41 protein-coding genes (1 of these 41 running past the window's edge) are annotated in these 57,671 nt (G+C 58.9%); 25 read left to right on the top strand and 16 right to left on the bottom strand.

The features are described 5' to 3' along the window. A protein-coding gene (locus IVA87_RS11825; RefSeq protein WP_247305515.1) for an undecaprenyl-phosphate glucose phosphotransferase crosses the window boundary here: on the top strand, positions 1-627 show its final stretch. Its footprint begins 804 nt before the window's first position; the window shows 627 of its 1,431 coding nt (coding positions 805-1,431); its start codon lies off the left edge, out of view; its stop codon occupies positions 625-627. Between the two features lie 1,039 nt (positions 628-1,666). Here IVA87_RS11825 and IVA87_RS11820 read toward each other — a convergent pair. The 6 genes from IVA87_RS11820 to IVA87_RS11795 all read right to left on the bottom strand — a co-directional run bounded on the left by IVA87_RS11820 (position 1,667) and on the right by IVA87_RS11795 (position 9,318). Next, positions 1,667-2,293: a hypothetical protein gene (locus IVA87_RS11820; RefSeq protein WP_247305517.1), complete on the bottom strand. Its 627-nt coding sequence runs from the start codon at positions 2,291-2,293 to the stop codon at positions 1,667-1,669. A gap of 55 nt (positions 2,294-2,348) precedes the next feature. Then, positions 2,349-3,674, bottom strand: coding sequence for a hypothetical protein (locus IVA87_RS11815; protein ID WP_247333616.1), 1,326 nt, complete (start codon positions 3,672-3,674; stop codon positions 2,349-2,351). A gap of 222 nt (positions 3,675-3,896) precedes the next feature. Continuing rightward, positions 3,897-4,538: a hypothetical protein gene (locus tag IVA87_RS11810; protein WP_247305522.1), complete on the bottom strand. Its 642-nt coding sequence runs from the start codon at positions 4,536-4,538 to the stop codon at positions 3,897-3,899. 68 nt (positions 4,539-4,606) lie between these two features. Beyond that, the gene (locus tag IVA87_RS11805; RefSeq protein ID WP_247333614.1) at positions 4,607-7,024 is read right to left on the bottom strand and encodes a polysaccharide biosynthesis tyrosine autokinase; all 2,418 of its coding nucleotides are present in this window, start codon (positions 7,022-7,024) and stop codon (positions 4,607-4,609) included. A 644-nt stretch (positions 7,025-7,668) separates the two neighbouring features. Beyond that, complete coding sequence (locus tag IVA87_RS11800; protein ID WP_247333612.1) at positions 7,669-8,652, bottom strand: NAD(P)-dependent oxidoreductase; 984 nt, start codon at positions 8,650-8,652, stop codon at positions 7,669-7,671. 387 nt (positions 8,653-9,039) lie between these two features. Then, entirely contained in the window at positions 9,040-9,318 is a 279-nt protein-coding gene (locus IVA87_RS11795; protein ID WP_247279499.1) for a hypothetical protein, read from the bottom strand. Positions 9,319-9,790: 472 nt separating this feature from the next. Between IVA87_RS11795 and IVA87_RS11790 the strand changes: the two genes are divergently transcribed. After that, complete coding sequence (locus IVA87_RS11790) at positions 9,791-10,861, top strand: glycosyltransferase family 2 protein (RefSeq protein WP_247305531.1); 1,071 nt, start codon at positions 9,791-9,793, stop codon at positions 10,859-10,861. A gap of 26 nt (positions 10,862-10,887) precedes the next feature. Here IVA87_RS11790 and IVA87_RS11785 read toward each other — a convergent pair whose 3' ends face one another. Further along, a complete protein-coding gene (locus tag IVA87_RS11785) occupies positions 10,888-12,168 on the bottom strand; it encodes a hypothetical protein (RefSeq protein ID WP_247279501.1) in 1,281 nt (426 codons plus the stop codon). A gap of 131 nt (positions 12,169-12,299) precedes the next feature. On the opposite strand from IVA87_RS11785, the gene IVA87_RS11780 reads away from it, so the two are divergent. The 6 genes from IVA87_RS11780 (at position 12,300) to IVA87_RS11755 (ending at position 19,852) form a co-directional block, all read left to right on the top strand. After that, positions 12,300-13,493 (top strand): acyltransferase, encoded by a 1,194-nt coding sequence (locus tag IVA87_RS11780; protein ID WP_247305534.1) that lies wholly within the window; start codon positions 12,300-12,302, stop codon positions 13,491-13,493. Next, positions 13,444-14,988, top strand: a complete 1,545-nt coding sequence (locus tag IVA87_RS11775; RefSeq protein ID WP_247305538.1) for a glycoside hydrolase family 16 protein — start codon at positions 13,444-13,446, stop codon at positions 14,986-14,988. Before IVA87_RS11780 ends, IVA87_RS11775 begins: the two co-directional genes overlap by 50 nt. 177 nt (positions 14,989-15,165) lie before the next feature. Continuing rightward, a complete protein-coding gene (locus IVA87_RS11770; protein WP_247305541.1) occupies positions 15,166-16,266 on the top strand; it encodes a glycosyltransferase family 61 protein in 1,101 nt (366 codons plus the stop codon). A gap of 13 nt (positions 16,267-16,279) precedes the next feature. After that, a complete protein-coding gene (locus tag IVA87_RS11765) occupies positions 16,280-17,827 on the top strand; it encodes a lipopolysaccharide biosynthesis protein (protein ID WP_247305544.1) in 1,548 nt (515 codons plus the stop codon). A gap of 5 nt (positions 17,828-17,832) precedes the next feature. Beyond that, positions 17,833-18,915, top strand: coding sequence for a GDP-mannose 4,6-dehydratase (gene gmd, locus IVA87_RS11760; RefSeq protein ID WP_247305546.1), 1,083 nt, complete (start codon positions 17,833-17,835; stop codon positions 18,913-18,915). Further along, positions 18,896-19,852, top strand: a complete 957-nt coding sequence (locus IVA87_RS11755) for a GDP-L-fucose synthase (RefSeq protein ID WP_276576807.1) — start codon at positions 18,896-18,898, stop codon at positions 19,850-19,852. Before gmd ends, IVA87_RS11755 begins: the two co-directional genes overlap by 20 nt. 94 nt (positions 19,853-19,946) lie before the next feature. Here the strand turns inward: IVA87_RS11755 and IVA87_RS11750 are convergent, their stop codons facing one another. Further along, the gene (locus IVA87_RS11750; RefSeq protein ID WP_247305549.1) at positions 19,947-20,747 is read right to left on the bottom strand and encodes an FkbM family methyltransferase; all 801 of its coding nucleotides are present in this window, start codon (positions 20,745-20,747) and stop codon (positions 19,947-19,949) included. 432 nt (positions 20,748-21,179) lie between these two features. On the opposite strand from IVA87_RS11750, the gene IVA87_RS11745 reads away from it, so the two are divergent. Then, positions 21,180-22,307 (top strand): polysaccharide pyruvyl transferase family protein, encoded by a 1,128-nt coding sequence (locus IVA87_RS11745; protein WP_247333609.1) that lies wholly within the window; start codon positions 21,180-21,182, stop codon positions 22,305-22,307. A gap of 10 nt (positions 22,308-22,317) precedes the next feature. Here the strand turns inward: IVA87_RS11745 and IVA87_RS11740 are convergent, their stop codons facing one another. Then, the gene (locus IVA87_RS11740; protein ID WP_247333607.1) at positions 22,318-24,027 is read right to left on the bottom strand and encodes a putative Ig domain-containing protein; all 1,710 of its coding nucleotides are present in this window, start codon (positions 24,025-24,027) and stop codon (positions 22,318-22,320) included. A 246-nt stretch (positions 24,028-24,273) separates the two neighbouring features. Here IVA87_RS11740 and IVA87_RS11735 point away from each other — a divergent pair, with 246 nt between their 5' ends. Further along, the gene (locus IVA87_RS11735; protein WP_247305561.1) at positions 24,274-25,092 is read left to right on the top strand and encodes a glycosyltransferase family 25 protein; all 819 of its coding nucleotides are present in this window, start codon (positions 24,274-24,276) and stop codon (positions 25,090-25,092) included. A gap of 58 nt (positions 25,093-25,150) precedes the next feature. Here IVA87_RS11735 and IVA87_RS11730 read toward each other — a convergent pair whose 3' ends face one another. After that, positions 25,151-26,200, bottom strand: a complete 1,050-nt coding sequence (locus tag IVA87_RS11730; RefSeq protein ID WP_247305564.1) for a glycosyltransferase — start codon at positions 26,198-26,200, stop codon at positions 25,151-25,153. A gap of 108 nt (positions 26,201-26,308) precedes the next feature. Between IVA87_RS11730 and IVA87_RS11725 the strand changes: the two genes are divergently transcribed. Beyond that, on the top strand, positions 26,309-27,505 hold the full coding sequence (locus IVA87_RS11725) for a glycosyltransferase (RefSeq protein WP_247305567.1): 1,197 nt from the start codon (positions 26,309-26,311) through the stop codon (positions 27,503-27,505). Here the strand turns inward: IVA87_RS11725 and IVA87_RS11720 are convergent. After that, positions 27,494-28,492 (bottom strand): glycosyltransferase family 2 protein, encoded by a 999-nt coding sequence (locus IVA87_RS11720; protein ID WP_247305570.1) that lies wholly within the window; start codon positions 28,490-28,492, stop codon positions 27,494-27,496. The genes IVA87_RS11725 and IVA87_RS11720 overlap by 12 nt on opposite strands. Before the next feature lie 926 nt (positions 28,493-29,418). On the opposite strand from IVA87_RS11720, the gene galE reads away from it, so the two are divergent. The 6 genes from galE to IVA87_RS11690 all read left to right on the top strand — a co-directional run bounded on the left by galE (position 29,419) and on the right by IVA87_RS11690 (position 42,805). Continuing rightward, complete coding sequence (gene galE, locus IVA87_RS11715; RefSeq protein WP_247305573.1) at positions 29,419-30,417, top strand: UDP-glucose 4-epimerase GalE; 999 nt, start codon at positions 29,419-29,421, stop codon at positions 30,415-30,417. 38 nt (positions 30,418-30,455) lie between these two features. Further along, the gene (locus tag IVA87_RS11710) at positions 30,456-31,574 is read left to right on the top strand and encodes a glycosyltransferase (protein WP_247305576.1); all 1,119 of its coding nucleotides are present in this window, start codon (positions 30,456-30,458) and stop codon (positions 31,572-31,574) included. Next, positions 31,571-34,501 carry a trifunctional glycosyltransferase/class I SAM-dependent methyltransferase/polysaccharide deacetylase gene (locus IVA87_RS11705; RefSeq protein ID WP_247305579.1) on the top strand — a complete coding sequence of 977 codons (2,931 nt, stop codon included), beginning with the start codon at positions 31,571-31,573 and terminating at the stop codon, positions 34,499-34,501. The genes IVA87_RS11710 and IVA87_RS11705 overlap by 4 nt, the downstream gene beginning before the upstream one ends. Then, positions 34,498-35,493 (top strand): glycosyltransferase family 2 protein, encoded by a 996-nt coding sequence (locus IVA87_RS11700; protein ID WP_247305581.1) that lies wholly within the window; start codon positions 34,498-34,500, stop codon positions 35,491-35,493. The genes IVA87_RS11705 and IVA87_RS11700 overlap by 4 nt, the downstream gene beginning before the upstream one ends. 59 nt (positions 35,494-35,552) lie before the next feature. Then, positions 35,553-37,337, top strand: coding sequence for an ABC transporter ATP-binding protein (locus IVA87_RS11695; RefSeq protein ID WP_247305584.1), 1,785 nt, complete (start codon positions 35,553-35,555; stop codon positions 37,335-37,337). Between the two features lie 230 nt (positions 37,338-37,567). Continuing rightward, positions 37,568-42,805, top strand: coding sequence for an Ig-like domain-containing protein (locus IVA87_RS11690; protein WP_247333606.1), 5,238 nt, complete (start codon positions 37,568-37,570; stop codon positions 42,803-42,805). Here the strand turns inward: IVA87_RS11690 and IVA87_RS11685 are convergent. Further along, positions 42,792-44,261 (bottom strand): lipopolysaccharide biosynthesis protein, encoded by a 1,470-nt coding sequence (locus IVA87_RS11685; RefSeq protein ID WP_247305591.1) that lies wholly within the window; start codon positions 44,259-44,261, stop codon positions 42,792-42,794. The two genes, IVA87_RS11690 and IVA87_RS11685, sit on opposite strands and share 14 nt — an antisense overlap. Before the next feature lie 402 nt (positions 44,262-44,663). Between IVA87_RS11685 and IVA87_RS11680 the strand changes: the two genes are divergently transcribed. Next, on the top strand, positions 44,664-46,304 hold the full coding sequence (locus IVA87_RS11680; protein WP_247305594.1) for a hypothetical protein: 1,641 nt from the start codon (positions 44,664-44,666) through the stop codon (positions 46,302-46,304). Next, positions 46,294-46,752: a DCC1-like thiol-disulfide oxidoreductase family protein gene (locus tag IVA87_RS11675; protein ID WP_247305597.1), complete on the top strand. Its 459-nt coding sequence runs from the start codon at positions 46,294-46,296 to the stop codon at positions 46,750-46,752. Before IVA87_RS11680 ends, IVA87_RS11675 begins: the two co-directional genes overlap by 11 nt. Positions 46,753-46,799: 47 nt before the next feature. Here IVA87_RS11675 and IVA87_RS11670 read toward each other — a convergent pair whose 3' ends face one another. The 3 genes from IVA87_RS11670 to IVA87_RS11660 form a co-directional block, all read right to left on the bottom strand. After that, positions 46,800-47,963 carry a glycosyltransferase family 2 protein gene (locus tag IVA87_RS11670; protein WP_247333605.1) on the bottom strand — a complete coding sequence of 388 codons (1,164 nt, stop codon included), beginning with the start codon at positions 47,961-47,963 and terminating at the stop codon, positions 46,800-46,802. A 611-nt stretch (positions 47,964-48,574) separates the two neighbouring features. Continuing rightward, complete coding sequence (locus IVA87_RS11665) at positions 48,575-48,865, bottom strand: hypothetical protein (protein ID WP_130211929.1); 291 nt, start codon at positions 48,863-48,865, stop codon at positions 48,575-48,577. A gap of 329 nt (positions 48,866-49,194) precedes the next feature. Continuing rightward, a complete protein-coding gene (locus tag IVA87_RS11660) occupies positions 49,195-49,608 on the bottom strand; it encodes a hypothetical protein (RefSeq protein WP_247333604.1) in 414 nt (137 codons plus the stop codon). Positions 49,609-49,859: 251 nt separating this feature from the next. Between IVA87_RS11660 and IVA87_RS11655 the strand changes: the two genes are divergently transcribed. Together IVA87_RS11655 and IVA87_RS11650 are read left to right on the top strand one after the other, a co-directional pair. Further along, positions 49,860-51,155 carry an acyltransferase gene (locus tag IVA87_RS11655; protein WP_247305604.1) on the top strand — a complete coding sequence of 432 codons (1,296 nt, stop codon included), beginning with the start codon at positions 49,860-49,862 and terminating at the stop codon, positions 51,153-51,155. A gap of 348 nt (positions 51,156-51,503) precedes the next feature. Beyond that, the gene (locus tag IVA87_RS11650) at positions 51,504-52,394 is read left to right on the top strand and encodes an aldose 1-epimerase family protein (RefSeq protein ID WP_247305607.1); all 891 of its coding nucleotides are present in this window, start codon (positions 51,504-51,506) and stop codon (positions 52,392-52,394) included. Positions 52,395-52,401: 7 nt separating this feature from the next. Here the strand turns inward: IVA87_RS11650 and IVA87_RS11645 are convergent, their stop codons facing one another. Next, positions 52,402-52,620, bottom strand: coding sequence for a hypothetical protein (locus IVA87_RS11645; RefSeq protein ID WP_247305610.1), 219 nt, complete (start codon positions 52,618-52,620; stop codon positions 52,402-52,404). A 133-nt stretch (positions 52,621-52,753) separates the two neighbouring features. Here IVA87_RS11645 and pgm point away from each other — a divergent pair, with 133 nt between their 5' ends. The 4 genes from pgm to IVA87_RS11625 all read left to right on the top strand — a co-directional run bounded on the left by pgm (position 52,754) and on the right by IVA87_RS11625 (position 57,414). Beyond that, positions 52,754-54,400, top strand: a complete 1,647-nt coding sequence (gene pgm / locus IVA87_RS11640; RefSeq protein WP_247305613.1) for a phosphoglucomutase (alpha-D-glucose-1,6-bisphosphate-dependent) — start codon at positions 52,754-52,756, stop codon at positions 54,398-54,400. Positions 54,401-54,615: 215 nt separating this feature from the next. Further along, positions 54,616-55,665 (top strand): aromatic ring-hydroxylating dioxygenase subunit alpha, encoded by a 1,050-nt coding sequence (locus IVA87_RS11635; protein WP_247305617.1) that lies wholly within the window; start codon positions 54,616-54,618, stop codon positions 55,663-55,665. A 5-nt stretch (positions 55,666-55,670) separates the two neighbouring features. Then, a complete protein-coding gene (locus tag IVA87_RS11630; protein WP_247305620.1) occupies positions 55,671-56,423 on the top strand; it encodes a GntR family transcriptional regulator in 753 nt (250 codons plus the stop codon). 10 nt (positions 56,424-56,433) lie between these two features. After that, positions 56,434-57,414 carry a PDR/VanB family oxidoreductase gene (locus tag IVA87_RS11625; RefSeq protein WP_247305623.1) on the top strand — a complete coding sequence of 327 codons (981 nt, stop codon included), beginning with the start codon at positions 56,434-56,436 and terminating at the stop codon, positions 57,412-57,414. The last annotated feature ends 257 nt before the right edge of the window (positions 57,415-57,671 follow it).

Raw genomic sequence — 57,671 nt, 5'->3', positions numbered from 1 at the left:
ACGGTGGCAATCGAGATTCAGCGACCACCGCTCAGCGTGTTTGAACGTCTCCAGAAGCGCTGCCTCGACGTCGGTCTGGCGTTGTTTTCGCTAGTGGCCCTAGCGCCAGTGCTGATCACCGTCTCCATTCTGATCAAGCTGGATTCGCCTGGGAGCGTGATCTTTCGACAGTCGCGCCGCGGCTTCAACGGCAAGCCGTTCGACATCTGGAAATTTCGCAGCATGTACGTGTGCGAGAATGGTCACTCGATTACTCAGGCAACCAAGAGGGACGCACGCGTCACGAGGATCGGGCGCTTCCTCCGCATGACAAGCATTGACGAGCTGCCCCAGCTCTGGAACGTGCTGCGCGGCGACATGTCGTTGGTCGGACCACGCCCACATGCGCTTGCCCATGACAACTATTATGACGAGATCATCAGCAACTACGTATACCGCCACCACATGAAGCCGGGCCTCACGGGCTGGGCTCAAGTTAACGGTTTCCGGGGCGAAACGCCGACCATCGACCTCATGGAAAAGCGGGTAGAATATGACGTTTGGTATGTAAGGAATTGGAGCATTTGGCTCGACCTGAAAATCATGGCGCGCACGGCGGCTACAGTCATTTCCCAGGAGGCGTACTAGGTCAGCGCAGGCGGCCTTGGCGGCGCGGCGCGGACTCGTAGGCGCTGAGCTAGATGCGGATTGAGGCGAGAGCTCCCTTTGGAGCCTTTGAATCAGGCGTCGCGCCAATCACCAAGCTTCAGGTCTTATGCCTACGCGTCCTGTTCCACAACCGCACAATGGCCTCACGTGTTGCGACCAGCCGCGCCATCAAGACGAAAAAGACTCCCGTTGCGAGTGATCCGAGAGCGTGGCGAAGGGAGAATTGTTCGTTGTGATCGAGCCGGTCTTGATGCTTTTCGATCGGGACCGGCACAAGGATTGTTCCTGACCTGTTCAGCCGCGATCGCGACCCGCGGGAAGGAACCACGATGAGCACGAATAAAACGTTGAGCAACAGCCAGATGCTTAATATGGCAAGTACCGTCATCCAGTCCCACCGAAATGCAAGATCAAGTATCGGGTTAAATTAACCGTCGGAACCTCAGAAGGAAAGGGTGCACAACGCGGTTGAGGCGTCGGCTGACTCCTTCCAGCCGACGAGTTCCAGAGATACTCTATCTCGATCATCTCAGCCCGCCTTCATCAATCCGTCCAAATCGGCTACGACAATGATCGTCGTTTGTGGACTCCGTACGATTACGGTCGGCGCTGGAACCATGGATCGCGCGAGCGCTAAGCCGCAGGAAGCGCTTTGCGTAGGATCCTTCGGCGTTCGGGGCGCAGCGGATGAGCCGGAACGATGTTCGAGCTGCTCGGAGCCCCTACGCACCGCGCTCAGCTTCCGCACAGCCGTGAACCCGTCTGGATCAAATGTGACAAGAAGCCGTCTCGGGCTGCGGTGGCAATCGCCATGTCTAGCGCACGAGAATTGATTGTAAAGGAAAACGCGCAGTGGTGCGCCAAGCACGACGATTTGCCTGAACGATCGAAGACCCGAATCCTGCGACGAAGCGGTAAACTCTGGCATCACCACGTATCGATCTGGTCAGGTTGAGAAGGCCTGGCTCAACTAGGCTCGGGCGACGGCAGCGAAGCGCGCCCACTAAACGCTACGAGGTCAACCGCGCAGTGTCGCCAGAAAGGACGGGTCGATCGATTCAACTGCATCTTCCAGGAAGGCCTTGCCCAGTTTTGATGCCCTGCGATAAGCGGACACGAGTGCCGATCTCGACCCAGGTCGGCGTATCAGGATGAGCCGAACGTCATTGCGTACGAGGTCCTTGATATCGGGAAGGGCGAGCGCATCGAAGCGGGCCGCAATGTCGATCCGCGCCGGCATCAGTCGCGCGTCGTTTGGTGCGACGAAATATGCCATCTTCAGGGCCTCGACCACGACCGGATCGTGCGGGTCGCGCTGGACCTGAAGCAGCGCCAGCGCCAGCCATAGTTCAGGATTGTAAGGAGAGGTCGAGAGCGTCCGCCTGAGGCGGCCGAGAGCGTCGGTATGCGCTATTGATCGCAGGATCGTGGGCCTTTGCTGGCCAGACTCAATTGTCTGCAGCGCGGCGACCGATCCATGATTACCTTCCAGCTCTGATCCAAACGGCGAGCGCGTTCCCAACAATGTGGGCGCGTCTTCAGTCCACCGCGCCCCAATCTCGGCCGCATCTGCGGAAAATGTTGTCCGGCTCAGCGCCGGCACCTCCGCTATGGCCGACACAATCGCATAGGATCCGACCGCCAAGGCCAACGCCACCAGAAGAACGCGAAATCTGCTCGATGAACTCATTGTCGATGCATTAGTTCAACATACGGCGCGCGGAAGCCGCCGAGTGGTTGGCGCCACTGGTCCGTCCCACTGATTGTGCAAGTCCAACTCCGACCATCACCGCCACGATTGCTTGAATCGCGGGGTTTGAGAGGCTTGAGTCAAGAAAGCTCTCGCAGAGTACAACGACAACGGCGGCGGCCGCGGCGGCCGCGAAAAAGGAATCACGTCCTCGCCGAACGGCGCCGCGAAAGCTAACGAGGAAAAACTGGACGGCGAAGGCTGCTAGGATGGCGCTCGCCAATCGTCCCGCCTCGACAGCCATCAAGACTGCGGTGGAGGGAGGGGCTGCCAGCGCAGCGCCGAACTCCTGATAGGCTCTCGAAATCAGCCTAAAGCTTCCGAGACCATGCCCCCACGTCGGTGCATCAGAGAGCAGGTGCTTTGCCGGCGCAACTGCTTCCGGGGGGAGGCTGACGAATCCAAGGAGGCCCAAGCCTCCGGATCGAGAGTGCGACGCAGCCATCGCGCTGGCGATCGCTGCAAGGACCAAGAACAATAGCGCCGAAGGCCAAGACCGAAATCCCAAGCGCCGGACAGCGGCTATGAACACGAGGACCATCAATCCGCAGCCAGTAACCGCCACCAATGCGCGTTGTTGGAGGGCGGCAAGTGCGGCGAATGCTACGGCAATTCCTAACAGACCGCAGGAAACGCCGACCCACAGTAGGGGCGAAGCCAGATTGTGGATGTTCTGCTGGTGCAGGTGGCGTTCGAGTGCCCGGGCGACGAGCGCGCCATTTGTCAATATCGCAAGAGCGGCTGCTGCCGGAAACAGATTCGTAGATGCGCCGGACTGGGGAATGATTCCGGCGAATAAATCGAGCCGGCCGAGTAGGAACTCGACTGACATGAGGGTCGTCACTGCGCTCAATACGAACAGGATCATTTCGGCCATACGGCGATCCTTGGTGATGATGACGGTCGACACCAGGAGCGACACGTCGACCAGATAGAGGAACAGGCTGTGCAACGTTGCGCTCGTATCAACGCTGATGCGGCCCGGCAGCGATGGCTGATTCAATGCGATCGAAGTCGCCGACCAGATCGGGTTCGCAAGCGAAGACATCGGAAAGATTTGCAACGTCATCCAGACGACCGGAAGCAAGAATATGAGGAGAAATTGCTTCAGCAACTGCGCGGCAGACGCGATTTGCGCCTCCGGACCTCTTGTTGCCATTGCCATCATCAACGCAGTAGCAAGTGAAATCACATGCTGTGCGAAGGAGCCGCTTGTGAGCGCCAAGATCGGAGTCGCGGCCAGCAATGTGATTAAAAGCCAGGAAGCGATGAGCACTCGGAGAACCGTGAGACGTGGAAGCGGGAATGGAATGCAGCATTGCACAAGTGGGACATTGATACGCGTCGCATAGCCGAGCTTGGGACGCCACCGTCGTCTCGGTGATGGATGGCCGGATAGAAGCCACCATGACGCATCATCACAACGCGGCCTGCCAACTGGTCACATGCATTCGGTTTGCGGAATTCGCTCTGCATGACAGTTCCGTGACCGGCTAAATTATCGAGCATGGCAGTACTGCGACAAGTAACGGAGAGCCGTCGCCAGTCCAGCCATCGGCACCGCACCGCGGATCGCGGTCGGTGTGGTCCCAATTTCAACCTCAAGCTCGTTTGCGGTTTGCCAGTCGCTAGCAGCAAGCTTCGAGGCGTCGGCGGGTAGTAGGAGCGCGACGCCGCCCTGGATCACAGATGCCTGGAACTCTGCGCGCTTCTCTCCCGCTATGAGGGCTACGTTCGGTCGCGCCGAGCGGGACAGTGGCTCGAGTACAATGAGTACAATTTCGATGCCACCTTTCCCGCATTGCAGGCTCAGGCCAGCAAGGCGCGTATCCGACTTGGCACTATCGACGACATGCATCACTGAAATGGCATCGGCGCCGCCGTCTGGATTTTTGCTCTTCACCAGTCGCCATCCGCCCTCAAGCTGTGTCGATTGGCTGCCGGACTCGATCTGCTTGAACGCCTCTTCGTCACAACGTCGACGCTGCTCGGCGCTGATCCCAGACCCGCAGTTCAGAATGCCTGGACGCACCGCCTCGGCTCGACCGGGAGCCGTCGTCATCAAGAGACCAGCACCGAGCAGGACTGAGCGCACCATCAGAAGCGCCGACCTAACATGCGCTAGCGCCAAATCATTCATGTTGTATCCAAGGGCCCTGTCAAAAATCGGGCAAGCGCTGCCCGCCGCTCCGGATCAAGCATTTGACGTCAATCGACATAACCATACCTCTTGTAGTATCGATTGCGATAGTAGGCTGCGCCGTACGTATCGTATCGGCTCATCACCGACACGTTCACCTTGTTAAGAACCGCACCGAGCATCCGCTCGCGCACAACCGGCGTTTCGCCTAGCACGCGCTCGACAATATCGATTTTCGACTTCGCCCATTCGATGACAAGGATATAGGAATCAGCCAACCCCCCGGTCGCCCGAACGTCAACGACCGGCGCCAGCGGGCTAAGATCGAGAACGATGCGATCAAAGTGCTGCCGTAGTTGCTGGAACAGGTCGTCCATCTGTTGCGAGGCCAGCAGGTCGCTCGAATTCGAGAAGCGCGATGTGATGGCACAAGGAAGAAAATGTAGATTCGTCTGCGGGTCTATCCAGACCACGTCCCTCCAGTCGGCTTGGCCGATGACGACATGGATCAAGCCGTCCTGCGCAGCCGGAGTAAGCCTTGCGGTGAGGCTTGGGTTGCGGATGTCGCCATCGATCAGCAGCGTACGGCAGCCGCTTTGCGCCAAGGTCTGCGCCAGCGCTTCGCTGATGGTTGACTTTCCCTCGTTCGGAAGAGCGGAGGTAATCCCCAGGACCTTGTTGGACCCTGCACCGAAATTTGCGAAATCGCTGGCGAGCTTGATCGACCGAAATCCCTCCGCGAAGCGTGAAAACGGGGCATTGATCACGTGCCGCCCGACGCTCTCCTCAGTTGAAAGCAGACGGTCGCGATGCGACTGTTGGTGGCTGAACGCGGGCGCGGGCCCGTGGAGTGGCAAGGTCGTGCCGGAGCCCCCGTGACTCGGTGATGCCTGCTGCGGTTTGGGCTTGTCGCGTTTGCCGAATCGCCAGGCCGCTTTGCCCGATTGAGCGGAATTCGCTTTGATGGCACCCTGCTCTATGACCGGAATCGAAGCGAGACATCGGGTATCCACGAACTTCTCGACCTGCGAAACGGTACGGAAGACGCGATCCATCATATCAAGCAGGATTGCCACGAGAGCTGCGAGAATCGACCCACCCACGATCGCCGCAAGCAGGATGAGTGTCGTTCTTGGCGACGTCTTGTTGGGAAGAGTCGACGCGGCCTGGCTGATCACCCTAGCTTCGGTAATGGGAAACGACTGCTGCTGAACCGAGACCATGTACAGTTGCAGGAAGTTGTCAGACAATGCGCGAGCGCTCTGAGCGTTGCTTTCCAGATCTCTCAGGATGATCTGGGCCTGGCTGGTATTATTCGAGACCGCGATCGTATCGTTCAAGCTCTTCTGGCTGGACTCTTCGCGCGCCTTGGCAATTTCAAGGTCACTCTTGTAGACCTCGGCCGTGCGTCGCAGTTCGTCAATGATCGAGCGTCGGATTTCACGCATCTGATTGCGTAAATTGACAACCGCCAGATGGGTCGATCCATACCGATTCGACCAATCCGCCTGCTTGGCCGCGTACTCGAGATAGGTCTGGCGCAATTTGGTGATGACCGGGTTCGCCATCGTCTCGCTCACCGTCGCCAGGTCATTCAGAATGACCTTGGAATCGTCGCTGTCCGCATTCAATATCGCGGTGATGCGTTCGAGCTTAGCCTGTGCCTCCGCACGCTGGCTACGCGCAGCCGTCAGCGAAGTATTGATTTCAGCGAGTTGCTGCTCAGTGAGCAGTCGCCCGCCGGCGTCGACGATGTTGTTCTTGGCTTTGAAATCCGCAACGGTGCGTTCGGCGGAAGACGCCTGCGACCGCAATTCCTTCAATCGGTCCTGCAGCCAGACCGCCGCCCGTCTGGAGGCCTGATATTTCGATTCCAACGAATCCACGATATAGCCGTCGGCGACCGCGTTGGCGATCCGCGCTGCCAACTCCTGCGACAATGCCTGAAAGGAGATCTCGATAACATAGCTCACGCCGACGCGCTTGATGCTGAGGCCGCTCGCAAAGCGAGCGAGTGCTGCGCGCAGTATTTGCTCTTCCGTGGGCGGGGTCGACTCGGAGAATATTCCGGTAATCGCGCTACTGATGCTGCTGAGCAATCCGCCGCCGTCGCTCATGAAGTCTGCCGACTCCGCAAGTTTCAGATCCTTGATGACTTTGGAGGCGATCGCTTCGGACTTGAGAAGTTCGACTTGACTGTCGACCATCGCCGAGTCGATCGGGTTGTCTGCGCCGCTCGCGGGCGCTTGCGTCTGCAGGCCCTGCATCTTGCGGCTGTCGATCATCAGGATCGCCGTTCCGGTATATCGCTTCGGTGCCGTGAACACGTAGACGCCGGCAAGACAGATGCACAGGAGCAGCGTGAAAATCATCACTGGATACTGGCGGCTCATCAGCGCAAGCGCAGAGGAGATGGTCTGCTCCAGCGATGGGGCCTCCGGCGCCGTGTTTTCGATCTCGCGAGATGTGATCTTTGTTTGAAGCATCCGGCCCGCCCTACCTAAATCTCTGTGAATGCGGCATCAGGCTGGCCTTGCCGCGCTGAATTCGTGCAAAAGTGCCGCCTAGAAGTTCCCTGTTGGTCGAATTCGACACGACGGATGCGGTGATCGACGCGCGGCGCTCGAGAATTGGCCAGTGCCACCGAGGCTCTCTTGTCAAAGCACCTAGTTGGTTCGTGCGACACGTTATTGGTCAGAGAAGTTTCGGCAACGCTGCAGGGCCACCGTAGGTACCGCTTGCCGCAAAATCGTCATAATGCCTATCTCCGTCAACTTTGCCAAAAAAGCGACTTTCAAGATCGAGACAATTCATGCCGCCTGAGAAGATCATGGTTCGCCCACGAATTGGGCAGGATTCCACGAATGCTACGTGCCGACCCGGTGGACAGCGTCCGACCGGTCTCAAATTCTGCGATGCAATATCGACCTGAGTGTGACGGACAAGCATGAGATCTTGCAACTGCCACAGGCAAGGCGAATCCGGTCTCGCGGTTACGACCGAGCACGCGACGCCGGAATCCGAACGGGTCTGGTTTCGGAATATCCGCTATGGTGGCGAGAATCGGCTTTGAAATTCCACCGGTGAATCTCCGATCTCCGGACACTTGAAGGATCCAGCCAACAAAACCTCAATCAAAATCCTTGATGGAGGATTCCCGATTCCAATCCACAAGCGAGCTTGCCAGATCGTACTCGAATTTGAACCCGCTTGCGATCAGATGCTTCGGCAGAATGTTCGTAGAAAACCACAACTTCTTGATCCGGTCACGATTGATGCCGGTCTTGATGCCGACAGCCTGCAGCACCTCGAATGGAAGCACGGCGAGATTCATTAGCCATACCGGAATCGTTATCGTCGGCTTGGGGTAAGCGGCAGTTCGAGAGAAGGCGGAGCAAATCTCGCTGATGGTATAACGGTCCTCATAGCAGAAATTGTAGATCGACAGACCGTCGTTGCGAGACGCCATGAAGAACATCGACGAGACCAGGTCCTTCACATAGCCGCACGACTTGATGGTGTCGGTTCGGCCCGGATAGATGAAGGCCCGCCTTTCGAGAAGCCTCGACAACCGCGTGAAATTGCCTCGCTCGTAGCGCCCATAGATGACGGCGGGGCGCACGATGGTCAGCCGCCTGTCCGGGTCCTCCGATTGCCATAGACGATGGACCGCTTCGGCCGAGAGTTTGGAGCGTCCATAGGCACTGACTGGGACCGGCGTCGCATCTTCGGTAAGTGGGGTCTCGGTCGGACCGTAGACCGATATCGAGCTGGTAAAGATGACGTTCCGGCTGCCAGTGTCTCTCGCAAATCGGCAGACGTGCACCGCACCCAGCACGTTTGTATAATAATAGTCGCCGTCCGGATGACCTGGGGTGACATGGACTGCAGCCAGGTTGAAGATGTCGGCAGGCAGCCCGCCTGCGAGCTTCGGGTCGATTGGCTCACGGACATCATGATGGACATACTCGACGCCTTCGACGTGCGCCCTAGGCTTCCCGATATCCACTGAGACGATTCGATCGTAGCGGCCGGAAGCGAGCATCCGCGTCATTAGATGTGTACCGATGAAGCCTGCGCCTCCGAATACAATAGCCTGGGTGGGATTGGACATGAGCGCGAGGGTCAACTTGAGTGAAGGTGCTGAGTCAACGGCGACAAATTTCGGTCAAGGCTCCCTGACAATCGAGCGCACGCATTGGAAAGCGGCACGCCCTGCCGTTGCAAGGGTTGTGCCCAGAAAGAACAAGATTGCTTGATGTGCAGTGCGCCCGCTCGCGGCCGCGAGCGCTTATGCTGCTCGACATCAGTGAAGCGGACAATTTGGGGCAGCAATTGGTCAGTCATGCGTTTCTCATGTAGCGATAACAGGATCGTTACCGACAGCGCGTGTGACATGCTCGGAATCATCGGTTCCATTGGGCGATCCCAAATGCGATGGCGCTGATTCAAGCGGCAACGCGAATAGATGGGAGGACGGACTGCTCGTCTGATCAAGGACTCAATAGAGCTCGCGATACTCAAATTGGAAGTTCGTTGATCCCGCCGCGATCCCCAATAATCTTTGCAGCTTCTGGTAACCTGCGAGCGGAACGACGATGCAATCGGAACTTCCCGCGTAGCAAACCCGAACCCGGATCGATTGACCGCAGATGTTTTGAACCAGCACAATCTGCTCGATGATCTTGGGGTTGTTGGCTTGAGGGTGTGTCACCGGATTGACTGATATGCAAAGCTTTCCGTCCACTGTCGTGTGATTTGGAGCGAAGGTACCTTCCATCGGTCGAATCGAACTCGAAGGCCGAGTGGAAATGCCGGAGCCGCCATACATCGGAGGAGATGTGCGACCGAAGCCGGAAATTTGAGCATCGGCCGTCGTTGGGAGGAGCGATGAAGCGATAGCTACACATATCGCCACATAACCGTCTGAGCGCCTAGATCGGTTATCATGCATCTTCACTGCTCTGCACATCCATGATGGTTGGGGCCAGCTCTCGAAAGAAGCCGCGATTGTCGCGGCAGGATAGAGTTGCAGTTGCGGCAACAGAATGACAGGTAAAATAGTTCCCGGGATTGCAGGCGGGAATCTTGCCTCTTCCTTGCGCTTGAAAACACGTGCTAGAGGCTGCACCTTCCTGGAGTAAGTGTCTGACGCCCGTCGACTGTGATGTTCTGTCGGCCGTCATGCGACGTACTTGCAACGCGAGTATTCTAGGCGGCGAATGTTGAAGGAGATACCAGGACCCGCTGTGTTGCCGGAAGTCGAACCGGCGACCCTGCCGCGCCTCTCGGTCGTCATTCCGAACCACAATTACGCAGCTTATGTGGGATCCGCGATCCGCAGCGCGCTGGACATACGATGGCCAAACGTCGAAGTGATCGTCGTCGATGACGGGTCGACGGACCATTCACTCGACGTCATCAACGAATTTGCAGACGAAGTCACAATCATCAGCCAGGCGAACGCCGGGCAGATGATGTCATGTGTGAACGGCTTTCGCAGGTCTTCCGGTGATATCATCATATTTCTCGACTCGGACGATGCCTTGCATCCTGATGTCATGACGGAGATCGTATCCGTCTGGTCCAAAGCCGCGAGCAAATATCAGTTTCAGATGCGCGTGATCGATGCCGAGGGGCAGCCGACCGGAAACGTCCTGCCGCAGTACTTCTCCTGTCCGTCCTCGGAGGACGTCCGCAAGTGGATGGCAACCACCGGCGCCTATCCGACGCCGCCCGGGTCGGGAAACGCCTACCCGAAATGGTTTGTCGAGCGTGTCTTCGGCTTTGAATCCGACTTCGTTGATCGGGCTCCGGACAGTTATCTTTTGGCGGCCGCTCCTGCATGTGGCGAGATCGTAACGATCACTAAGCCGTTGGCAGACTACCGCGTGCACGGCCTCAATCACGGGGCTTTCCTTCAACTCGATGATACCCGCTTTGCGAGAGAAATCGACCTCACGCGGAGGCGATACAAATTCTTTTCCGAGATCGCGCGCGCGGAGAAGCTGCCGGTTGCGCCCGATGCGCTCAAGAGCAATTTGATATTTCTTTGTTTGCGGATAGCGTCGTTCAAGCTGCGGCCGGACCTTCATCCAATCGCGGCGGATAGTTCATTGAGCATCGCTGTCGATGCGCTTGGAGCGGCTGCGTCGCCGCAAGGTTTCTCAAGATCGCAGCGCATATCGCTGCTGGCTTGGATCTTCTGCACTCTGATCAGTCCGCAATACTTCCGTCGTGCCCTGGTGAGTTTGCGCTACGTGCCCGCCCAGCGGCCGAAATGGTTGCGCGCTTTGCTCGGTCGATTCCGCATCATTCGATGATCGGGCGCAGGGCTGGGACACTTCGGTCAGACGGCAGCTTTGGGACGGATCGACCTCAGGCCGGCGCCTGGCGGCTGCGACCATACGCACAGCATTGCCATCATGATCAGAAATGGAGCCATGGCCAAGTTGCCGCCGCCGAGCTGATAGCAGGCCAGCATTGTCAATGCGAGCATCGAGTTGTCTTTCCTGAATATCGAGAGGATGAGATAGAACAGGAAAATCAGTAGCCCGATAATTCCGTAATCCGCGACGAGCTTGAGAACGGGATTTCCGCTGCCGCCAAAGTAGGCAGGCGACCGTTCCAATCCGCCGGGCCCCGAGCCGATGAGCACTCTGTCGGTCCGAAAGAGATAGTCCCAAGTCTGTAGTTGTGCGACGTAGCGAGCATAGCCGCTCGACTTGGTTGAACTGAATTCATCAAGCCTACTAACGATGGGATCAAAAGGTTCCGGTGCAACGAGGTACGTTGTGCCGATCGTCAAGGCAACGGCCGCCCCGATGGCGATTACCCGCAGTGATTTGAGCGGAGCAATCAGGGGATAGGCACCAAGGGACACGACGAGCACCAGGAGGCCCGATCCGGACCGAGTGAGCACGTACGAGATGGCGTACAACGGAAGATAGGCAAGTCGCCGCAAAATGAACACGTCGACGACCACACCTATAGCGAGCAATTGGGACAGCGCTCCCGGCTCCATTGGGAAAAAACCGTTCGCGCGCCGATTCAACGACCCATAAAATTCCACCGCATTTTGATTGTAGGCGGACTCGACGAGGACCGGATCGAGCGCCGGGATTGCATCCTTGAACGAGAAGATGCGTATTCCGCCGAATTGAAGAACGATCTGGACGATTGCCAGAACGGCGCACAGCCGAACATAGAACAGGAAGACGGGAAGGACCGCCTCGTTCGAGAATTTCGTCGAGGGTCCGAACAGGAAGATCGAATTCGTGACAAGAACCATCGCAAGTGATGCCGGGCTGGTCTCGACACCGCGATCGGGAGATTCGGCTGCGGCGACCGCGCTGAAGAGAAACCAGACGACGACGAGTCCGAATGCGAGAGTCTGCGGCCCGCGAATGCTCACCAGACCAACCCACCATCCCCACGCCACGAGCGCGAAGAATCCGAACAGCGAAAAGAAGATCTGTCCGGTCCCGATGAGGAGCCCGAAGCGCTGCATGCAAATGCACAGAATGAAGGCGATATGCGCGAAAATGACGCTGTTGGTCTCGTCGCTTGACGCTGCTGCAGCGCGCTTGTTAGACGAGGTTCTGGCTGGGAATGTGTCGAGGCTCACCATGTTGGGACTCGTCGATTACTGTCTCTTGGCGCCTTGGTTGCGTCTGGGCACAGGGTAACGATCGCGATCGACCTTGGTCTCTCTCGTGAGGCTGTTCACCCTCTATACTCGAGCCTGTAGCGACTTCCCACATGGAACACAACGCGAGCGCAAGATTTAACCCTTACGTTCATGGTGCCAGAGGTTTGTTTTGCCTCATGGTATTCGTCTATCACGTCGTTCATTCCGGACTGCCCACGTTCGATCTGTTTGCCAAGGGGCCGTTGGGAGAAGCGCTGCAGACCGGGAAATTCGGTGTCGAGTTCTTCTTCGGCATCAGTGGAATCGTGATTCTGCCAAGCCTGTATCGGGCATCCTCGGTCGTGACCTTTATTCTTGATCGCTATGCGAGGATTCTTCCTGTGCTCTGGGCGACCGTGATCGCGATCGCGAGTTTTGGCTGGCTTTCAGGAAGGGGTCCAAGTCTGCTGCTGGTTGGTGCAAATCTGTTGGCGCCGCCTCCATTCATTGACATCATCCAGATCAATCCCGCCGCGTGGTCGCTCGGATACGAATTCCTGTTCTATGGAGTATGTGCCGCCGTCTTCCTGATCAGCGGCGTCAGTCGGCCGCTGGCCCTGGCATTAGCCGTCAGTTCGCTGATCTTGCTCGTGTACTATCCCCGCGCGCTCCTGATGATTGGTGGCGTGCTCATTGCGGAGAAGTACCTATCGTCGACCTTGTTGCAATCCTTGGCGAAGTACCCGGCGATCTTCTTTGTGCTATTCCTGACTGTCTGGAGAGGCCTCGAGCTTGCCAGCGCAACAGACTACGTTGGCTTTGTGACGCCGGCACATTTGTCATTCCATGACTGGATCTCTGCTTTTCCATTTCTTGTTCTTGGTGGCGTCTTCGGGACTATTTTCCTGCTTGGCGTGTCCGGAGGAAACGGTCTGTTCGGAAGAATGCTGCGTTGGCAGGTGATGCAATGGCTGGGAACGATCAGCTTCAGTTTTTATCTCTGGCCGCCGATCGTCATGGCTGGGGTCAAGCTGATCATGTATCGAACGGGCATGGTCGATGCATTGGGGAGCGGATCGCAACTTTGTTTCCTCCTGGTCTCGCTTCCGCCGTCGCTTATCGTTGCGACGGTCAGCCATCGCTTCCTTGAAGTGAAGGTGACGGGACAGATTCGAAAACGGCTCGACAGGGGCTCGGAAGCGAAACCGGCAGTCCGGCCGATCAATCAAGCACTCGACGGCACTCAAGGAGGGAACCTGATCGGGGAACAGTCAAATGTTCTTGATTGTTCGACAAGTCACCGCCCCAAAACGATCGCAAGTTAACTGTCTATTTGGGAAAAAGCCGCAGAGCCGTGCGCTCGATTGTGCCGGTTTGCGACGTGGCAGCGTCACCGCTGCCATCGTCTTTGCGCATTGGGCCAGCACAGCGTTTCCCAGCCGGGCTAAGAGCCGAACCGAAAGGATCTCGTTGATGATCGCAGCCGTGCGCACGCAAATCCTTTGTGTCGCCTCGATAGTCGTTGCACTCGGATCCGCGACGCCGGCCTGGTGCGCTGGCTGGGAGCTAGTTTTTTCGGATGAGTTCAACGGCGACAAGCTTGATCGGACCAAATGGGCCACCCGATACATCTACAACAACGAAACGATGGATCGCTTCAACGATGAAAAGCAGCGTTACCGCGACAACCACGTGATGTCCGAGGGTGCGCTGAATCTGATTGCAAAAAAGAATGAAGGGGCGGACACGTTCGATTCCGCGATGATCCGGAGCCATCAGACATTCTACTACGGCTACTATGAAGCGCGGGTCTTTCTTCCGAATGCGCGGGGATCGTGGCCGGCATTCTGGCTCGAAGCCGACTACGACATCGATGGAAAGTTCTGGCATCCGCCGGAGATCGACATTTTCGAGTACGTCATCAATGGCGTGGAAGACAAGCCGAACATGCTGCACTCGAATGCCATGAGTAAAGATAAGTGGACGCCGCAGTCCTACACGTATGTGGACAGCTCGTTCGTGCTCAGGTTTCAGGACATGGTCAGCAAGGAGGATCTGAACAAGGACTGGCATATTGCCGGCTTCGTTTGGGCTCCTGACCGCATTTCGTTCTTCTGGGACGGTCGTCTCGTCTACACGCGCATGTACCAGTGGCTCAGGAAGGACGGCCAACTGGGGCCGCCGGCGCACATCGATCTCAATTTCGCTGTCGGCGGAGCAGCGTGGGCCGGTCGGCACGGGATCGATGATGCGGCTTTCCCGCAAACGTTCAAGATCGACTACGTTCGCGTCTGCCAGTTCACGTCCTCTGAGCGCGGAAGCCGAAAATGCGGTCCGAGCGACGTGACACCGGATCCGAATGATTTTGGATATAAGGCAGCGCTCAACGACATGCCCAAGCCGACATTTCTCAACGTTACGAATGTGGTGGCGGATAAGAAGCCGAATGCGGGGGTGTTGTCACTGAGCACAACCGACCCGCTCAAGATCGAAATTCCGGTCAAGATTCCGGACGACTATCCTACAAATCGAACGATTCATGCGTACGTCTTCGATGCAACAACCGGCGCGATGGTCGCATCGGCAAAGAAGCCGCTACAACAGGTCTCTCGCAAGGACGCGGAAGATGGCGTCAGTGTGATCGAATTTGCGCTGCCGGCCGTACCGCGTGAAGGGAACTATCTGCTGGGCAGCAAACTGACGGCTGAAGTCGCGGGCGAGGTCGGCCCCAAAGAAGTCCCAGTTGCTTGCGACACCACGGTGATCCAACCAAAAAAGGCCAGATCTTGCCGTCTATTGTCGCTGCATGTGCGCCGCTGATCGGAGGGGTGCATCCAGCGTGAGCACAACTCCGTGGATCTGGATCAAGCCGAGCACCGCTGATTGCGATCGGCACGCTGTCCGAGGGTCGGTCTGAATTTTGCTTTGGCTGTGGCAGGTGAGGCCTCATGCGGGCTTGCCTGTCACGGTCAGTGTCTCTTGCATGGGTAGTCGTCCATGAACTCAACGGTTCGCGCCGTCAGGCAAATTCTTCGTGGTGCATTGCGCGGCAGCCCGAGCCGGCTTTGTGATCATCGCACGTGGCGAAGTGAACATCCGCATACCTGGCTGACTGCCGTCGATGAAGAGGTACTGGCGCGGAAGGCGCCGGTTCGATTCGGCAGCCGCGACGCAGGTTTCGGTGAAAGCGTTGACAACAGAATGCCCGAGCTGGGCATTCTCCGCCTGGACAAGGCCCGAATCCTCGGTCCCGACGGCTGGCTCGTGACGGAGGATGGATCGCTGCTCTACGAGAGCACCTGGTACGGATCGTCGTTCTCGCGCCATCCGCGATCAGTTGCCTACGGGACGCCGCTGCCGCTAAGTGGCACCTGTCTCTCGCTGGCGAGTGATTTCGCCGGAGGAAACTATGGGCACTTCCTGCTCGATTGCCTGGGACGCTTGGCGCTATTTCAGAAAAGTGGCCTGTCGCTCGATGATGTCGATTATGTCTATTTGCCCAAGCCTGCGTCCGAAACGGCAGCCAAACTCGTTCGCCGGCTTGGAATTCCAATGCGCAAGTGCGTGTGGGCAGGCGAGGAGGATATCCAGGCCGATCTCGTGATTGGCACTTCGTTTCCAGGCTTGCGACGGAATTATGCGCCATGGCTTACGGAGTTCTTCCGCTTGCAGCTAGCCAAGTCGCCGCTTCGTCACGACAGGCGCGTATACGTTCCGCGCAAAGGACAAAGGAAGGTTGCTAACGAAGAAGAGCTGATGCCTGCACTGAAAAAGTTCGGCTTCCAGATCTACGAATTTGACCACGTCGAGGATGAAGCGGCGTTTTTCGCGGAATGCTCGATTGTCGTTGGCCCACATGGTGCAGGGCTGACCAATCTCGTATTCTGCTCGCCTGGAACGCAGGTCCTGGAGCTGATTCCCTCAGACCACGTGCATCCCTACTACTACACGATCGCAACGTCCGCCGGCGCGGACTATTCCTATATCGTGGGAGACAGCAAGGGAACGCGCCCGCAGGGCGCGTTTGGACCCAGTCCATTCGATTTCGAGGTTGCGCCTGACATCTTCGAGCGCGCACTGGAAACCATATGCCAATGAACGAGCATTGAAAATGGTCGCTCTTGGTGCGCGTACGCCGCTCCCTTTGTCGAAAAATTCAATCGCCATCGGAGCTGCCTGGATCGGCGTGAGCCGGCTGGTGGTTGCCAGTCTCGGCTTCCTGAACACGCTCATATTGGCGAGAATGCTCACGCCGGAAGATTTCGGCCTGGTTGCTGTCGCGACGGCCATCATTGCTGTTCTGACATCTATGACTGAACTGTCCCTGGCATCGGCCCTCATTCACCACAAGGATCCAAGTGAAGATCAATTCCACGCCGCGTGGACGTTGGGCCTGGCTCGTGCCTGCTTGCTCGCACTCTTGCTGTCGTTGCTTGCTTATCCGGTGGCGCTGTCCTACGGCGATGGCCGCTTGATTCCAATCTTGTTGGTCCTGAGCTGTTCGATTGTAATATCCGGCCTTCGAAACCCGATGCTAGCGATGATGCAGCGTCAACTCGTCTTCTGGCAGGAATTTGTGACGAGCAGCAGCCGGGCGCTCGCAACCATCCTCGTCTCCTCCGGGATCGCCATTTGCTTCAGGAGCTACTGGGCACTGATCGCCGGGACCGTCGTCGCCAACTTCATCGATGTCGTTGCCTCTTATCTGATCCAGCCGTTTCGGCCGAAATTCCGGATAAAGGGTAGCCGCTCCCTATTCTCGTTCTCTGTGTGGCTATCGCTCGGACAGGCCGTCAGCACGCTGAACTGGCGTTTCGACCAGATCATCATCGGATATTTTCTTGGGAAATCCACCCTGGGCGGATATGTGCTGGGCAGCGACCTGGCCGCCACGCCGACAAGAGAAGCAACAAATCCGCTCGCCGGGACGCTGTTTCCCGCGTTCGTGAGGCTGAGGGACGACAAAGCGGCCCTTCAACGAGCTTATCTGTCGGCGCAATCAATGCTGTGTGTGATCGCCTTTCCGGCCGGGTTCGGCTTCGCGTTGATCGCCGATCAATTCGTTCCGCTCGCGCTGGGTGAGGCCTGGGCAGGCGCGACAATCGTGATCCAGCTCCTCGGTGGTGCAATTGCGTTGCATACGCTCAGCGCGACCGTCCAACCCCTTGGTCTGGCGCTTGGGCAGACGCGCAGGTTATTTCATCGCGACGTTGCGATCCTGATCGTGAGGCTGCCTGTCATTGTTGCCGGCTTGTGGGTAGGGGGGTTACTTGGCCTGCTGGTCGCTCGCGTGGCGGTTACGCTCGGCGGTGTCGTCTACAACATGGTCCTGGTCCGCGAACTGATTGACGCTTCTGTCTCCCGGCAATTTCTCGTGAATCTGAGGACCGCTTTGTCCACCTGCACGATGATCATTGTCGGTCTTCTGACCAATTGGGCTTTCATTACATTTTTTGGCCATGAGTCTCACGTCTATGCTCGGTTGATTGCCGTTGTTCTCGTGAGCGCTCTTGCCTATGTCGGGTCACTTATTGGAGTCTGGCGAGCGACAGGCTCGCCGGCCGGGCCCGAGCGTGAGATCCTGCGAATCCTGGGCGCAATCGCCGACAGGTTTGGAAAAACTGGGAAAGTCATCGATGAGAATCGAGCGATCGGGTGAGCAATATGAATGAAAGATCGAAGCGCCGCGTCGCGCTGATTACGGGCGTCACGGGTCAGGACGGTGCCTATCTCGCCGAGTACCTGGTCGGCCTGGGCTACGCCGTTCACGGCATCAAGCGGCGATCGTCCTCATTCAACACCGCCCGTGTCGATCATCTTTATCAGGATCCGCATGCCGGCAATGTGCCGTTCCTGATGCATTACGGCGATATGACGGATTCGACAAACCTGATCCGTCTAATGCAGCAGATCCGGCCAACAGAGATCTATAATCTGGCTGCACAGAGCCATGTGGCGGTCAGTTTCGAGAGCCCGGAATATACCGCGAACGCGGATGCGATTGGAACGCTGCGGCTATTGGAAGCGATCCGCATTCTCGGCATGGAGAGGGAGACGCGGTTCTATCAGGCGTCCACCTCCGAGCTCTACGGCCTCGTGCAGGAAGTGCCGCAGAAGGAAACGACCCCCTTTTACCCACGCTCCCCTTACGCGGTGGCGAAGCTCTATGCCTATTGGATCACGGTGAACTACCGCGAGGCCTACGGCATGTTTGCCTCGAACGGCATTCTCTTCAACCACGAGAGCCCGATCCGCGGCGAAACCTTCGTCACCCGCAAGATCACGCGTGCCGTTGCCCGCATCGAGACGGGTCTCGAAGAGACGCTGTATCTCGGAAATCTCGAGGCCAAGCGCGACTGGGGCCACGCCAGGGATTATGTCGAAGGCATGCACATGATCCTGCAGGCCGAGCGGCCTGACGATTTCGTGCTGGCAACCGGGGAGACTCGCTCGGTGCGCGAATTCGTGGAACTCGCCTTTGCCGAAGTCGGCCGCAAAATCGAATGGCGGGGCAAGGGCGTCGAGGAATCCGGTATTGACATGAAGTCAGGCAGGATCGTCGTGCGGGTCGACCCGACCTATTTCCGTCCCACCGAGGTCGATCTCCTGATTGGCGATCCCAGCAAGGTGCGCGAGAAGCTCGGCTGGAAATCCAGGACCCCTTTCGCGCAACTGGTCAAGGAAATGGTGGCGTCCGATTTGCTCGAGGCCAAGCGAGAGGTTGCCAATGGCAAGCACTCTATTTGAGCTGGCAGGCAAGACCGTCTTCGTCGCCGGCCATCGCGGCATGGTTGGCTCCGCGTTGGTGCGACGGCTCGCAGAGGAAAATGTCGAGTTGCTGACGGTGTCGCGGAGCGAGGTAGACCTGCGTGACCAGGCCGCCGTCGATAGATGGTTCGCTGCAAGGCGTCCGCAAGCAGTGTTCCTTGCTGCCGCCAAGGTCGGTGGCATCGTCGCCAACAATACGCTACGCGCCGAGTTCCTCTACGACAATCTCGCGATCGCGACCAACGTCATTCACGCCGCTCATGTTAATCGATGCGAGAAGCTGATGTTCTTTGGCTCCTCATGCATCTACCCCAAACTCGCAGTCCAGCCGCTGCGCGAAGAGTCGATGCTGACTGGTCCGCTGGAGCCGACCAACGAACCTTACGCGATCGCCAAGATCGCCGGCATCAAGATGGTCGAGGCCTATCGTAGCCAGTACGGTTCAAATTTCATCAGTGTGATGCCGACCAACCTCTATGGGCGCGGCGACAATTATCATCCAGAATACAGCCACGTCGTCGCGGCGTTGATCCGCCGCTTCCATGAGGCCAAGACGTCGGGAGCGAAGAACGTCGTGGTGTGGGGCACCGGCACGCCGCGGCGCGAATTCCTCTTTGTCGACGATCTGGCAGACGCCTGCATCCACCTGATGAAGACCTATTCGAGCGGCGAGCTCGTCAACATCGGCACCGGCGTGGACATTGAGATCGCCGAATTCGCCCGCCTGGTCGCGGAGACCGTCGGCTATTCCGGCGAGATCAGCTTTGACACCTCGCGCCCCGACGGCACCCCGCGCAAATTGCTCGACGTCAACCGGTTGGCGAAACTGGGTTGGCGAGCCAAGACCCCGCTCGAGGATGGGCTCAAGCTGGCCTATCAGGCATATCTCGGCGAGAACCGGCAGGCGGGAGAGTAGGGAGCGCACTTCTGCCATTGCGAGCTAACGGTCGAGCCTCCGCGCGCCCGTTGTCCGCGGCTGGCGCGATTCATCGGCGCGGCCACGGAGGCGATCACTCCGGAGCGAACCAGCACTTCGGCAGCACGACATCATCCCTGTTGGCGACGTTTCTCCTGTCGAGGTCGTGAGGAAACCGTCTCGCAGGCGTTCGGCGAGAAACGCGATCCTTGCGCAAGAACGAGAATTCCATGATCGGCGGGACCTTGAACTCCCTGTATTCGATGGGTTTGAAGTAATTATTCGGATGAATGTGTACGACGTCGAAGTGCTTGGTGATCTTCTTGAAGACAGCGCCGATCAGCTTGAGACCGATGGGATTGAGAATTCTGTCCATGGAATGGAATTCGATGATCATGATCCTGAAGCGCTTCAGGTCGTCGCAGCTCGTTTCGATGAGAACCTCGTATTCGCCGCCTTCAATGTCCATCTGGAGGATGAGATCGCCGGTCCGAGGGCCCTTTCTCGACATCCAGTTCTCTAAAGTCATGAACTTGGCGTTGTTTTCGTTTCCGAGGAATTTCTTTTCGAAATCGAGTAGGTCATTGCGGATCGCGGGTGCATCCACCGAGAAGTCAGCGAGGAAACATGGGATGCCGCGTTCGGCAAGGCCGAGCTCGAAGTCAGAGACGTTGTAGACGCCCGGCGAAAAGCAACCGACGCAGCCATCGAGGTCATCCGGAACCAAATAGCCGCCATCAGCCGATCCGCCCAGTCGAATCAATTTCTTGTCCGTCACGACAGGGAAAAGGTCCCGGAAGAATTCCTTGAGCTCCTCCTCCTTTGAGGTGCCGGATATCATAAAGTCGTTATCAAGCAGGCGGGCTTTTACGTAGTCTTTCAACAAACCGATCATGCGGTTGACTCCGAGCTCGCTAACGCATCTGGGTGCAGGCTTGCTGCAACAAGCGGCATTCCCGCAGGCTCGCTGCCTATGTTCGTTGCGATCAACACATTTGCCTGCCTTAAGACTTCAATAGATTCGATTCTTGTCATGAATATGTGCGGTGTTGTCGCTAATCGGCAGCGGTGCCGAGACTTGCCTTTTGGCTGCTAAGCCGATCTATTCCGTGCTCTGGAACCCGGTCAGCTTCCGCATCGGCGAGGGGACACCGAGAGAGGCACGAGAGCGTGATAGAAGCAGAAGCCGGCTGAGCGCGAAAGATCGAATGACTGACCGGGGAAGCTCGCAGCGCAACCGTCCGGCGTTCTCGCTGGCGGCACGCAGATGCGTCGTTCGCACAACCATAGCGGGTACCTGGCGCAATGGCAGAAGTGGATTAGTCGAATGGGAAGTTTTGCCGATGCATCGAAAGCCGTTCGATGCTGTGATGCGACCAACGGGACCGAACTCAGGACGATGGCCGAAATTCCCATGAAGGACTCCCGTACACTGATTGCAGAAATGCAGGACGAGATCGAAAAGGTCATCGGGCCTCATCTGGAGGGTGTCGAGGATTTTGCGCTGGTGGATTTCCCCAACCACTCGAATGTGGGCGACAGCGCCATATGGTTGGGTGAAGAGACCTATCTGCAGAGGAAGCTAGGCCGAGCCCCGTCCTACGTCTGCACCTATGACACCTGGTCAAAGGAAGAGTTTGAAAGAGCCGTTCCTGTCGGACCGATCCTTATCCATGGTGGAGGCAATTTCGGCGACCTGTGGCCCAGCCATCAGGAGTTTCGGCTCAGGCTTCTGTCGGAGTTTCCGGATCGCCAGATCATTCAGTTGCCGCAAACCATACACTTCTCCTCGAAGGCAAGTCTCAAGCGCGCCGCGGAGATCATCAACTCGCATAAAAAATTCCGGATTCTGGTCCGCGACGTGCAAAGTTTGAATATCGCGACAACGGAATTTACTGCGCCCGCCGATCTCTGTCCGGACATGGCGTTCTGTCTGGGGGCGCAGAGTTCGCCAGCGGCAGTAACCAGGAAATTGTTGCTGCTGCTCCGAACAGATCACGAGAAGGTGGAGCAAAAGCGTTTTCCGCCGCTCCCGAATTTTGCGGTTGTCGAGGACTGGCTCATCGAACAACGAGGCTTGGGAAAGTGGTTGTTTGTCAAGGCGCTGCTCGAGACGGCGCTCCTCTTGCTCAAGGGCAGGACGCCGTCGGAGCTCGACGTGCGCATTCGGTGGTTTCACCTACTCGCGTTGAACCGTGTAGCCCGTGGAATGAGGCAGGTTGGATCGTCGGCCTACGTGATCACGGACCGGCTTCACACGCACATCTTTTGCGTGTTGCTGAATGTGCCGCACTCGCTCCTTGACAACAATTATGGGAAAATCAGCACGTTCGTCGATGCGTGGAGCAAGCCCTTCGAAAAGTTGAGTCAGCCACTGAGCACGAGTGTGGACGACGCCCTCGCAAAATTCCTGAATATCGGCCAGGGCAGTTCGGCCCCGACGGATCAAGGTTGACGGTCGAGCATCATCCTCCGTACGGGCGGTTCGCCGGATCGTGCGCGTGGACGGTGAACGTTGTCGTTCTCTTTGTTGTCTGGCCCGCATTGTTTGCGCAGGAGATTGTCAGGTTGCTGACCCCCGTCGTCGTTGGAGCGCCATTGATCAGTCCGGTGGAACGGTCAAAGGCGAGCCCTTGCGGCAATCCTTTGACGGACAAGGTCTTGGGCATCATGGCTCCGACATCGCACTCCCCATAGATGTCGTGGCGGTAGCTGTCGCCTGCGGCGGCTGAAAGGGGGCGCGTCGTCACGCGCGGGCCGCGATTGATCGAGAATCGCAGGGGCTCCATCGTTGAACCGTCAGGTTTGTAGCCATAAACGACGACATGAGACCGCCCGGCATTGCCTTCGGCCGTGAAGTCCGCCTTGATCGTGCGCGACGCGGGATCGTAGGAAATTCCTTCTGGGAATTGCGTAAACGTCGTCTGCTCCGTCATACCCGGTTCGGAGCTGTCATAGGGTACGACCTGGACGAATTCGGTAACGCTCGCATCGCCCCAAAGGGCCTTGGCGCTCGGCAGCACAATCTTGCCGTTGCCGTCGTAATCGACATTGAGATCTGCGACCGAAACCAGCGGCTTCCAATGCTTGACGCCTGTCGTCCGCCAGCCGCGGATCCAGTCGACATCGAGATAGGCGCCGGTCGCCGAGCTGGCCCACGCTGCGGCGTCATACGCCTCGCCCGCGAACGTGTTGTTGAATACGTGTGACGTCAACAGCACAAATGAGGGCATATTCTTGGTATTGGAATCCACGGCAAACTGGGATCGAAGCGCGCCATCGACGTAGAGTTGGGTGTTTGCGCCGTTTCGAAAGACAAAGCTGAAGACGTGGAACGCGCCGTCCATATAGTCGAATGGTCCAGCGCTGTTGTCGGTCGAGATCGCCCCCGAGGTATGGACGATGTTACTGAAGTGCATCCCTTGGGAGTTGCACTCCAGATCCCACTCGTTGCCGCTTGGATTGAGCACGGGTGCGACCGAATAGGTCCAGAACGCGGGGTGAAAGCCGGCCGGATTTGTAAGCCTGGGGCTGAATCGGCCACGTATCTCGACGATGACGGCGTTGGCGGTCGGGTAGTATGCAAACGCCCCGGCGGTATGGATCATCGCAGAGAGGTGCGGCCGCACGCCTCCATTGATGGACCGGTCGGTCGGCGTAAGGAATTCCTGCTCGCGCGCTGTTGCCTTGCGCGCTCCGAGGCGCAGCACCGAGCCGGAGATCGACATGTTGTCGAAGCCAACGGCGACGCCGCGGTTTCGGTCCTTGTAGCCTGTGGTCAGCGGGTCGGCATCAAAAGCTGTCCCGAGCGACGTGGTATTGCCGCGGATGCCTGGATGATAGGCGCCAGTCGGAAAGAACTTGCCGCGAGGGTTTGCCGGACCCACGATATCGAGAGTGTTGAATTCATCACCCCACGACAGGGTATAACCCGCATACAACCCACTGCCATTCTGGCCGACGACGGCGCCGCCGACGACCTGGCTGCGTTCCTTAAACAGCGGGATGAACTGCAGGCGCTGTCGCAAACCATCATTGATAGCGGCAAGGTAAAGGACTGAGGCACTGACAACCAATGATGCGACGAACAATGCTGCAATGGTGCTGGTGATTCGATGCTTTGATAGCATTCGCGCCTCTTTGCCTGAGACCGTCGCGACTTTCGCGAGGTACATAGTCACACGTCTGTGAGGAGCCGATGGTTTGATCCAAGGCCTCCGAATGCGGACCGCTTTAGGTATAGCCGCTGAACGTATAGCCGCGGATTTCGCCGTGCTTTAGGAAACAAAAATATGAAATGGCCACCAGCATGGCAGCGGCTGGGCAGGTGCCGCTCCTTGTCAGCACAGACAGGTTCGCGGTAATCGTTTGGAGATCACGTGCAAAACGGTTCCCAATCAAGATGTCGGACTGATCGATCAATGGGCAGCAATCTCAGAATTGTGGCGATTAGTTTGGCCGGTTCCGTGCGCCGCGAGCGCGCGCGTGCAAATCTGGAGTCGCTTGAGATTCCATGGACCTTCTTTGATGCCCTGCGTGTGCCCGCCAAGGGGCTCCCGCAATATGATGAGGCGCTGGCCATTCGCTTTTGGGGCAGGGGCCTTTCAGGTGCCGAGATCGGCTGCGCAGCGAGTCATATGAGCATCATGGCGCAAGTCGCAGCGTCAGACACCGACAATTCATGGACACTTGTGATCGAAGACGACGTCATCCTCGATGCCGGGTTCAGCTTTCGATCGCTTCCTGACATCTGCAAGGCTGCCGAGATCGGCTATCTCCGGCTGTATGGGCGACACATGGCGCCGTGCAAGCACGTGGCCTGGCTGGATCAGCGGGAATTGGTGCGGTTTGAGCGTGCGCCAATGGGAACGCAGGCTTATCTGATTTCCGGCCGTGCCGCGCGTCGATTTATCGACAGCGTGACAACGATCCATCGGCCAATCGACTGGGAGATGGACCGCTTCTGGGCAAATGGCCTCCACAATTATGCCTTGTTTCCTTTTCCGTGTCTTGAGCTGACGCTGACATCTTCGATCGTAAAGGCGGCGGAGTCGGTTCACGGGCCTACTGCGCTCGATAGAGCGGCTCGGTTTGCGTGGAAATCAAAGGAATATGTTCTGCGCCTGACGGAAAATCTCCGTCTTCGCCAGTCCGACAGGCGGATTCGCGCCCGCCTCGCCGGCGCATCCAGTCTTTCCGGGCCAATGCCGGAGACAATTCGTACGATCGAAAGCGTGTGATCGACGAGGGCATGGGACGAGATCTGACGAGGCGGGTTGCCTTTGCGCCGTTGCCCACTCAGGCGGGCTTGCGTCGGATGACACTTCCGAACCTGACGAGCGGCCGCAGGAGTTCTGCCCTGTTGAAGCGGAGCATGATCAGCCGGTACGCAAGCCAGGAAGGGCTCAAGAACAGCCCTGTGAACCAGACGATATGAGAGGCGGCTGCGCGCCAATCTGTTGTCGTGGTCAGCGCAAGCCATATCCCACGGCGCAGAAGTGAACTCGACGTGTCCGCGTCCTGCCCAACATAGCGCAGTCCCAATTTACGCGACGCGAGGCGATAGTTGACAAAGACGATCTCGTTATCGATCGGCCTTGCCGCTTGCACGTGCATGGACTTCTTGTCGCAATGTGCTTTCAGGATATCGAACTCTGCGACGCGGAATCCGATCTGTCTAGGAAAATCCGGAAAGCGCTGCGCCCGCCCCTTCGCGTCATTTCGGCTGATATTTCTGCCATGGAGCCGATATTGCCCCAGGATTTCCTGCACCGTGACCACGTCTCCGTAAAGAGGCGCTATCGTATTGAGGGCGCCGTCATATCCCACGGGCGGATTGAGCGGGACGACCTGTCGAAGAAACGCTCGGGAGTACGCATTTCCTGACATGACTGGCCAGATGTACGTTCCCGATCGTGTAAATTCTGCGTGCACATCGTCTGGCGCGTAGGATTTAGGAAACGCACAAAACGAGCGCCCAAGTCGCCTGCCGGCGCCGTCGATGATGTCCAGATTGAACTGAACTTTCGAAACACCTTCACGCCAGTGCGCAGCGACGTTTTCGAGCGCCGTCGGCATCAGGATGTCATCCGCATCAAGGAACAGCAATACATCGCCTGTCGCTGCGCGATACCCAACCTCGAATGCTGCGATGTTGCCCTGATTTGCCTGAAATATGGCTCGAATCCTGTCACCATAGCCGGCGATGATCTGGCGGGAACCGTCGATCGATCCGTCGTCGACGACGACGATCTCGTCCGCCGGACGGGTCTGATTCAACGCGCTGTCGATTGCCAATCCGACATACCGTTCGTAATTGTAGACTGTTATGACGATGCTGATCTTCAACGCGTGTCGCTCACAAATGTGCAAGTGGCAGAAGAAGCTATCAATCCATGCCTTGATGAGCCAGAAGTAATTTCACGGTCCGCAAATCATCGTTGGTGAGGCAATCGCATGAAAATCGCTCTGATCGATCCGTCACTGTTTACTTGGCCATATGATCTTAAATTAGCCAAAGGATTGACCGATATTGGGCATGCGGCCAGCATCGTCGGGCGCCAGATTGGGCAGAAGCCTTCCGTTGATGAGGACCTGTTTCTTGACCGGCATTTTTATCCGGGATTGCAGTCGCGCTTTTTCAAGAAACTTCCACGTAATGTGCAGCTGGGGCTGAAGGGCCTCAGTCACGCTGAATCAATGACACGGCTGATCAGGCGCTTCAGGAGGACGCCGCCTGATGTGATCCATTTCCAATGGGCACCGCTGGCGATCGTCGACAGCCAGTTCATTCCCATGTTCAGAAGGGTCGCGCCAACGGTTCTGACGGTTCATGATTCGAATCCGTTCAATAACAATCCGAGCTCGCGGATCCAGCGGATTGGCGCGTTCAGCATTCTGCACTGCTTCGACCATCTTATCGTTCATACGACCGTTGCACGCGATCGCCTGCTGCGCGTTGGTATCCCGGACGAGAAGATATCCGTTATCGCGCACGGATTGCTGACGGATCATATCACCCGACCGGCCGACGAGCCCTCGGCCGGAGATGGGCGCGTTCAAATACTCCTGTTCGGCAAGATAAAGCCCTACAAGGGAGTCGACGTCATGCTTCGCGCGCTTGCGCTGCTTCCCCGAGAGGTCAGGGCGAATTGCGTGGTGAAGGTCGTGGGCTGGCCGGAAATGGCGATGGAGCCGCTGTTTGCGATGGTGAAGGATTTGCAGCTCGAAGATAATGTCGAATTCGACCTGCGTTTCGTTCCGGAAGATGATGTGACCTCTCTGGTTGCGCGCGCCGACATCCTGGCTTTTCCGTACCGGGATATCGACGCATCCGGCGTGCTGATGCTGGCGATCGCGGCGGGACGTCCGATTGTCGCGTCGAACCTTGGAACGTTTTCAGAATGGCTGAGCGATCGGGCAGAGGGGACGCTCGTTCCTCCAGGTGATCCCGCCGCATTGTCCCGGACGCTCGAGCGCTTGATCAGCGACCCTGATTATCGAAACCGCAAGAGTCAAGGAATGTTGGAGCTGCGAGACTCCGTGCCGACGTGGACCTCGATTGCACGCCTGACCGAGGCCGCCTATGCGAAGGCTGGCCGGCGTGTGGGCTCGCCGGCCAGTGCCCAGGTTCTGCAGCGTTCAGGAAACTGAAGGGGTCATCTGCCAGGTGGTCTGGCGGATCCACAGGATACCCCAGAAAAAGCCAAGGGCCCACGCGAAGTGCATCACGACGGCGGCCGGCAGTGCAAGCAGCCCGCAAATTGAGCGATGTTTTACTGCAATCATCATTGCGGTCAGCGCCAGTATCGCCAGATAGACCGCCGGCAATGTCAACAGCAGCGGTGCAGCCGGCGCCAGCACGATGGCGCCCAGCATCAATGCAACATGAGTGGGCACCAGGAATTGACGCAGTCGCAACGATCCTGGATGCCGTCTCACCGTTCTCGATCGACCACGACCGTAGTTGAAGTACTGCTTCGCCAGGCTCAGAAATCTCGATCGCGGTCGATATGAAAGGCGGATGTCCGAATCCAGAAATATCCGGCCGCCGAGTGCACGCAGCCTGCAGTCAAACTCTGCGTCTTCATTATGAGCGAAGGTCTCGTCGTAACCACCAGCCCTGCGGAACGCGTCGATGGTCATCGCCGCATGATGCCCGTGATCGACAAAGCCGCTTTGCTTTCCCCCGCGATGTGCCGATCCGCCCGAACCGACCTTAGTGTCCGAGACCCATGCGACGGCCTTTTGTAGGCAGCCGTCACCACGCGAGTCCATGGGGACCACGACCGAGTCGGCTTGGCGCTCGTCCAAGGTCTTGAGGAGGCGCGAAACATAGTCGGCCGGATATTCGCAATGGGCGTCACACCGCACCAGGACCTGCGCCGCAGCACCATAGACCTGTACGGCTAAATTGACCCCGGCACTCTGCAGCCGCTGGGGATTGCGCAACAGATGGAGGCCGCCAATCTCGTTGGCGAGCTGGCGGACAATGTCAGGCGTCCCATCGGTGCTGCCGCCATCTGCAACCACTATTGTGCGATCTTCGTGGAGATTGTCCTGGGCCAGGTTGCGGACAACGGTCTCGATATGGGAAGCCTCGTTCAAAACAGGTATGACGATCAGGACGTTTCTGGACACGGTTTAGCTGCCACTTGCCATTGTTTGCTCAATCCATTGGCAGGCGCGAGAATGTTCCTTGATGCACGCCAAAGGAGGCGTGGACGGTCCGCTAAAAGAATGGCCAACTCGTGACTGCTTCGTTGATGCGTCGTCAGAAAGGGGCATACCGATGGTGCCTTAAAATGGGCGATCTATTCTGCGTGAATCGTGAATAGTGCGTGCCCGATCGCTCGAAGATCGGAAGCGAACCTGACCGGAGTGATATGTGAGAGTTGTTGTTGCTGTCCCCGCTTTGTTGCTGGCGCTGTGTCATCCTGCATCGGCCGATCCGATGACGTTGGATTTTTCATGGCGCGGGGCGCGCGGCTGTATCACGCTGTTCCCAAATCCGGAGATGCGTCTGCGTAACATTCCCGCTGGTGCCACTTCGATGACGCTCACACTTGCGCAAGGAACTCGCGAAATGGGAGGCCAGGACGTTCCGGTCCCCGGAAATGGCGTTGTGCCGTCGGGGACGATACGGACATTTGGTCCTTGCAAGCCGGGTCTGTATGAATGGACCGCCCTCGTGAAGTCATCGACGGGACAGGTTCTATCGGAAGCGCATCAGGCGCGATTCTATCCCGCGGACGAGACCGCAGCGAAGCAATAATTTCGCAACGTCAATCCTCGTGTTGCACCGTTTCGGGTCTTTGCAACTGCGCGTGGCAGCTCCACGCGTCTGCGCGCAGCCGATTGATCGTACGAATGAAGCCACAATCCATCTAGATAAGAATTGACTGGAATTTGGAATATTGGAGATCAAGAACGAGATCGTGCTTCGTGACAAGGAGTTGAGTGTTGTTGGCGCGAAGGTTGATGAAGACGCGTAACGATGTCGCCGGTCCGACAAATCTCGGTAGTCCCCCACCTCCGATCGATGTGGGGCGCGCGGACGCGGCGAGATGAAAAAGACCGTTCTGGTCACCGGCGGTGCGGGCTACGTCGGCTCGCATTGCTGCAAGGCGTTTGCGATGGCGGGCTGGAACGTCGTGACGCTCGACAATCTTTCCCGGGGCTGGCGCGATGCGGTGCGCTGGGGACCCTTGGTCGAGTGCGATATTCGCAATTCAGCAGGCGTGCGCGCAGTGCTGGAAACCTACAAGCCGGACCTCGTCGCGCACTTTGCGGCGCTGGCTTATGTCGGCGAATCCGTGGCCGATCCCGCCATCTATTACGACAATAACACGAGAGGAACGCTTGCCCTCCTGGAGGCAATGCGAGCGGCCGGCTGTTTGCGCGTGCTCTTTTCCAGCACGTGTGCCAGTTACGGAGTACCCAAGCACACCCCGATAGACGAAACACATCCGCAGGCGCCGATTAATCCCTATGGTTGGTCCAAGATGATCATCGAGCGTATGCTGGAGGACTTTGGTCGTGCGTACGAGATGTCGTCGGTTTCGCTGCGCTATTTCAACGCGGCGGGCTGTGATCCTGACGGCGAGATCGGTGAGCGCCACGAACCGGAGACGCATGCCATTCCGCTGGCGATCGAAGCGGTGCGCCGACCCCATCGGCCTTTCACCATTCTGGGAACGGACTTTCCGACGCCGGATGGAAGTGCGATCAGGGACTATATCCACGTCAATGACCTAGCGCAGGCGCACCTTCTCGCAGGTGACATGCTGGTTGCTCGAGGCGGTACTCATGTCTTCAATCTCGGTACGGGGGTCGGCACGAGTGTGCTCGAACTAGTAGAGGCCGTGAAGCGTGTCTCCGGAAAAGAGCCGGTCGTCAGCCGCGGCCCACGCCGCGCGGGGGACCCGCCCATGCTCGTTGCCTCCTTTGCCAAAGCCAAGCGGGAGCTCGGTTGGAGCCCGCGGCAATCCGAGATCGATTTCATTATCGAGACTGCACTGAGGTGGAGCGATAGCAATCCGTCGGCATATTTCGCACGAAGATGATCGATACCCCATTCGCAGGAATTGGATTGGGAAGGGGCGTGACGCATGTCTCCGTGACGTCGGCGTCCGATGTTGCGGAAACGACGTTGAGCGATGGCATGACGGTGTTCTGGCGCGCCAACCGGCCGATCGGCCATGTGCTGATGCATGAAGGCCAAATTGCGGACGCCAGGATCGATCACATCGACGACGGGTTTCTGTCAGCCGTCGACTCCAAGGTGCGAACTCCGACAGAAGTGAGACTCTCGGCGAGCGTGGTGATCTGCACGCGCGACCGTCCGGACGAGCTGAGCAAATGCTTGTCGTCGCTGCCGAGGCAGACCCATCCCCCAAGAGAAATCATTGTGGTGGACAATGCATCGCGCGATCGGCGGACGCGGGATGTCGCGTTGGCCGCGGCAGCAACTTATATTCGCGAGGATCGACCCGGTCTGGATATTGCTCGCAATGCCGGCGCGCTCCAGGCGACCGGAGATATTGTCGCCTATACGGACGACGATGTGCTGCTTCACCCGGGTTGGCTGGAGCAACTGACATGTGCGTTTGACTCTCCCCAGATCGGTGCGGTGACGGGACTGGTGCTTCCGGCCGAGCTCGCGACCGAAGCGCAACGGCACTTCGAGACGTATTGGGGATTTAACAAAGGCTATCGCGAACAGGATTACGACAGCGCAGCCTTCCGATCGCATCGCGGTCGGGTCCTTCCCGCGTGGGACATCGGCGCCGGAGCAAGCATGGCATTCCGGCGCGAGGTGTTTCAGGCCGTCGGACTTTTCGATGAGCGACTGGACGTCGGTCAGGCCGGCTGCTCGGGAGACTCGGAATACTGGTATCGATTGCTCGCGGGCGGCTACACCTGTCGTTATACTCCGGCGTCGGTCGCATTCCATTTTCACCGCAGGACGATGGACGGCCTGGCCAGCCAGATCTATCACTACATGCGTGGTCATGCGGCAGCGCTTCTGGTGCAGTATGAGCGAACGGGGATCTCGGCGAACCGGCGTCTGGCCTACTATCACAAGCCGCGTTGGTACCTCTCTCGGCTGCTCCGGAAAGTAATGGAAGGAGACAGCATTCGCGACCGCTTCCTGAAGGAGGAGGTGACCGGATATCTCGCCGGATTGCTGTTCTATCATCGCCGAAGGCTTCGCAGATGACGGCCCATCCGCGTACGTCCGTCGTGATCGCCGCACGTGATGCTGCAGAGACCATTGCTGAAACGCTTGACAGCCTGCTCGCGCAGAGCGCCCCTGACTGGGAGGCACTTGTCGTGGATGACGGTTCGATCGATGCCACGGCCGCGATCGTTGCTGAATATGCGGCGCGGGATTCCCGCTTTCGTGTTCTGCAGTCTGGCGGAGGAGGCGCTTCAGGTGCCCGCAACAAGGGAATTGCAGGCGCGCGCGGCAAACGAATACTGTTCCTTGATAGTGACGATTGGATTGATCGGTCCTTCCTTGCCCGGATGAATGCTGCGCTGGATCTGGATCCTTCGGCGGTAGCCGCCTATTGCAATTGTTGCCGGGTTATGCCTGACGGCAGCGAAACTCCCGCCCGCTGCGATCCGGCTATCCAGGACAACGCGTTCGAGCGTTTCGCTCGGACGTGTGCCACGTTCATCCATGGCGTGCTTGTCCTAAAGAGCGCTGTTGCAAAGGTCGGTGGCTTTGAGACCAGCCTCCGCACGTGCGAAGATTGGGACCTGTGGCAACGGATCGCACGCTGCGGCGGCAGGTGGATCCATGTCGACGAGAAATTGAGCTATTACCGGACAAGCGACCGTTCACTGACGCAAGATGTCAAACGGATGCTGGCCGACGCGCGGGTGGTCATTGCCCGCGGATTTTCGAGTGATGACCGCGTCAGCGAGCCGGCACCCGAACATAGGGCGGGAGCGTCAACTGCATATGGCAGCGCCGAGGCAGCGTATGCGTATTTCATGCTCTGGTGTGCCGGATTTGATTGCGGCCGCAGGAATGCCAGCGATCCAACGCTGGAAACGCTGAGCAACATTCCAAAGACCGAGACAGCGGCGGACTTCATTGCCGCTGTTCTGCTCGATGCCGTGATGGTCGGGGCAAGAACGGTACCCGCCAAGCTGGCGGAACGGTGGCCGCAATACGGGGAGGGCGTAACCAACTTCATTTCAGCGATCGGTCGCGCGTGGAACGATCCGGCGGCAGGGCGAAAGTGCCAATACCGCTTCGAGCGGAAAGTGCTCGACTATGACGATCTTTCGGCGCCCAGGGTCCTCACGTTGACGTTCGGCACGCGCGTTGACCTTCGCCGTATCGGCACCATCAGGCCGATCGGGACTATTGATCGATTGTACGTCTATCTCTGTGACGGGCCTCGCATCCTGACGCTGCTCGATATTGGTGCCCTCGGCGCTGTCGACAGCCGCTTCTGGATCGCGCTGGCCGCCGATGGCCTCGTTCACTTGCAGGTCAAAGACCAGATCGGAAGGCTGGTTCGGGCAAAAATCGCACTTCACAAGCGGACCGCACGACTTCAAACTTTCATGCGAGACGGCCGAGATACTCACCGGGGGCGGCTACGCGAGTTGGCCTCGCGGGCTTCATGTGAGGCGCGGTCGCGAGCCATCTCAGGCATCTCTGCTTCCAGCAGTCCTATGCGATGTGCCAGGCGATCTCGAGACACCGCACGCAAGCAATTTTGGGAGGAGTTCTTCGAGCAAGAGGATCCCTGGAACTACGGTTCGTCGTATGAACAGGAAAAGTACACTCGGCAGCTCGAGCTTCTGCCAGACCAGCCCATAGATCGTGCGCTCGAGCTCGCGTGCGCGGAAGGACACTTCACGCGCCAATTGGCCCGCAGGGTCAGACGCCTGTGTGCCGCCGATATTTCAACCAAGGCGCTCGGTCGCGCTCGTGTCCGATGCAATGGGCGTCAGAACGTCGAATTCTCTCAATTGGATTTATCCGCCGATCGGCTCCCACAGGACGTCGATCTGATCGTCTGCTCCGAGGTCCTTTACTACCTTAATGACGAGGCCGAACTAGAATCGGTCGCGAGGCGACTGGTGCAGGCGCTGCGTCCTGGCGGTTACCTTGTGGCGGCCCATACCTTTGTGCTGAAGGACAACATGTCGCGAACGGGGGTCGACTGGGAGAGCCCGTATGGGGCGGAGACCATCACGCGGATTATCCAGGGCGTACCCGGACTCGCCCTGGAGACATCGATCGAGACGGAACTGTACCGTATCGATCGGTTCAGGCGGTTACTCCCGGGCGAAGCCGCCCCTGACATACAGGTGAAATACGCGGCTATCGAGGCGCCGATCGAGGTCGAGGTTGCGCGGTCCATCGTGTGGGGTGGGGCTGTGGCGCGCAGGTTTGACGTCACCCAATCCGAAAGACGCACGCACGCTCCGGTCCTGATGTACCACCGTGTTGCGGTCGAAGGACCAGGTGAACTGGCGCGCTACCGCCTGTCTCCCGATGCATTCCGGCAACAGATGCTGTGGCTTCGCCGCAATGGCTATCACACGATCAACTCGGATCAGCTCGCCTGGTTCGTGGCAAATAATCATCCGTTCGTCGGCAGGCCGGTGCTGATCACCTTCGACGATGGGTACGACGATTTTGCCGAGCATGCATGGCCGATCTTGCAAGCAAACGACTTCTCGGCAGAAGTCTTCGTTGCGACCGATTTCGTGGGAAAGCGGGCGGAGTGGGATGCTCCGTTTGGAGAGCCCGCTTCGCTGCTTGGGCCGACGAGGATCGCTGCGCTTGCCGCCGAGGGCATATCCTTTGGCAGCCATTTGGCGAGTCACCCGCGCAGCGAGCAACTTGCGACCCGGACTCTCGCCGAGGAATTGACGCGATCTCGCGCCCAGTTGGAACAGTGGCTTGGGCGATCGATAACGTCGCTTGCCGCGCCTTTTGGCTCTACCGATCAGCGGCTTGAAATTCTCGCCGCCGAATGTGGTTACAAAACTCTGTTCAACACGGTCGGACGGGCCGTAACACTGAAGGACAATCTGTTGAATCTGCCGCGAATTGAGGTCAGAGGCGATTTTACGTTGGACACATTCGCTCGTTGCCTGGAGCAGTACCAATGAATACGGGGGCGCTCCTGGTCAGCGTGGTTATTCCCGCCTTCAACGCCAGTGCAACGATCGACGAGACGCTTCGCAGCGTCAGGTCCCAGTCGCACCGGGAGCTGGAAATCATTGTCGTGGACGACGGCTCCACAGACAACACGGTCGCAGTTGTCCAGCTGCATACGGCTCAGGATTCGCGAATAACAATCATAGAACAGCGTAATGCGGGGGTCGCGGCCGCCCGGAATGCGGGCTGGCAGGCGGCGGGCGCGGACTTCGTCGCGTTCATTGATGCCGATGATCTCTGGACGCCCCGCAAGATTGAGCAACAGCTTCAAGCCTTGCTTGATGCAGGAGAGCGGACTGGTCTTGTCTACAGCTGGTATGATTGGATCGATGCCGATAGCCGCGTAAGTGCCAGGTCCGATCCCGTCTTTCATGCGGGCGAGGTGCTAGACTATCTCTGTCAGGGAAATTTCATCGGCAACGGCAGCTCGGCGCTGGTCCGCCGGGAAGCCCTCATAGCTGCAAAAGGTTTCGAGAGCGGACTCAGGGCATCGGGGGCAGAAGGCTGCGAAGATCTGCTGTTCTATTGCCGTGTCGCGGAGGCGTACCACTTCGCGGTCGTGCCCAAGTATCAGATTGGCTATCGGTACCTCCCGAACAACATGTCAAGCAACAAGACCCGAATGTTCCGGTCGTGGATGCTGGTCGCGGATGAGATCGTGACAAGACACCCTGAGCGCACGGCGCTCCTAGACCTTGGCCTCAGAAACTATGCGCGTTGGCTGCTTCGGAGAGCTCTGACGGGCGGTCAGTTGTGGTACTTCGCTTCAATCTTTGGACTGCTTTTCAAACGGAATCCCTTGCTCGCGCTCAGGGTCGCCGCGCACGATGTGCCGCGTGATACCGTCTCGGAAATCCGGTGGAAATGGCGTCATCAGCGTCGCAGGGCGGTTCGACCTTCGGCGTCGTTGTTTGCCATCGGCGATCCAACTCAATCGCTATGACAAAGCACGCGAACAACATACGAAGACCGAGAGCTGCTCGCCACGCTGCATTGGTCGAATTGTTCAAGCTGCTCAAGCTTGCTCCACTGCCCGGTTGGGTGACCCCCGCGCTGATTGTGCTTGGCCTCGCGACATCGTTGGCGGAGACGGTCGGGATTACTCTCGTGCTCCTGTTCTTCTATTTCGCCATGGGTCAGGTGGAACTTGCAACGTCGACCAGTGGCCTCCTAGGCGAAGCGCTCCGATATGCGGCGAACTGGTTTCACAGCTCGACCGAAACTGCTGTCGTGCTGCTCCTTCTCATCATTGCTCGCGGTGCCCTTTCCTTTATCAACACACTAATCAGTGCGCGTGTTGGAGAGAAGATCAATGAAATCGCGCGCAACCGTGTCCATCTGCAGTATCTGTCAACTTCGTATTCGTTTTTCCAACGCCATGATGAAGCATATCTCATGGAGGTGTTGGGAACCGAGACTTGGGTGATCTCCGGAGCATACGCCAGTCTTACCCGCATTATCGTGAGTTCGTGTTCGGTTTTTCTCTTCGCGTCCTTTCTGTTGGCGCTCTCGATCAAGGTCACGGTCCTCGCCCTGGTCGCCTTGATGATTGTATCGGCCGGATTGCGCCATCTTTCGTTGCCCATGCAGCAGTTGGGTGCCGGCGTAAAGCTGGTTCATCAAAAGCTGGGTGAGCATATGCTGATGACACTCCAGGGTATGCGCACGATCCGCGCGTATGGCCAGGAGGAGATTCACCAGAAACGCTTCGAGCAGGCTTCGACGCAGGCCCGACAAGTCGCGCTGCGCCTTGCGCGCCTATCCGCCCTGGTCTCGCCTCTGACGGAGGTGGGGTATCTTGTCGTGCTGTTTCTCGTCGTCGCGTTCGCTGATTTATGGGGAATCGGCTTCGCGACGAGCCTGACCGCGGTCGCGTTGCTCTATCGATTGCAGCCGCATATGCGAGATCTGGAAGGGAACTTGCTGTATATGGCGCAGATCGAGCCGCAGCTTCGGTCCATCAGACATATGCTGTCGATAGATGACAAGGAGTACCCGAACGCCGGGCACGTTGCCGTGGCTAAACTGGAGAACGGCATCTCATTTCGCAACGTGACATTCCGCTATGATGCCGGCACCGAGCCCGCTCTTTTGGATGCTTCGTTTGACATTCCTGCGGGGAAGACCACTGCGCTCATCGGAGCCAGTGGAGCGGGCAAGACCACGATCGTAAATCTGTTGTTGCGACTCTATTCGGCCAACGAGGGTGTCATACGGGTTGATGGGCGATCCATCGAAGACGTTCGTCGAACCGATTGGCTCGGCATGCTCGCGATTGCGGGCCAGGATGTCGACCTGGTCGAAGGCACGGTGATCGAGAACGTTCGGATGGCCAAGAATGACGCCTCCGAGGAAGAGGTTCGGCAGGCGCTGCGGGTCGCAGGCATTTCAGAGGTCGTCGAGGCCTTACCGGACAAATACGACACCTGGATAGGACAGCATGGCCTGCGCTTCTCGGGCGGTCAGCGGCAGCGTCTTGGTCTTGCACGAGCGATTGTGCGCAATCCGAAGTTCCTCATCCTCGACGAAGCGATGAGCGCGCTCGATTTGACACTCGAGGACAGCATTCGACGCGCGATCCAGCTACAATTCAAGAACCGAACCTTGTTGCTGATAACACATCGCCTGGATTCAGTGCGTGATGCGGACCACGTGGTGTGCATTGAAAACGGCCGCGTTCGCGCTGAGGGCCCTCCCCCCAAGGTCCTGGCGAGTCGAGGAGCGTGGGTAGCAGGAACTTCGCAAGATGATGTGCTCACTTATCGAATGCGGAATACGGTTCCTTAATCGGAACCTGGCGTGTTCGGCGCTCACCCGATGAATGACGGGCCCTGCACTGAGCCTGCTTGATGCAAGCAGCGCGGACTTCACATGAGCCCGTAGCATTACGGTGTCTCCGCAGAAATCTCCAGCCGTCAGCTGATTCTCTCGGCATGCGTCAAATTGCGTCGAATCCATAAGGCTCTTTTGAACGCGTGCATAGTTGTGTGCCACCTAAAAGGAGCACGCAATCCATCATGACCATTATCACTGGAAGCGCCGGTGCTGACGTTCTGTTTGGCGGTACCGGAAATGATGTTCTGACCGGAGGAGCAGGCAGCGACACTTTCGTGGTCTCGAAGGGCTATGGCTTCGATACCGTCACTGATTTTCAGGCGGGCTTCGGCGGCGATGTGTTGCGATTGCAGAACTACGGCTTTGCGACGTTCGCCAGTTTCCTGGCAGCGGCCACCCAAGTGGGCTCCGATACGGTTGTAACGCTGTCGTCGAGCGAAACTCTGACGCTGCAGAATGTCGCGCTTTCGACCTTGGTTGCAAGCAATGTCGCGCTGGACAATCCGCTGCCAGCGAGCGGAACGGCATGGAATTGGGCGGGTACCGTCCCTGCGGGCGGCACGCTGGTGACCGGAGCGACAAATGATGGCATGGAGGCCGGCGGCACGGGCGTCACGCTGATCGGCGGAGCAGGGGACGACACCTACTATGTCTATGACCACAACACTAAGGTGGTCGAGCAGGCCGGAGAGGGTATCGATACGATCCGCGTCTGGAACATCAACGGATACAGCCTTGTCAATGCGCCGAACGTCGAAAACCTTGTCCTGACAGATAGCGTTCCATCTCCCGCCACCGGCAATGATCTCAACAACATCATTATCGGCAATGCCGGCGACAACATGATCGACGGCGGACGGGGGAACGATGTGCTGACCGGTGGGGCCGGTCGCGACACCTTTGTCGTGAGAGCGGGCAACGGCAACGACATCGTCACCGACTTTCAGGCGGGTGCGGGCGGGGACATCCTGCAGCTCAACAACACCGGCTTCAAGACGTTCGCCGATGTCACGGCGGCCATGAAGCAGGTGGGCACAGACCTTGTCCTGACAATCGCTGGCGGCGAAACGATAACGCTTGAAAACACCAGCCTCCAGAATCTCACGGCCGGCAATATAAACATCGTCAGTCCCCTGACCGGATTGGTCCAGACCTTCAACGACGACTTCAACACGCTGTCCGCGGGGCAGGATCCCAGCCTGACCTGGCGCACGAGTTATGCCTGGAGCGGAGCGGCAAGCTACGGGCTGGCCGGCGAACAGGAAGTGTATGTCGATCCCAGCTTTTCCGGGCTGCCGGCAACTCAGGCGTCAACGTCGCTTGGGCTTAATCCGTTCTCGATTCACGACGGCCACCTTGTCATCACGGCACAGCCCTTGCCTGCGAGCGCCACGCCTTATACAGGCAGCGCCATTTTCTCGTCGGGCATGATCTCGACCCAGAACAGCTTTACCCAGACCTACGGCTATTTCGAGATGACGGCCACGCTGCCCAGCACAAGCGGCGCGTGGCCGGCGTTCTGGATGCTGCCCAGCACTGCCAATAACCTCAACACGGAAATCGATGTGCTCGAAGCATTTGGTCAGGATCCTGACCAGGCGCATTGGGCCATTCACTCACCCTACGCGCCCGCGACCAATGGGGGTTGGGCCAATACGGCCAACCTGACCACCGGAGAACACACGTTTGCGCTCAAATGGACGCCCTACGACCTGACGTTTTTCGTGGACGGGAAGGAGGTCGCGCAGCAGGCCACGCCCGCCGACATGAATACGGCGATGTACATGATCGCCAACCTAGCGATGGGCGGGAGCTGGCCGGGCAACGCCGCTCCAGGATCGACGGCGACGATGACCATCGATTCAATCAAAGCCTATCAATTGCCGGAGTACACGCTTGCGAACTACACCCTGCTCACGAGTGGCGGGTCGACCAACACGATCGTGGGAAGCGCAGCTGTAGATACGCTGACCGGCACGTCCGGCAATGACCTGATCGGTGGTGCAGGAGGCGCGGATGTCATGACTGGCGGCGCCGGCGATGACACTTATGTCGTGACCGATTCCGGTGCGAAGATTGTCGAGGCCTATGGCGGAGGCATCGACACGGTAAGCTCCTCGGTGACGTATACGCTTTCAAGCTACGTCGAGAATCTGACGCTCACCGGTTCGGCGGCCATCAACGCCACCGGAAATATTCAATCCAACATCATCATCGGAAATTCCGCGTCTAACGTGATCACCGGCGGGCTCGGCAATGATATCCTGACCGGCGGCGGCGGTATGGATACTTTCGTATTCAACTCCGGCGATGGTTCGGACATCATCACCGACTTTTCTCCGGGATCGGGCGCCGCTCACGACGTCGTCCAGCTCAACGGCTTTGCCTTCGCCTCGTTCGCCGACGTGCAGGCGGCGATGACCCAGGTCGGAAGCGACGTCTATCTGAAGTTGACCAGCCAGGACACCTTGGTTTTCCGCAACACGACGGTCTCGGCATTCACCAGCGACGATTTCCAATTGCCAGCAACGCTCCCGGTCGGCGGGACGATCACGTCATGGATTAGCGGGAAGGCGAGCAGCCGCATGGTGTACGGCACCGCGGCGAACGACAAGCTCTCGGCGGTCAATAGCGATGACACGCTCGTCGGGGGGAACGGCGACGATACCTACGTCATCGGAAGCGCGAACCAGAAAATCGTCGAGAATCCCGGCGGCGGCATTGACAGCGTGGAGGCGTGGACGTCGTACACGCTGACGGCGAACGTCGAAAACCTGACGTTGATGATGGGCGGGCTCGCGGGCGTCGGTAACCAATTGGCAAACCGTATGGTCGGCTCGAGCGGTGACGACGTCCTGGATGGCGCCGGCGGGAATGACTGGCTCTCTGGAGGATCCGGGAACGATACGTTCATTCACTCTGCAGGCAGCGGCAACGATACGATCGCGGATTTCCACGTCTTCACGAGCGCGACCGCCGAACACGACAAGCTGATTCTGAAAGGTTACGACAGCGGCGCCTATTTGACCCATGTGAACGACGTGTGGACCGTTCGCTACGCGGGTGGAGCAGATACGCTGCGCATTGCGGGCGTCACCAGCTTGACGTCGGCCGACTATTCATTCGTTTCCGCGACGAATTCGCCGATGGCGATGACATCTATCGCCGTGCCGACGATCTCGGCGGTCAACGACAGCGGCTCGATCGTATCGGGCCTGATCAATACAAATCATCTGGTCCTCACGGGTCGCGCGCAGGCAGGTGTGACCGTCAAGGTTTTCGACGGGACAACTCAGATCGGCACGGCGATAGCCGATGGCAATGGTAGCTGGAGCATGGCGACCGCATTGCTGGCCGAAGGCGGCCACACCTTTGCCGCCGCAGCGATGGACGGCGTCGGCAATCTCACCGCGCTCTCAGCCGGGGTGAATGTCACCATCGATACGGTCGCCCCGAACGTGCCCAAGCTCGCGTCGTTCTCGCCAGACAGCAACGTTGCCGGCGATGGCGTCACCAATGTCAACCACGTGAATTTGACTGGAACCGCGGACGCCGGGAGCACGGTGCAGGTCTTCGACGGCGCGACGATGATCGGAACCGCGATCGCCGATACCAGCGGAGCATGGTCCATTGCCACCGCAACGTTGGCGGACGGTAATCACACGTTTACCGGCAAGACTGCCGACGCCGCCGGCAACGTCAGCGCTTCCTCCGGTGCGTTGAATGTCACGGTCGACACGCGTGCCCCGGTTGCACCTATCCTGACCTCGGGCGCACCTGGAGCTTCTAGCGCAATAATCGTGTCCGGCACGGCAGAAGCCGGAAGCACTGTCCGGCTGTACGAGGGCGCGACCTTGCTCGGCACGGGCGTCGCGGCGACGAGTGGGGCCTGGAGCGTCACCACCGGATCGCTCACGGCAGGGCAACACAGCTTCACCGCCACCGCCACCGACATCGCCGGAAATTTGAGCCAGGTTTCGAATGCTTTCAGCTCCGCCGTCGGTACGGTGATCGAAGCGGCCGGAACGACATCGCTTATCAAGTCGGGAAGTAACTTCTACCTTTCGACGGCCAGCTCATCGGTGATCTTGAAGAATGGCGGAACGGCGGTTGTCGCGGGGCAGCTTGGCTCGTGGGTGCCAGTAGCTGCGGAAGCGTCGTCGAACGGCTATCTCGTCGCGTGGAAGATCCCCTCGACCGGTCAGTTCGCGGTCTGGAGCACCGACAGCAACGGCAATTTCGTATCCAACTATCTGAACAAGGTGTCCGGCACCGACCCGGCTCTTGAGTCGAGCGAGACCCTCTTTCACCAGGATCTCAACGGTGATGGCCTGATTGGTCTTCCACCAACGCCCCAGAAGGTTTCAGGCACGACAATCGAGGCGTCCGGCTCAACCAGCCTGGTTCTGGTCGGCTCGAATTACTTGCTCGACGCGATGACCAGCGGCGTGGGGCCGACCTTGAAGTACGGTGGCGTAGCGGTTGTGTCGGGACAGTTCGGCGCTTGGACGCCGGTGGGTGTGGAGCAAACGACCAGCGGCTATGATGTGGCCTGGAAGATTCCGGCCACCGGCGAACTCTGTGTGTGGACCACGGACAGCAATGGCAACTATGTATCGAACCTCCTGAACAAGGTGTCCCCAATCGACCCTGCTCTTAAAGCGGTCGAGACGACTTTTTATCAGGATCTCAATGGCGATGGTGTAATCAATACGTCATCGACCATCCTCAAGATCTCCGGAAATGTCGTATTGAATCTGGGCAATATGTCACAGGCCGCGACGGTCGACCCCGGCGCCACGCTCGAACTGTCCGGCGCCGCTTCGGGGTCGATCACCTTCAAGACGTCGACCGGCAATCTGGTGTTGGACCACGCGTCGCAATTTACGGGAACGCTCATCGGTCTGACGGGTGACGGCACCGCGTTCAATTCCAACCATATCGATCTGAAGGACATCGCGTACGGAGCGGGGACGTCGGCGTCCTTTTCCGGCAACACAGCCGGCGGTACGTTGACCGTGGTCGATGCCCAGAATCACACGGCAAATATTTCGCTTGTTGGTGACTACACCAGATCGACCTTCAACCTCTCGAGCGACGGAATGGGCGGCACGCTGGTGATCGATCCTCCGAAAACCAGCGTTGATTTGTCGGCGGTTGCCTCGTTACAGCCTCCTGCGACCGCACCGGCCGTCGGCCTCGCGGGCCTGGAAGATGGCGGGTTCGTGTTCGAGCAGTCCGCTACCTCCAATGCATATGACTTGGTCAACGAGGCGTCTCGCGAATCTGCCAAGGCAGTGCTCCTCGCGGCGATCACTTCCCCAGATGTTGATTCAGGCTTTCATCAGGTCGACGCCGTTCACGCGGTCGCCCCGGTCGATATTCATCTGGCGGAATTGCATGGCTTCATCGTTCGCTGAAGGTCTTTGCCTTTCGAAAGACGTTGCGCAATACGCGTTTCGCAAGTGCCCGTTTCTGCGCGAAGAAGGACATGGCGAGGAGATATGATGCATAGGCAAGCGCCAGCAGCGTAACCAGCCCAGCGAATGAGTTTCCATCCAGCAATGAGATGATCGAAATCCTTGTGACGGTCGCCGCAACTGCACAACCGATCCAATGCGGGACAGTCGTCTTGATCAGGTTCCTTGCCGTCACAGGGCCATGACGACCGATCGATATCGCATAAAGCGGCAGCACGACGGTGCAGTTCACCAGCGTATACGCTGCGGCGATTCCAAGCGCGCCCCAGGGAAGACCGGCGACGAATGAGGTCACGTTGATCAGGGCGGTCCAAACGCCGAGCCTGAAATACTCCTGGCCACGGCCTTCACTGAGGAACAACCAAGCTGCCGTCGCGGTCGCGACCTGGATCAAGCCCGCAACGCCAAGCCAGGAAAAAATCGGGGCTGCACCCACCCAATGCTCGCCGAGGAGAACTCTGAAGAGCGGCTCCGAGAGCAGGATGGCGAAGACGATGCCCGGCTGACATATGAGCATAACCATGGACAGGGCATCGTTGTAGGTGCTCAGATATCTCTCCTTATCGAAACGATGTCGCGAAAGCAGCGGGACAATCACCTGGCCGATAGGGTTATGTAATTGGACGATCGGCAGCAGCAACAGCTTATAGGCCCGATCGTACAGTCCGAGTTCGTCGCCGCCTCGAAATTTGCCGATGAGAATGTTGTCCGCATTTCTCGAGAGATAGTTGACCAGATTGAACCCTGACACGTGCAGGCCAAATCGCGCCATGTGTCGCGTCTCGCTGTCCAGATGGGGATATCCAGGGCGATAGCCAGAATAGGCCCAGATCCCGACTGTCGAAATGAGCGTGAGAACGAGCGTGGACAGATAAAGTGCCCAAAAGTCTCTCAAGATGATTACGGCGACGATCCCCGCGACAACGGAAGCGGTTGTCGCGGCGACATCCAGGATTGCCAGAGCCTTGAACCGGGACTCTCTGGCAAGTAGCGCCGCCGGAACGGTCGCAAGGCCGGCAATGAAGCTTAGGCCGGCAATTGCGATCATGAGCTGTTGAAGCCTCGTATCGTCGTAAAACAGCGCAACTGGATGCGCGCTCAACGCCAGAACGAGAGCAGATGCCGCGGAAGCGAGCACCGACAGCCAGAACAGCGCATCGATCTGACCCTTGGCGATCTCCGTGCGTTGAATGATGGCCTGTCCAACGCCGACGTCCTTGAGGAGTCCGAGGAACGTTGCAGCGGTCGCAGACATGGCCAGCACGCCGAAGTCGGACGGGGCAAGATTTCGCGTCGAGAATATCGTCAAGACAAAACCGGCCGAGAGTTTCCAGGCCTGGGATCCGCCCGTTATGAGGATGTTGGTTACGGCCCGTGACTTGCTGTCTTTGTCCAACGAGCTCACCCTGCGATCTCAAACAGTTTCTTGCGCGGTCTTGCGCCTGCCAACAAGTGCCTCGGGAAATCCAGTGCGCTGAACGATGGCGGTTCCGATCGTCTCCGGCTTTTAGCTTGGCCCTGACATGAACGGAAGACGTGATCGAGCGATGTGGGATCAGCGGGCTGGGTCGAAACTGTTTTCAAACGATGGTCTGACCGTCACCAATGTCGACGTGGACACTTGTGGTCACATCAATGCCCGCAGTTTGTCATATTCAATTCGCAGTGTTGAGGTTCCCGCGGGATGATTTCGTTGGCACTCGCACCGGGAGAAGGACGAGCTGCGCTTGCGATGCTTGCAGATGGCTAGTGATTCTATAATGTTCGGTTGGGCGAAGCTCCGGAGGTCCCAGACGGGATGGCGTTGTATACCGTTGCATCACAGCAAGGAGCGCGGTCTAGCGTCTCGTCGCTCGCGGGACCTCTCTTCCTTCTTGCAGTAGCCGTCATTCTTTCTGCGATTTCGCGGCGGGCCGTCACGCACCTCGCGCGCTGGTCTGACATTTACGCTTTGGTGCTGGTTTGCTTGGCATTTGCCGGCGCGCTCGCCTTCAGCTCCATTCGCTACCGTGATTTCTCGCCGCCATTGCGTATCACCGCGCTCGCGATCGGAATGACGATTTTCGTGCAGTTGCTGTTCGATTCATTGGGCCCTTTCGCAGGGCCCCCCAACATCCTGTTCGGTTCGAGCGACAAAATTCTGTTCTTCCGCTACGGTGCAGTGCTTGCGGTTGTGGCAGGAATAGCCGCGATCTGGCGTCCTTCATTTCTGGTGCCGCTGTTCTATTTTTATCATGCATGGCGCGAAATGGTGAGCGTCGTGTCCGGCATCTTCGTGACCGAGACCGATTATCTCGGGATGCTCGACGTCGGTAACTTCGCCGTCCTTGGCGTGCTCGGCACGATCGTCCTCACCAGCGCCTGGGTGATGGATCGCGTGCCGTGGCTGCGAACTCTGTTCGCTTCTGCAGACAACGTGAAGCAGCTTCGCGATCGCGCCTATGGCTTGATTTGGGCGTGCGCCGTCGGGGCGCATCTCGGCAGCTATTTCTGGTCGGGAATCGCAAAGCTGCAGGCCGGTGGCGAGAAGCCATGGACCTGGCTGCTCGCAAATCCCACGCAAACCTCAATCCTGATGGGTCTCGAACGCGGCGACGCCCCGCTCGGCCTATGGCCTGGCGCGTTGCAGACGATCTGGGACGCGATCGTGAGCAACCAGCTGATCTTCAACGTGTTCGTGCTGGCTGCCCAGCTCCTATCGCCCTTGGCTGCGATCTCGACGCGCGCGCTGTCGTTTTTCTGCCTGCTGTTCGACATCTTCCACATCGGCGTGTACTTCACACTGGGGGCTCTGTTCTTCTTCTGGATTGCGCTCAACCTGTTCATCGTAGCCGCGGCACGCACCCTGCCGCGTGATGGGTTCACCCCGGCGATGAAGGTTGTGATGGTCGTGACCGTCATTTGTGGCCGGTTCTTCTTCTACACCAATTACCTTGGATGGCTGGACGGGCCGAAGCTGGCAAGCCCGCGGCTTTTCGTCGAGACCCGCGATGGTCGCCAGGTTCTCGCGCCTTCCACGTATTTCGGCATCTACTCGTACATGATCGGGACCGGAACCATGTACATCCCTGAGAATCATTTCCGGGCTCGCGTTGGCGGCAACAACCACGATCTTGCGACTTGGCACGACGCGACCACCTGCGGCCCGGAGATCCTTCCGCGTCAGGACACAGGCGTAGCCATGGAGGCCGTGGAAAAAATGGTCCGCGAGACGGATCGCTTTTTCCGTGTCTATCCCTGGGTGAAGGATAACAACAGTTTTTATGCCTATCCGCACCACATGCTGTCCAATCCATGGCTGTACGGCGAATTCAACAAGCTGACCATGGACGATATTGTCGCCTATCACTATGTGGTGGACTCAGTATGCCTCGGCCTGGCGGAGGGCAAGCTTGTGCGCGACGTTCGGAAGCGAACGGACTATCGAATTGACCCATAGTGATGACGATATCTGGGTGGTCTATGACGGCGAATGCCCGTTATGCAGCCGCTATGTTCTGCTGTACCAGTTGCGGGAGCGTGGGCAGCGCATTCACCTGATCGACGCGCGTTCGGAGCATCCAATCGTGCGCGATATCCGCGCGCGCAACCTCGATCTCAATGAAGGCATGGTGGTTCGCTGGCGTGGGCGGCACTACTATGGGGCCGCTGCAATGCATCTGCTGGCAACGCTTGCCGGGGAGGCGACCGTCTTCAATCGCCTCAATCGGCTCGTGTTCTCCCGGACCCGCCTCGCAAGGGCAATTTATCCAGTGCTGGTGCGCGGAAGGAAGCTTCTCCTTCGGCTTCTCGGCCGCAAGCTGATCGATGAAATCAATGCTCCAGAACAGCAGATACCGGTCGGTCCTTCCGACGAACACATCAAGCACAACGACGGGGTCCGGTGACGATTGGAGGAAGGCTCCAGCGCGCCTCCTGTGTTCAGGAAGCGGTGTCAGGGTTGTCGCGTCGCGGCCTGGTAGGCCGGGGAGAGACGCATCAGACCGCAACGGACAAGATCGTCTGATGATTGGTAGATCAGGCTATTGGGATAGATGAGCTCGAATGACGGATTCTGATCGAGCCGCTCCGCGTAGCGTTGATACTCGACCGAGCCGAGATAGTAGTTCCCCTCACGGACCGCGATTGCGACCTTATCGGTGAAGTCGTGAAGAAATTTGAAATGGAGCAGGGCGCCTGTGACATCGCCTGCCTTGCCTGCTGGGGCCATCAGGTGACCGGCGGCGATATAGCGACGGCCGGGCGACCATCGCGCGAGCGGCACTTTAGTGAGCAGCGGTGGCTGCCAGCGCGTTATGTTAACTGCAGGCAGCAGCCGCGCCAGCCCGTATGGCTCAAGCAACTGTACAAGTGCGTCGTAAAGAGCGATCTTTGGCGGCATCGGTTCGTCATAAAACAGCCTCGCTCGCGCACCACCCACCAGGTAGTTGGTCGGAAAGCCGCGCCGACGGCGCTTCACATAGGTGTCGGAATCGAAGTAGGGGGAGAAAGCGATGAGGCTCTCGCCGGCATGGTAGCGCTCCGGACCGCCGAGCCGGCGTGGATACATATCGACCATTTCCGCGGTCATGCAATCAGCGCCGGTGCTCTCCAGATAACGGCACAACCATCGAAGATCAAAACGTTCGCAGCCGGGGTAGACGAAGAGTTCGTCTGCGTCGAGCGTCAGCGCCCACCGTCCTGGCGCGAATTGGTCGAGCACGGCGCTGGTCCAACGCGCACCACCACTTGATTCTGCAAAAGGCTCCCGAATCTCGAACACGTGAACATCCGGCTGATCGAGCAGGAATGCTCGCGTGCCGTCGTCTGAACGGTCATCGATCGCGAGGAAACGTCCGACTCCGAGCCGGCGATGATGGCGCAGGAAATCGGGTAATCGCAGCATCTCGTTGCGGAGCTTGCCGACAGCTACGATCTCATCGACGCCGAAGTCGAGGGGCCGGGTATCAACCCGGTGAATGACCGGATCGGGGCGCTGCTTGGTCCGTGATCGCGTTGGCGTCAAAAGTGCGACAGCCGCTTGACCCCTTACGATCGACTCTTGTAACGCGTTCTGCGCGCCATTGCCGCCCGCCGCTGCTCTCGCCGGCAATTCCATTTTAGATTTTCCAGCCAACCGATCACATCTGCATTATCTACGATAAAGACGGCGAATATAGGTGCTATGGACGGTCACATTGTCTCAGCGGGTTGATCTAGCCTCATAAGTGCGTGGCGAGCTACAAATGGGCGCTTCTTCTTTGCAAGAGGAATATCGGCCGGCGTCGCGTCGGTTCCAAATTGATTGCATTGCCATTCATTCCCAAACGTCTTGAGCATACTTGATGTGTCGCTCCAGCTTGTCGCGCGTCGTGTCGTGCAAAAGCATTTTGCCCGGTCGGCTTTGTGCAACACAGCTATTCCGCGGAAGTTTCAAGGAGCCGAAATCAAAGTCAAAGAAGAAGCCTCCGCCACGCGTATTCAATTTGGTGCAGGAGATCTTTCGAGCCATTGAGCAGATTAGAGCTGCGGCCAACGGTTTCTGCGGAGCAGAACGCGTGCACGGGATCATGCCGCGTAAATGAAGCGCTCACAAGCACACCGGCGGGAATGCGGCCCCGCGGGATGAACTGCATGGCAATTAAGCAGGTGCGGAGCTTCTACAGAAGGATGTAACAATGTACGACCATGCGACAACATTCTCGCTGGCCGCTCATGATAGGGGGCTGACTAGACTGCGATTTGCGATTCAGGCATCTGCGGTGATGCCTCCGACTGCACCTGGTCGAGCACCGAGAGGTTCGCGATGAGCAGATAGATCAGCAGGCTCGCGCAATAGACGACTTGCAAAATTACCGCGCTGGCGACGAAGGCTATCGCGCCCGTGGCGAAACCCTGCTCAAGGCCCAAATACCACGCTGCAACCAGGATCAGCATCGTTGCGGGAATAAGAGCGTATGCGCGAAGAAAACGCCCCAGAAGAACACCCGCCACGGCGCTTGCGATCATCAGCACGACCAAAATCTGCCCTCCTGCTCTTGCACCAGAGATGTTCCGGACGCATGACGGGCCGTATTGTAGCCACAGAGCCGCTAAAAACATACCACTTTTGCACGGCCGTCGCCAGTCATTGGTGCGGCTGCCGCCGCGCCGCGGGCGGGCGGCTCTGTTCTGGAACGTGCTCGGTCGTCGGCGCGATCCCCTGGATTCCGGAGTTCTCCTGCTGACAACTTGGTGCTTTTCGGTTCCAGGGGTTTACTTTCCCCCCGGTGTGCTCGACCTCGGCAACAGGCGGATTCGCGAATGCGGCAAGAGGCTTGTGACCAAGGCGCCTCCGGAGGCGACCGGTCCTAGCCCCCCTGCTTTTTACGCAGCAGGAGCCCGACGAGTTCTTCGAGGCTCTGCTCAATGTCCACGGACTGCAAAGATCCGGTATCGGGCTCAGAGGAATGCGGCTCGATCAGACGCAAGCTTGCGCCGGCAGGCGCGGATTTCGCTGGCTTCGGCTCCCGAATGGATACGGGTTTAAGCGACTGAGGCATGTCATAGTTCGTCTGCTCAGTCATTGTGGGTTGAGGTGTGGCGTATCGCGTCCTGGTGCTTTCATCCGAAGATGGTCGCCTGGTTCTGAGCTCGGGCGAAACGTAGGGCTGCAAGTTCAGGTACTCGGCGTGCCGCTTACGAGAGATCAGCTCACGCGTGCCGTAGCCGGCCGCGAAGCCAATCGCGAGCAGAACAAATATGATGAGGAGCCCAACCATCAAACTATACGCGCCCACTCATAATTCTGCCTCAGAGTTAACCTGCTACCGTCCATATCCCGTAGTTGATAGATGCCGTAATTGACGATTTGAAGGCACGTCGTTCGGCGTGTCCGGGTGGGGCTGCGCTCGCCTGAGGATCGCTTCCAACGAGGGGTGAGGTGTTCGCGATACGAGATATTCGCTGTGATCCGCCGAGGCGCCAAGTTGCTGGTTAACGCGCCCCCGGTTTGGCATCGCACGCGTCGAGAGTGATGCGACAGCCATCGATTGAGAGGTCGCTCAACGTAGCGAGCATCGCAACAGGCAACCAGAATACCGAGATCGCCGTCTTGTCGTTACAATCCCCAGGTTCCACCATCATAGCCGGTAGTCGCGCGCAGAAGATCGGGGCGGTCAACGGTTTTCGCGGACTCGCCATCCTGATGGTGATCCTCTTTCACTTGCTTGTTCCGTTTACATCCAGCGCGCCGGCGTTTCCCGGCGAACTTGATCCGAATGGTCTCTTGGCCATTGTCGCAAAGCACGGCTTCTTGGGCGTAAATATCTTTTTTGTGCTCTCTGGATTCGTTCTGTACCTGCCCTATCGCACCAAGAAGCGGGCCATCGATCGGCTCGCCGACTTCGCGCATTTCTATTGGCATCGCGCAGCCCGGTTGCTTCCACTTTACTATACGGTTGTCCTCGTGACGGTTGCACTCCATGCCAAGTCGCCCGCAGGGTCGCACGCGTGGTATCTGGAGCTCGGCGGACTGCTATCTACGCTCTTCATTTTTGTGCCGCACGGGTTTATGCCTCCCTCCAATCCCGTATTGTGGTCCGTAGGCGTTGAAATCTGGTTCAGCCTTTTATTTCCGCTGCTGATTCTTCTGATCGCGCGCTTCGGCCTTCGAAGGCTGTTGCTGTTGAGCGTCGTCATCTGCTCAGCTTTTGTGATGGCTGGGCATCTTATCGCGGTGGATCGGGTTGGGATGTTTCGCCCGTTTGTGGGCGGAATATTTGGGTCGTGTTACCAGTTCATTTTCGGAATGTTGGTTTGCGATCTCTACGTCAAGTCCAGGGACAGCGTTTCACTCAGGAGATTTCAGTCGCGGGGGCTGCTGCCCGGACTGCTGCTGATGATCGCCGCCATATATCTCAAGGATAACGGCCCCTGGGCTGTGAGCATTCTCTACGCCACGATCTTTTGCGCCGGGTTTTCCATGGTGCTGCTGGCGGTGTTGTGCGGGGCATGGTCCGCAAATCGCTTGTTCGAGGCATGGCCCATTCAAATCGTCGGATGCATGTGCTACAGCATCTATGCGTGGCATTCGATCATCATGGTTGAAATGATCCCGCCCGATACGTCTCCGCTCCAAGACACGCTTCGACTTTCATTTCCGTATCTTGCAATAACGATCCTGCTAAGTGCGCTGAGCTATCGCTATATCGAATTTGGGCATCAGGGGGACTGGAGGTCGTTGTTCCTGTTGCGCAACTCCAATTCCGACGAGCTCACCGGCGCTGGGGTATCCCGTCGTGCTGAGTCTAAACCGGTCGCATCGTCCTAAGAGGACTCCCTGCTGGGACATCTGGGACTGCGGGTCAAAGGTATGTTCGGTGCTCGAGTTCGCGGCTGCGCCTCAGTCCTGTGGCAAAGTCGAGGGCGTTGCGGACCTTGGCGGCTTACTTTTGTATCCCGCCTAGCGCGACGGCTCTGAAGGTCCGACGGCGTGACAACCCAGGCGCTGATCATGCGAGTTGCTGCGCGTCGCCGCGCTGTCGAGCGATGGTCCACAGAACGAACCCAAATTTTCTTTTACATTTCAACGCTCTGCGCAAGCAAGCGCCATCGATGACCGTCACACCTCTGCCGGCGCCGCCTTGCTGCATATGAGGTCGCGGTGTAGATGTCGCACATGAGCGATGATGCCCATACCCTTCGAAGCGGCCGGCTCAGCGCGACCGTCAAGGCGCATGGCGCCGAACTGTGCTCGCTCATGGACGCCGGCGGCATCGAATTCGTCTGGCAGGCGGGGCCGCAATGGCCGCGCCATGCGCCGCTGCTGTTTCCGATCGTCGGGCGCCTCGCCAACGATGAATTGCGGCACCGGGGCAAGACCTATCGCATGACCCAGCACGGCTTTGCGCGCGACAGCCGTTTCGTGTGGACAGAACGCGGCGAGGGCCGCTGCACGCTGGTGCTCGAAGACAGCGAGGCGACGCGCGCGCTCTATCCGTTCGCATTCCGGCTCACCGCTGCCTATGCGATCGACGATTCCGGCCTTGATCTGACGTTCACGATCGCCAACACCGGCAAGGAGACATTGCCGGCTTCGCTCGGCGGCCATCCCGCCTTCAACTGGCCGCTCCAAGCCGGGCACGCGAAGGAGAGCTATGCGCTGACCTTTGCGAACGCGGAATCGGCTCCCGTCCGCCGTCTCGACGGCGGCTTGCTGCGCGCAGCAACCGAGCCGAGCCCGGTCAAGAATAGAGCGCTGCCCCTGTCCGAATCCCTGTTCGTGGATGACGCCATCATCTTCGACCGCATTGAGAGCAATTCGGTCCACTATGCCGCGGGGCAGGGCGCAGCAACCGGGCCCTGGCTGAAAATGTCCTGGCGCGGCTTTCGCGAACTCGGCATCTGGTCGAAACCGTCGGGCGCGCCGTTCCTCTGCATCGAGCCCTGGCGCGGCCATGCCAGCCCCACCGGCTTCGACGGCGAGTTCACCGAGAAGCCCGGCCTGATGCATATCGCGCCGGGTGCGCAAGAGTGCTTGTCGTTCCGGATCGAGGTCGGATCGTCCTGAGAACGCCTCAGAGCTCGATGCGCGTGAGGTCCTCACCGAGTACGACAGGACCCGAGTAATCCCGCCGGACATCGTCGAGCAGCGCGTTCAGCATGGTATCGTCGGTGCGCGGCCGGTGATGGGTCAGCGCGAGCTTCTTGACGCCGGCCTTGGCCGCGACCTTTCCGACCGTATCGCCGCAGGCAATCGTGAATTTCGCAAGCCTCGTGCTACGGGCCGGTTTCACCAGAACGACACTCGAATGTGAGGCGCAGCCGGCGGAAGGAACGCCCCCTCCCTCGCGCGTGTTGTGCCCTTGGCGGGGTGCCGGTCGGTGCTATTGTATCCCGCGATCGCGTGCGACAGGACGAGGTATTTCAGTGGCTAATGTTGATCCCGCGGCGGGCAAGCAGGCCTCGCCGGACGCGCTCACCAACATTCCGCGGCTGGTGACCGCCTATTTCGCCGGCAAGCCCGACGCGGCCGACCCCGCGCAACGGGTCGCGTTCGGCACCTCGGGTCATCGCGGCACCTCGTTCAAGAACACCTTCAACGAGGGCCACATCGTCGCGACCACGCAGGCGATTTGTGATTACCGGCGAGAAAAGGGGCTGACGGGCCCGCTCTTCATCGGCATCGATACCCATGCGCTGGCAGAGCCCGCCCTCACGAGCGCCGTCGAGGTGTTCGCGGCCAACGATGTCGATGTCATGATCGACAAGGATGGCGGCTACACGCCGACGCCGGTGATCTCGCACGCGATCCTGACCTACAACAAGGGGCGTACGGGCGGCCTCGCCGATGGCGTCGTGATCACGCCCTCGCACAATCCCCCGGAAGACGGCGGCTACAAATACAACCCGCCGCATGGCGGCCCCGCCGACACCGACGTCACCGGCGTGGTCGAGAAGCGCGCCAATGCTTATCTCGCCGAGGCCCTCAGGAGCGTGAAGCGCGTCGACTACGCCAAGGCGCGCAAGTCTTCGAAAGTCCACGCCTACGACTTCATCACACCTTATGTTGCCGATCTCGGCAATGTCGTCGATCTCGACCTGGTCAAGTCCGCCGGCGTCACGATCGGCATCGATCCGCTCGGCGGTGCCGCCGTGCATTACTGGCATCCGATCATCGAGCGCTACGGCCTCAAGGCCACCGTCGTGAACGAGGCGATCGATCCGACCTTCCGCTTCATGACGGTGGACTGGGACGGCAAGATTCGTATGGACTGCTCCTCGCCTTATGCGATGGCGAGCCTGATCGGGATGCGCGACCGCTTCGACGTCGCCTTTGCCAACGACACCGACGCCGATCGCCACGGCATCGTGACGCGCACCGGCGGCCTGATGAATCCAAACCATTATCTTGCGACCGCGATCTCCTATCTGTTCACGCACCGTCCGGACTGGGGCAAGGATGCCGCGATCGGCAAGACCGTGGTGTCGAGCTCGATTATCGATCGCGTTGCGAAAAAGCTCGGCCGCAAGCTGATCGAGACGCCGGTCGGCTTCAAATGGTTCGTCGACGGCCTCCTCACCGGCGGCTTCGGCTTCGGCGGCGAGGAGAGCGCGGGGGCCTCGTTCCTGCGCCGGGACGGCACGGTCTGGACCACCGACAAGGACGGCGTCATTCTTGGTCTGCTTGCTGCCGAGATCATGGCCAGGACCGGCCGTGACCCCAGCCAGCTCTTTGGCGACCTCACCGCCGAGTTCGGCGTGCCCCATTACGCGCGTACCGACGTCGCGGCCACGGGGCCGCAGAAGACCATCCTGAAATCGGTCACCCCCGAGCAACTTGGCCTGAAAGATCTCGCCGGCGACCCCGTCCGGGCCACCCTGAGCAAGGCGCCCGGCAACAGCCAGCCGTTCGGTGGCATCAAGGTCGAGACCGATTTCGGCTGGTTCGCAGCAAGGCCGTCGGGGACGGAGGACGTCTACAAGATCTACGCCGAGAGCTTCCGCAGCACCGAGCACCTGACGCGGATTCAGGAGGAGGCTAGGGCCGGCCTGGCGAGGGTGTTCGAGACGTAGCCGCCGGGCGCAAGCCTCTCTTACGTCCCTTGGAGGGCCCTCCAGGGGAAGTAAGAGGATCGCGCCCAGACATTCCTGCAAACCCAAAAAAACATGCGCGATGTATACAATCGTCGAGATATAGGTATGATAGTAGTGCCTTAATTCGCCTTGAATCCATCTAAGCTCCTGCTAGTGTATACATAACGTATTCATGAGCCGTGGGAGTGAGACCGATGACAAAGCCGTTCCCGATGAACGCCTGGTACGCTGCGGCATGGGATGCCGAGGTGAAGCCGGCGCTGTTGCCGCGGACGATCTGCGGCAAGCATGTCGTGATGTACCGCAAGGCCGACGGCTCGGTGGCCGCGCTGGAGGATGCCTGCTGGCATCGCCTGGTGCCGCTGTCCAAGGGACGGCTCGAAGGCGACACCGTCATCTGCGGCTATCACGGCCTGAAGTACAACGCGCAAGGGCGCTGCACCTTCATGCCCTCGCAGGAGACCATCAATCCGTCCGCCTGTGTCCGCGCTTATCCCGTGGTCGAGCGTCACCGCTACATCTGGCTCTGGATGGGCGATCCCTCGCTGGCCGATCCCGCGCTGGTTCCGGACATGCACTGGAATCACGATCCGGCCTGGGCCGGCGACGGCAAGACCATCCATGTCAAATGCGACTACCGCCTCGTGCTCGACAATCTCATGGATCTCACCCACGAAACTTTTGTGCACGGCTCCTCCATCGGTAACGATGCGGTGGCTGAGGCGCCGTTCGACGTCACCCATGGCGAGAAGACGGTGACCGTGACGCGCTGGATGCGCGGCATCGAGCCGCCGCCGTTCTGGGCCAAGCAACTCGGCAAGCCCGGTCTCGTCGACCGCTGGCAGATCATCCGCTTCGAAGCCCCGTGCACCATCGCCATCGACGTCGGCGTGGCGCCGACCGGCACCGGCGCGCCGGAAGGCGACCGCTCGCAGGGCGTCAACGGTTTCGTGCTCAACACCATCACGCCGGAGACCGAGAAGACCTGCCATTATTTCTGGGCGTTCGTGCGCAACTATCGCATCAGTGAGCAGCGCATCACCAGCGAAATCCGCGAGGGCGTCTCCGGCATCTTTCACGAGGACGAGCTGATCCTCGAAGCGCAGCAGCGCGCGATGGACGAGAACCCGGATCGTATCTTCTACAACCTCAACATCGATGCGGGCGCGATGTGGACGCGCAAGCTGATCGATCGCATGGTGGCGAAGGAAAACGCGCCGCAGCATCTCCAGGCCGCGGAATAGCCGACATGGCCGAACGTGAGGTCGACCGCTCCGTCTCGCAGACCGTGAAGGCGCAGCTCGCGCTGCGCGACCAGATCCTGTCAGGGTCGTTGCGTCCGGGCGAGCGCATCTCCGAACTCCAGGCGGTGGAGACCACCGGCGCCTCGCGCACGCCGGTGCGCATGGCGCTGGTGCGACTGGAGGAGGAGGGCCTCTTGGAGGCGATCCCGTCCGGCGGCTTCATGGTGAAGGCGTTCTCGGAGCGCGACATCTCCGACTCCATCGAGCTGCGCGGCACGCTGGAAGGCCTCGCCGCACGTTTCGCCGCCGAGCGCGGCGTCTCCGCGCGCGAGCTCGAGCCGCTGAAGGAGTGCCTCGCCGCCATCGACGAATTGCTGCGCCAGGTGCCGATCTCGGTCGATTCCTTCTCGTCCTATGTCACGCTGAACGCGCGCTTTCATGCGCTGCTCACGGAATTGTCGCGCAGCCCGCCGTTGATTCGCCAGATCGACCGCGCCTCCGCGCTGCCGTTCGCCTCGCCCAGCGGCTTCGTGATGGCGCAATCGGCGCTGCCCGAGGCGCAGCAGATCCTCATCATCGGGCAGGAGCATCATCGCGTCGTGATTGACGCGATCGAGAATCGCGAAGGCGCGCGCGCCGAGGCCGTCATGCGCGAGCATGCGCGGCTCGCGGTGCGCAACCTGCGGCTCGCGCTGCGCAACCGGACCCATCTCGACCTCTTGCCGGCGCTCGCGCTGATCAAGACCGCAACCGATTGAGGGCACAGCCATGCGCTTCATCGAAACCTGGATACCGGCAACGCTCGTCTCGACCCGCGATCTCGCACCGAGCATCCGCGAATTCCTGATCCGGCCGGATCAGTTCGATGGCGCCGCCTATCCGGTCGGCAGCCACATCAATGTCAGCGTCACCATCGACGGCCTGCCGGAGACGCGGTCCTATTCGCTGGTCGGCGAAGCCACCTCGGCTGGTTTCAAGATCGCGGTGCGCCGCGCTGATGATTCCCGAGGCGGCTCGCGCTATATGTGGTCATTGCAGCCAGGCGCACGGCTCGACATCACCCAGCCCGCCTCGCTGCTTGCGGTGGACTGGACGCGGGAAAACTATTGCCTGATCGCCGGTGGCATCGGCATCACCCCGATCCTCGGCGCCGCACAGGCGCTGGCGCGGCGCGGGGCTGACGTCACGCTGCATTATGCGGTGCGCTCGCGCGCCGAAGCCGCCTATCTCGATGATCTCGCCGCGCTGCTCGGCGATCGCCTGGTCGTTCATGCCAGCGACGAAGGCCACCGGCTCGATCTCGACGCCCTGTTCGCGTCGGCGCCCAAGGGCGCGCTCGCGCTGTTCTGCGGCCCGATGCGCATGCTCGATGCCGCGCGCCATGCCTGGATCGGCGCCGGCCATCCGCTTCCGGATCTCCGCTACGAGACCTTTGGCTCCAGCGGCACGCTGCCGACCGAGACGTTCCGGGTGCGTCTGAAGGACTCAAATGTCGAGCTCGAAATTCCGCGCGAACGCTCGATGCTGGACGTGCTCAACGCCAGCGGCCACGACGTGATGTATGATTGCAAGCGCGGCGAATGCGGCCTGTGCGCCATCGACGTGGTCGCGGTCGACGGCGACATCGACCATCGCGACGTTTTCTTCAGCGACCAGCAGAAGCAAAGCAACCAGAAGATCTGTGCCTGCGTCTCCCGCGCGAGGGGCACGATCACCGTGGATACACTGCTGCGGGCGGACGCGATCTGAAATAGCGTCCAGCGAGATCTGTTTTGGCGGAATGGACGGAGCCACGGACACCACCTCTCCCGCGTGCGGGAGAGGTCGCGCCGAAGCCGCGGGTGAGGGTTCTCTCCTCTGGGGAAGTCCCTCTGTGGAGACACCCTCCCCAATCCTCCCCCGCAAGCGCAGGGGAATCGCATATGGATTTCTCTGGCCTATTGCATTGGAGAGCAAGAGAGATTCTGAAGACGACTCCCAGAGCATGGAGGGGGTCGGATGCGGAG

The sequence above is a fragment of the Bradyrhizobium sp. 147 genome, assembly GCF_023073935.1.
GTDB lineage: Bacteria > Pseudomonadota > Alphaproteobacteria > Rhizobiales > Xanthobacteraceae > Bradyrhizobium.
Note: the sequence above shows the minus strand (reverse complement) of the source record. Positions and strands in the feature narration are given on the sequence as shown.

Bases quoted from the DNA above. Each gene is read 5' to 3' on its own strand.
- IVA87_RS11810 (WP_247305522.1), bottom strand. From the start codon at position 4,538: ATGAATGATTTGGCGCTAGCGCATGTTAGGTCGGCGCTTCTGATGGTG.
- IVA87_RS11805 (WP_247333614.1), bottom strand. From the start codon at position 7,024: ATGCTTCAAACAAAGATCACATCTCGCGAGATCGAAAACACGGCGCCG.
- IVA87_RS11800 (WP_247333612.1), bottom strand. From the start codon at position 8,652: ATGTCCAATCCCACCCAGGCTATTGTATTCGGAGGCGCAGGCTTCATC.
- IVA87_RS11795 (WP_247279499.1), bottom strand. From the start codon at position 9,318: ATGGAAGGTACCTTCGCTCCAAATCACACGACAGTGGACGGAAAGCTT.
- IVA87_RS11785 (WP_247279501.1), bottom strand. From the start codon at position 12,168: ATGGTGAGCCTCGACACATTCCCAGCCAGAACCTCGTCTAACAAGCGC.
- IVA87_RS11780 (WP_247305534.1), top strand. From the start codon at position 12,300: ATGGAACACAACGCGAGCGCAAGATTTAACCCTTACGTTCATGGTGCC.
- IVA87_RS11775 (WP_247305538.1), top strand. From the start codon at position 13,444: ATGTTCTTGATTGTTCGACAAGTCACCGCCCCAAAACGATCGCAAGTT.
- IVA87_RS11770 (WP_247305541.1), top strand. From the start codon at position 15,166: ATGAACTCAACGGTTCGCGCCGTCAGGCAAATTCTTCGTGGTGCATTG.
- IVA87_RS11765 (WP_247305544.1), top strand. From the start codon at position 16,280: ATGGTCGCTCTTGGTGCGCGTACGCCGCTCCCTTTGTCGAAAAATTCA.
- gmd (WP_247305546.1), top strand. From the start codon at position 17,833: ATGAATGAAAGATCGAAGCGCCGCGTCGCGCTGATTACGGGCGTCACG.
- IVA87_RS11755 (WP_276576807.1), top strand. From the start codon at position 18,896: ATGGCAAGCACTCTATTTGAGCTGGCAGGCAAGACCGTCTTCGTCGCC.
- IVA87_RS11750 (WP_247305549.1), bottom strand. From the start codon at position 20,747: ATGATCGGTTTGTTGAAAGACTACGTAAAAGCCCGCCTGCTTGATAAC.
- IVA87_RS11745 (WP_247333609.1), top strand. From the start codon at position 21,180: ATGGGAAGTTTTGCCGATGCATCGAAAGCCGTTCGATGCTGTGATGCG.
- IVA87_RS11740 (WP_247333607.1), bottom strand. From the start codon at position 24,027: ATGTACCTCGCGAAAGTCGCGACGGTCTCAGGCAAAGAGGCGCGAATG.
- IVA87_RS11735 (WP_247305561.1), top strand. From the start codon at position 24,274: ATGGGCAGCAATCTCAGAATTGTGGCGATTAGTTTGGCCGGTTCCGTG.
- IVA87_RS11725 (WP_247305567.1), top strand. From the start codon at position 26,309: ATGAAAATCGCTCTGATCGATCCGTCACTGTTTACTTGGCCATATGAT.
- galE (WP_247305573.1), top strand. From the start codon at position 29,419: ATGAAAAAGACCGTTCTGGTCACCGGCGGTGCGGGCTACGTCGGCTCG.
- IVA87_RS11705 (WP_247305579.1), top strand. From the start codon at position 31,571: ATGACGGCCCATCCGCGTACGTCCGTCGTGATCGCCGCACGTGATGCT.
- IVA87_RS11700 (WP_247305581.1), top strand. From the start codon at position 34,498: ATGAATACGGGGGCGCTCCTGGTCAGCGTGGTTATTCCCGCCTTCAAC.
- IVA87_RS11690 (WP_247333606.1), top strand. From the start codon at position 37,568: ATGACCATTATCACTGGAAGCGCCGGTGCTGACGTTCTGTTTGGCGGT.
- IVA87_RS11680 (WP_247305594.1), top strand. From the start codon at position 44,664: ATGGCGTTGTATACCGTTGCATCACAGCAAGGAGCGCGGTCTAGCGTC.
- IVA87_RS11670 (WP_247333605.1), bottom strand. From the start codon at position 47,963: ATGGAATTGCCGGCGAGAGCAGCGGCGGGCGGCAATGGCGCGCAGAAC.
- IVA87_RS11655 (WP_247305604.1), top strand. From the start codon at position 49,860: ATGCGACAGCCATCGATTGAGAGGTCGCTCAACGTAGCGAGCATCGCA.
- IVA87_RS11650 (WP_247305607.1), top strand. From the start codon at position 51,504: ATGAGCGATGATGCCCATACCCTTCGAAGCGGCCGGCTCAGCGCGACC.
- IVA87_RS11635 (WP_247305617.1), top strand. From the start codon at position 54,616: ATGACAAAGCCGTTCCCGATGAACGCCTGGTACGCTGCGGCATGGGAT.
- IVA87_RS11630 (WP_247305620.1), top strand. From the start codon at position 55,671: ATGGCCGAACGTGAGGTCGACCGCTCCGTCTCGCAGACCGTGAAGGCG.
- IVA87_RS11625 (WP_247305623.1), top strand. From the start codon at position 56,434: ATGCGCTTCATCGAAACCTGGATACCGGCAACGCTCGTCTCGACCCGC.